Consider the following 55,605-nt stretch of genomic DNA (forward strand, 5'->3'; position numbering starts at 1 on the left):
GGCCATCGTGTCGACGAAGCCGTACGAGGCGTCGAGCAGCCGGGGCGGGCAGGTGGGGACCAGGGCGAAGCCGATGAGCCCGAGGAGGGTGGAGATCATCAGCCAGGTCCGGGCGAATCGATACTGCTGGGGGCGCCGCCGGTAGAGCCAGACCAGCACGGCCGGCGTGACGAGGTAGTGGAGGGAGGCGTAGACGAAGTCGGCGGGTATGCCGAGCACCCCCTGGTGGGTGAAGAGCCGGTTGAGCGGTCGCTCGAAGTCGATCCGCAGCAGCTCCTCCAGCCGCAGGATCGCGAGCCCGTGGTCGACGGCGAGCGCTACGTCGCCGCGAGCGAGGAGTCTGCCGCCCGAGTACGCGCCGTAGACGAGTCCCAGGAGCAGCAGTTCTGCCCACCAACGAGGGGGCCGCCGCCGATTAGTCATACGGCGTAGGACGTGTGTGAACTGGCGTAGGTTGCGCGCCGTTCACGTGTTGGATGATGGACGGACGACGGAATCCCCGCAAAGGCGTGCGAATGGTTCCGCCGGTTGCCGTCCCCCTTTTTTCGCTCTTCAGCCGCCTCGACCGGGAGAACTCATATGGCCCCCCGCATCCTCTTGGCCCGTCACGGCCAGACGGCGTGGTCCCAGCTCGGCAAGCACACCGGACGCACGGACGTGCCCCTGCTGGAGGAGGGGAAGCGGAGCGCGAAACTGCTCGGCGAGCGCCTCGCCCGCGAGCCGTGGTCGGGCCTGCGCGGCCTGGAGGTCCGCACCAGCCCGCTGGCGCGCGCGAGCGAGAGCTGCGACCTGGCCGGCTTCGGCGTCCAGGCGGAGCCGTGGGACGCGCTGATGGAGTGGGACTACGGCGACTACGAGGGCATGACCCCGGCCGAGATCCAGGCGATCCGGCCCGGCTGGCTGATCTGGCGCGACGGCGTCCCCAACGGCGAGTCCGTCGCGGACGTCTCCGCCCGCGCGGACGAGGTCGTCACCTGGGCCCGTTCGGCCGAGCGCGACGTCCTCGTCTTCGCCCACGGCCACATCCTGCGCACCCTGGCCGCCCGCTGGCTCGGCTTCGACGCCTCCTTCGGGGCCCGCATCCGCCTCGACCCGACCTCCCTGTCGGTCCTGGGCTGGGCGTACGGGGCCCCCGCGCTGGAGCGCTGGAACGACACGGGCCACCTGGACGGGTGAGCCCACGCGCAGACCGGACGCCGCCGGTCCGCAGCCGCCCGCGCGCGAAGTGCCGTACCGCGCGCGGGGGATTGGCTGCGAACCCGGGCCCGCTCGCGGGTCAGTCCGACGCGTGAAGGGTCACACCGACGCGTGAGGGGTCACGCCGACGCGTGGCGGGTCAGGAACGCGCCGACGCGCGGGGAGCGCTGGTGCGGGACCAGCGTGCGGGCCGTCTGCGCCAGCATGGACCGGATGCGCGTCGACTGGACCTCGGCCAGCAGGTCCAGCACCCGGCCGCCCGCCCAGGCCGCCTCGTCGGGGGCGCCCGCGTGGGCCAAGTCGTCGGCCAGCTCGGCGGTGTAGAAGGCGACGTTGCGGGCGAAGTGCGGATCCTGGAGGTCGGCCGCCCTGCGGGCGTGCCGCGCCGCGCGGGCGTGCTCACCGAGCGCCGCCCAGCAGCGGGACTCGAGGGACTCCAGCTCGGCCTCGCCGAAGAAGGACATCCACTCCGGGTCCGCCCCCGCAGGGCCGCGCGAGAACTCCGTGTGCGCCCGGGTCAGTGCCTCCTCGCACGCCTTGCGGTCCGCGAGCCCCGCCCAGCCCCCGGCCTCCCGCAGGGCCAGCAGGGACAGCAGCCGCGGGGATCCGAGGGCGCGGGCGGCGCGGCGGCCCGCCTGGGCCGCCCGTACCGACTCGCGGGGGCGCCCGCAGTCCCGGGCGAGGAACGCCATGTTGCTGAAGGCGTGGGCCTCCAGCGCGGAGTCGCCCGACACCCGGGCCGTGGCGAGGGCCTCCGCGTAGTGCGAGCGGGCGTCGTCGAAGCGGCCCGAGTCGTGGGCGAGCCAGCCCACCGAGATGGCCAGCTCGCCCGCGCCCGCGTGCAGCCGGTCCTCGGTGGACTGCCGGGTCGCCCCCGCGTCGAGCAACGCGTAGGCGGTGCGCAGCGGTTCCGCGGCCCGCCGGTACAGGGCGTCCGCCCCGTGCCGGTCGTCCAGCAGCCGGATCTGGCGTACGGCGTCCTCGACGGCGGCCGCCTCGGACTCGCCGGCACGGGAGGGGAGGCGGCGGGAGTCGCCGAGCAGGGTGAGGCTGAGCGTCGCGGCCGCCACGGTCGCGGAGCCGCCCGCCATGAACGCGCGACGCAGCACGTCGCTCTCCTTGGAACGCGAAGGGGAACCGGCGGTGGGGCGCCTGGTGAACGGGGAGAAGTGCGAGGCCTGTTCGCGCTGCGCCAGCCGGCCGCGGACGCTCTCGCGCGGGGAGAAGCCGAGGTCGGCCAGGGTCCGGCCGGGGAACATGTGGAGGAAGACCCGCTCGTAGGCGTAGTTGGGGCAGCGGATCTCGCCGGACTCGACCCGGCCGATGTAACGGGCGTCGCAGGAAACCGTTTCTCCGATTTCCTTCGCCGCCCTGCGCACCATCGCGGCGAACTCGGCCGGGGAGTGCTGACCGCGCAGCCGCCGGAAGGGGGAATTGGGCGAGTGGGGGGACGCCGCCATGGACGTGGCCTCTCTGGGGCAAGGGACGCGCTGCCGGTGACTGTACGGCCGTGCGGCCGGGTCGCGGTGGAGCGGTGGAACGGTGGAGCGGTGGAGCGGTGTGGCCGTGGAGCGGTGAGCGGTGAGCGGTGTGGCCGGCCGTGGAGCGGTGGGGTGCGGCCGCGGAGCGGTGCGCCGGGGGGTGCGACGGGTGTCCGGCGGCCACGAACGTACCGCCAGCGGCGACGCGTTGACCCGGTGTTTGGCTACAAAACGGATATCTCACCCACGATCCGCCATGAACTGCCATCCTTTGCAGCGTCTTGCCACCGCACCTGTTGACGTTCCCGTGCGTTGAACCCATGCGGAGTGGGAGGAGGCTTGCCGGCCTCCCGCGTCCACTCCCGCGAGGCTCGTACGCGGATCGAGGAGGGGTTCCCTTGGTGGAGGGCGGCATGGAGAGCACTGGAACGAACACCGCGCCCGTGCCCGGCGCATCCCTGATCGCCGGGACACCCTCGGTCACCGGCGCCCCGGACCTGGTCACCGTCCCCACCCGGCAGGGACTGGAGGCCGTCGACATCATCCGCCGGGCCGCCGGCCAGGCCAGCCGGACGAACGGGGTCGGTCCCGTCCTGCACGACGGCTCCGGCAGCACCCTCGGCTTCCTCGTCCCGCCCGGCACCGCCGACGCCTGGGACCTCCCGGGCAGCGCCTGTACCCAGACCAACGGGCGCGGCATGCGCTTCGGCGACACCTCGCCCGCCGCGGGGGCCACCGGCTGGCTCCTGCCGCCCGAGGCCGTCGGGCCGGTCACCGATCCCGAGGTGCTGCGCGCGGCGCTCGGCGAAGCGGCCCGGTTGATCGAGGCCGCGGACAACTGCCGCTGACCCCCTCCCACCCCTGACCAGCCATAATGGGGACGTGGCAGGAAAAAGCAAGGACAAGCGGCGCGGGCGCGACACTGCCGAGGCCCGTCTCGGGCAGGTCGACGGCGGCCAGGCCGCGCTGGAGCCAGACCGGGAGCGGCCGCACGCCTGGACCCTGCTGATCGACGGCGCCCCGCAGTCACACGTGGACCTCGACGACCCCGGCCACCTGGACTTCTCCTACCAGCGCCGGATCGGCCACCTGATCGACCTCGTCGCCCCGGCCCGCCAGCCCCTGAACGTGCTCCACCTCGGCGGCGGCGCCTTCACCCTCGCGCGCTACACGGCCGCCGCCCGCCCCCGCTCGACGCAGCAGATCGTGGAGATCGACGCGGGGCTCGTGGCCTTCGTGCGGGAACACCTGCCGCTGGACCCGCAGGCGCGGGTACGGGTCCGGGCGGTCGACGCCCGGGCCGGACTGGCCAAGATCCCGGACGGCTGGGCGGACCTGGTGATCGCGGACGTGTTCAGCGGCGCCCGCACCCCCGCGCACCTGACGAGCGCCGAGTTCCTGGACGACGTACGCCGGGCCCTCGCGCCCGGCGGGTGGTACGTGGCGAACATCGCGGACGGTCCGCCCCTCTCCCACCTGCGGGGCCAGATCGCGACGGCGGCGTCCCGCTTCGCGGAACTGGCGCTGGCCGCCGACCCCGTGGTGTGGCGGGGCAAACGATTCGGCAACGCCGTCCTGGTGGCCGCCGACCGCGAGCTGCCCCTCGCCGAGTTCACCCGCCGCGTCGCGAGCGACCCGCACCCCGGCCGGGTCGAACACGGCCGCGCCCTCACCGACTTCGCCGGCGGCGCCGCCCCCGTCGCGGACGCCTCGGCGGTGGCCTCGCCCGAGCCCCCGCCGTCGGTCTTCCGCTAGGCCGTCCGCGGGGGTTGTGCACGGCACTAGGGGTCGACGATCTCCACCAGCGGCGGATGGTCGTGCCACGTGCAGAACACCGACACCTCCCGGCCGTCACGGGTGAAGGTGACGCGGATCCAGTACTCCGTCTTCCACACCTGCATCCGCCAGCCCGCCGCCGGGGTCGCCGAGACCAGCTCGCCCGAGGAAGCGCCGAGGCCGAAGACGACCCGTCCGCCGGAGACGCTGTACGCCTTCACGTCCCCGCTCGCGCCGCCCCGTCCGTCCGGGGGCACGGCGGGCGCCTGCCGCGAAGGCGGCGCCGACGGCTTGGCGGACGGGGCGGACGCCGACGGGGACGGCGAGGCGGAGGACGAGGAGGGCGGGGACGGCTCCGGGGGCTGCGTCTGGTGCGTCGAGGAGGAGAGCGGCCGGGTGGCCAGCGGCACCGCGAGCGGGGGATCGTAGGCCGTGCCGGACATGACGCTGTGCACGCCCCACCACGACAGCGACACCGCCGCCCCGGTCGCCAGCGTCCACGCGCCCGCATGTACAAGTCCTCGTCGCATCGGGGGACATCCTGCCCCACCCGTCCCAGACCCGGCCCGGCACCCTCGGGCATCCCCCGAATGGGCTACGGTGCGGGCCATGGCAAGTGTGCTCGTGGTCGAGGACGACCAGTTCGTACGTTCCGCCCTCATCCGGCACCTGACCGAGGCCTCGCACACCGTGCGCAGCGTCGGTACCGCCCTGGAGGCCCTGCGCGAGGTCGCGCACCACCGCTTCGACCTGGTCATCCTCGACCTCGGGCTGCCGGACCTGGACGGGGCCGAGGCACTCAAGATGCTGCGCGGCATCACCGACGTGCCCGTGATCATCGCGACCGCCCGCGACGACGAGGCGGAGATCGTCCGGCTGCTCAACGACGGCGCCGACGACTACCTGACCAAGCCCTTCTCCGTGGAGCACCTCTCCGCCCGCATGGCCGCGGTGCTGCGGCGCGCCCGCTCCGCCGCCGGGGCCGAACCGCCCTCCCGCGTCCTGCGCGTCGGGGGCCTCGCCATCGACCCGCTGAGGCGCCAGGCCGAACTGGACGGGGCCGTACTGGACCTCACGCGGCGGGAGTTCGACCTGTTGGCCTTCCTCGCCGGGCGGCCGGGCGTGGTCGTTGCCCGCCGGGAGCTGCTCGCCGAGGTCTGGCAGCAGTCGTACGGCGACGACCAAACCATCGACGTCCACTTGTCGTGGCTGCGCCGCAAGCTGGGCGAGACCGCCGCCAGTCCCCGCTACCTGCACACGCTGAGGGGTGTGGGGGTCAAGCTGGAGCCGCCGCTGTGAGCGGCGCACGCGAGGCCGCCGGGCCGCAGACGACCACGATGGCCGCACCGCTGCGCCGAGCGGGCGACCGTGACAACAGCCGCTGCCGCGGCGGAGCGAGCCGACGGAGATGAGGTGGGCGCTGGTCAAGGTCTGCCTCGCGGTCACCGTCATGGTGGTCGTGGCCTTCGCGGTACCGCTCGGGCTGGTCGTCCAGGAGATGGCCAGCGACCGGGCGTTCTCCAACGCCGAGCGCCAGGCCGCCACCATCGGGCCGACGCTGTCCATCACCACCGACCCGACGCAGCTGCGCAAGGCCGTGGAGTCCACGCAGATGGGCGCCGCGCGGCGGATGGCCGTGCACGTCCCGGCCATCGGCGACAGCCCGACCGTGGACATCGGGGACGGCTGGGCCGGCGAGCACGCCGTCGCCGAGACCCGCCGGATCGGGCGGGCGGCCACGGCCCCCGTGGCGGGCGGTGGTTCCGCACTGCTCCAGCCCGTAGCGCTCGGCTCCGGGGACATCGCGGTGGTGGAGATCCTCGTCCCGGAGAGCGAGGTCAGCAACGGAGTCGCCACCGCCTGGGTGGTCCTCGCGGGCGTGGGCCTCGCCCTGGTCGTGGGCTCGGTGGCGGTCGCGGACCGGCTCGGCGCCCGCCTGGTGCGGCCGGCCGAGCGGCTCGCGGACGCCGCGCACCGGCTGGGCGAGGGGCGGCTGGGGGCACGGGTCCCGGAGGAGGGGCCCAAGGAACTGCGCTCGGCGGCCGCCGCGTTCAACTCGATGGCGGACCAGGTGGTGGAACTCCTCGCCAACGAGCGGGAGCTGGCCGCCGACCTCTCGCACCGGCTGCGGACGCCGCTGACGGTGCTGCGGCTCAACGCCGCCTCGCTCGGCGACGGCCCGGCGGCGGAACAGACCCGGGCGGCCGTGGAGCAGCTGGAGCGCGAGGTCGACACGATCATCCGTACGGCCCGCGAGCAGCGCGCGCCCGCCGCCCCCGTGGGCGGCGCCGGTGCCGGCTGCGACGCGTCCGAGGTGATCCGCGACCGGATGGACTTCTGGTCGGCGCTGGCGGAGGACGAGGGGCGCGAGGTCCGGCTCGCGGGGGTCGACCGTACGGTACGGATCCCCGTGGCCCGGCCCGAGCTCGCGGCCGCGCTGGACGCCATGCTCGGCAACGTCTTCCGGCACACCCCGGAGGGCACGCCCTTCGCGGTGGACGTCCACGACGCGGGGGACGCGGTCATCGTGCTCGTCTCGGACGCGGGAGGCGGCATCGCCGACCCGGACGCGGCCCTGCGGCGCGGCAACGACGGCGGCCGCGACGGTTCGACCGGCCTCGGCCTGGACATCGTGCGGCGCGTCGCGGAATCCACGGGCGGGGACGTGCGGCTCGGGCGCTCGGTGCTCGGCGGGACCGAGGTGCGGGTGTGGATCTCCCTGGACGGCAGGTCGCGGCGCGAGTCGGCCCGCGCCGGACGCGGCCGGCGCAAGCGGCGGTCGGGTTGACGCGAGCCGGACGCGGGCGGGGCGGTGGACGCGCGCCCGGCCGCGGGCGGGGGTGGACGCGCGCCCGGCCGCGGGCGGGGCAACCGATGTAACCCTGTGGCTGCGGGGGGCGCGCCGCGCGCCCGGTATGTCCCTACGTCGATACGGTCCGCGCCATGGACACCCTCATCTTCGGCGGCCTCCTCGCCACGCTGATCGCGATGTACCGGGACGCGTCGCGGACGGTCGTGCTCGGCGCCTGGTGGCTCATGCTGCTCGCCGTCATCCTGCTGATGGCGCACCACATCACCAGCGGCCTCGCCCTCACCTTGAGCTACTGACCGTGGCCGCGATGTCCAGCCTCCTTCCGGAGGCGCAGCTGGAGGGCGGACTGCTGGGGCGCGTCCAATACTGGTTCGCGTGCGTCTTCGCCATCGGCTGGACGGGCGTGGTCTGTGGCGGGCTCTTCTACCAGTTCGGGCTGTGGGAGTACCCGTGCCCGCTCTGCATCGTGCAGCGGATGTTCATGCTGCTGGCGGCGCTGGGGGCCGCGCACATCGTCCGCACGGCGCTGGCGCGCGGGGCGGTCGCGGGCCGCGACTACATGACGGGCTGGGGACTGTCGCTCGTCGCGGTGATCGCGGGCTCCTTCGCGTCGTGGCGGCAGACGACTCTGCACCTCCTGCCGGGCGACAAGGGGTTCGGGAGCGAGGTGTTCGGCCTGCACCTGTACGTATGGGCGTGGGTCCTCTTCCAGGCCTCGGTCGTGGCGGTCGGGGTCGTCCTGGCCTTCGCACACGCCACGGCCGACCGGGCCATTCCGGCCGAAGGGCCGGGTCCGTACCGCACGGTGGGGCTGGCAGCGCTGTGGTTCCTGGGGCTGGTGATCGCCGTCAACATCGTGGCGGTCTTCCTGGAGGAGGGCTTCCACTGGTTCCTGCCGGACGACCCCACGCGCTACCGGTTCTTCTACGACATCGGAATCCTGAACTGACACCTCGCGTGACCCGACGGAGTGGCCGCCCGCCCGGACGGAGGCGGAGATGTTGCCGCCGTCCGCGCCCGCGCCCAGGGTTGCCGTGACGAAAGGAGCCGCGCATGAGAGTCATGCTCAGGGCCCATCTGGACACCGCTACCACGAACGAGGGCATCAAGAGCGGAGCCCTGACCCAGGGGATGAAGGCGCTGATCGACAAGGTCAAGCCGGAGGCGGCCTACTTCGGTCTGCACGAAGGTGTGCGTTCCTGCTGGATCGTCTTCGACCTGAAGGACAGCACCGAAGTGCCGGCCGTGGCCTGGGACCTGTTCATGAAGTACAACGCCGAGATCGATGTCGCACCGGTCATGAATGCGGCGGACATGCAGAAGGCACTGGGCGCGCTCATGTCGTCGTAGCCGTGGCGACAGGCGCGGTAGGTGCTTGTCAGTCGGTGTCGCCCGAGGTCAGGCGCTTGGCCTGGGCGCGGCCGACCTCGGCGGCGCGGTGCAGGTAGTCGGCGATGACGGCGAGTTCGCTGTCGGAGTAGCCCTGCAGTACGGCGCCGAAAGCCCGCCCCGGGGTCTCCCATGCGGCGCCGATCCGGTCGCGGGCGGCGGGCGCGAGGGCGACGAGGGAGCGGCGGCGGTCGTTCGGGTCGGCCTGGCGCTCGACGACGCCGGCTTTGACCATGCGGTCGACGAGCCGTGTGGCGGAGCCGGAGGTCAGGCCGGTGAGCCGGGCGATGTCCCCGGTGCTGACCGGGCCGGGCTCGATGTCGAGGAGCGCGACGCACTGCATGTCGGTGGGGTGCATGCCGACGTGGTCGGCCATGGCCTGGTTGAAGAGCGAGTAGTCGGCGTAGTGCCGCTGGCTCTCGGTGACGACGCGGGCGAGCAGCTCGGCGCGGGTCCATTCATCACTCGTACGAGGGTTGTCGGTTGACATGGGCTTCTCCATGGTCCAGATTTATCTGCGTGACGCAGAGAATGTGTCACACAGAATCTGTGTCACGTGTTCAGTCTAGAACAGGAAGACGCCATGTCGAAGATCCTCGTCACCGGCGGCCGCGGCGCGGTCGCCCGCGGCCTGTCATCCCTCCTCGCCACCGCCGGCGTTCCCCACCGCCTCGCGTCCCGCGAGCCGGACACGCCCGGCACCGTCCACTGCGACCTCACCGATCCGGCCACCTTCGCCGCAGCTCTCGCAGGCGTGCGCTCCGTCTTCCTCTACGCCGAGGCCGCCGCCGTCGACGCCTTCGTGAAGGAGGCCGTCACCGCGGGCGTCGAGCACGTCGTGCTCCTGTCGTCCTCCTCGGTCCTCGCCCCCGATGCCGCCGACAATCCGCTCGCCGCCTCGCACCTCGCGGTCGAGGAGGCCCTCCTCGCCTCCCCGCTGCGCACGACCCTGTTGCGCCCCGGATCCTTCGCGAGCAACGCCCTCGGCTGGGCCTGGCCGCTGAAGTCCGGCCGCCCGGTGCACCTGCCGTACCCGGGCTCCTACTGTGACCCGGTCCACGAGAGCGACATCGCCGAAGCCGCCTTCGCGGTCCTCACCGACCCCTCGCGCGGGGGGTGCGCGCACCACCTCACCGGGCCTCAGTCGCTGACCTTCGCCACCCAGCTCGCCCTACTCGGCGACGCCGTGGGCCGGCCCATACCCTTCGAGCCCGTCTCTCCCGAGCAGTGGAAGTCCGAGGTCGACGGCTACATACCGGGTCCGTACGCCGATGCGCTGCTCGACTTCTGGGCCGCGACCGACGGCCTGCCGGTCGAGATCACCGACACGGTCGAGCGGCTCACCGGCCACCCGGCCCGCACCTTCGAAACCTGGTGCGCGGACCACGCCGACGCCTTCCGTGCCTAGGCCGTCTCTTTCGGATCTTGCCGGGCCCGCGGTGCCCGAGCGGGGCTGCCGGCGGGCTGGACCCCGGACACGCGAAAGGCCCCGTTCCGCTTTCGCGGAACGAGGCCTTCTCGCAGGGTGAGTGACGGGACTTGAACCCGCGGCCACCTGGACCACAACCAGGTGCTCTACCAACTGAGCTACACCCACCATGTCCGGTCGGAAAACCGACCGGCCGAAGAAAAGGGTACAGGGTCCGGGAGGGTGCTCGCTCCCTCCTTTTCCCCGACCCCTCTCCGCCGGGTGCTACGGGCTGCTATGCGCCGGGGACGACGTGCTTGGCGGCGATGGTCCGCGCCGTGTCCGAGTCCGGTCCGGGCTGCGGCACGAAGACGGCCTCCCGGTAGTAGCGCAGCTCGGCGATGGACTCCTTGATGTCCGCGAGAGCCCGGTGGTTGCCGTTCTTCGGGGGGCTGTTGAAGTAGGCGCGCGGGTACCAGCGGCGCGCCAGCTCCTTGATCGAGGACACGTCCACGATCCGGTAGTGCAGGTACCCCTCCAGTGCGGCCATGTCGCGCAGCAGGAAACCACGGTCGGTGCCGACCGTGTTTCCGCAGAGCGGGGCCTTGCGGGGCTCCTTCACGTGTTCCCGTACGTAGGCCAGGACCTGTGCCTCCGCGTCCGCGAGGGTGGTCCCGCCGGCCAGTTCGTCGAGCAGGCCCGAGGCGGTGTGCATCTCGCGCACCACGTCGGGCATGGTCTCCAGGGCCGCGTCCGGCGGGCGGATCACGATGTCCACGCCTTCGCCGAGCACGTTGAGCTCCGAGTCGGTGACCAGTGCGGCCACCTCGATAAGTGCGTCGTCCGTCAACGAGAGCCCGGTCATCTCGCAGTCGATCCACACCATGCGATCGTTCATGCGCCCCACCTTATGCGGAAGGTCCCCCGCAACGGCGACCGCCGGTGTGGGGGACCTTCTTCGAGCAGTGCCCGTACGGGGCTACGCGTGCTCGCGCAGCACCCGGCCCGGGGCGTACATCTCCGTCACCGTGGGACCGGCCGCGGCCAGAGCCGCGGCGGCCCGCTGAGGCTGCGGGGTGCGCTGGTGCGGTACCGGCGACTCCGACAGCTGCGTCACCTGAGCCACGTCCGCCTGCGGGCGCCGGGCCCGGTAGGCGGAGCGGTAGGCGGCCGGGGAGGACCCCAGCTGGCGGCGGAAGTGCCCGCGCAGCGCGACCGGCGAGCGGAACCCGCAGCGTCCGGCGACCTCGTCCACCGAGTAGTCGGAGGTTTCGAGCAGTCGCTGTGCCTGGAGCACCCGCTGGGTGATCAGCCACTGCAGCGGCGCGCTGCCGGTGAGCGAGCGGAACCGCCGGTCGAAGGTGCGCCTGCTCATGTAGGCGCGGGCGGCGAGGGTCTCCACGTCGAACTGCTCGTGGAGGTGTTCCAGCGCCCAGGCGACGACCTCGGCCAGCGGATCGGCGCCGATCTCCTCCGGCAGCGACCGGTCGAGGTAGCGTTCCTGGCCACCCGTGCGGCGCGGCGGCACGACGAGCCGGCGGGCAAGCGCCCCGGCCGCCTCGCTGCCGTGGTCCGTGCGCACGATGTGCAGGCACAGGTCGATTCCGGCCGCGGTGCCCGCGGACGTCAGCACGTCGCCGTCGTCGACGAACAGCTCGCGCGGATCGACGTGGACGGACGGGTAGCGCTTGGCCAGCGTCGGCGCGTACATCCAGTGCGTCGTCGCGGGCCGGCCGTCCAGCAGACCGGCGGCGGCGAGCACGAATGCCCCCGTGCACAGTCCGACGATCCGGGCACCCTCCTCGTGCGCCAGACGCAGCGCGTCGAGCGCCTCCGGCGGCGGCGGTGAGGTGATGGAACGCCACGCGGGCACGACGACCGTGCCTGCCCGGGCGATCGCCTCCAACCCGTATGGCGCGGTCAGTTCGAGTCCGCCGGTGGTCCGAAGCGGACCGTCCTCACCGGCGCAGACGAGCAGTCGATAGCGTGGAACTCCCGCGTCCTGCCGGTCAATGCCGAACACGGAAAGTGGAATGGAGCTCTCGAAGATCGGTCCGCCGCTGAAGAGCAGCACCGCGACGATCTCCCTGCGGCGACGCCCCGCGAGCTTCCTGCCGTCTACGACGACGGCGGTGGAATCCTGGCTCATGGCGCTAAGCCCCCCTTGGGTGTCGCGACTCCTTGGTCTGGTCGCACCTGCACGTTTCCCCTCGGCCTTGCACGTGGCTCCCCCGCCGTAAATACATGATCGAATCTACTGCGTCCCGTGGTGTCGGCGTGACAAGTTCAGCACGCAGCGCTATGTCGACTTGGCAACTTGGCGAAAAGTATTCGATCAGGAAGCGTTCCGCTCCGCTACCCGTGCGGGAAGCGCGCTGTCCGGCCATGGCCAGTACTCATAGGGTCAACGACCCCCTGTGGCGCTGCAGTCGCTGATGGTGAGGAGGCCGACGGGACATTCCGGCAAGAGGGGTGACCTGCCGGGAAGTTGGCTGAAAACATGCGGGTGTGGATGTGCGAATCGGTCAGTCGTGAGAGGACAATCCGCCGGAACCGGGACATCCCCGGTTGGTGGAACCCCCCGCGCGCGAGTGCCGGCCCCGGTGGACGGGCGCCGGGCGGTCCTCCACGAGCACCCCGGCGGCTCTCCGCCCCTCCTTCTCGGAATGCCGCAGCAGCACCCGGCAGGCGGCCGTCACCGCGGCCAGGCCCAGCGTGGCCACCGCCGCCCCGCCGAAGGAGGTCCCGTAGACGACGAGGACGACGGGCACGAGCAGGCAGCTGAAGGCGGCCCAGCGGACCACGTCACCCGCGGGGTCGTCGTGGGGGTGCCTCGCGGGGTGCACGGACGAGTGAAGGGGGAAGGGCGGAGTGTGGACGGACTGCGTCGGCTGAGCGGGCGACTGAGCGGGCTGGACGGGGTGTACCGGATGGCCGGGCACGGCGTGCTCCCTGCGGGCTCTTCCTGGACGGTCGGACTCGTGTCCAACGCCGGGCGGAGCGGCTCGGTCACTGCGCGCACGGGTGGCGCGCACCCGACGCGCAGTCATTCGTCACTGGCTGTAGGGGACAGCGGACATTGCCAAGGAGCCGTCGCTGCGACATGCTCCCTTGGACGCTCTCCAAGGGCGGCATGCCCTGTGCAGCACAGGAGTGTCGCCGTACCCTGGTGGGTATGGGCTTGGGAAGATGCTTCCCGGACAGAGCTCGGTCACACTGAGTTGCCGTTTCGTGAATCATCACCGCTCAATCCGTCGCTTCCGCCTACTGTCGCCCCGCCGCCTTGTCCCTTCCCCCGAGGACCTCTTCGCCGAGACATCATGGCCGGTCACGAATTCTCCGAACCCGCGGACCGCAAGCGCAAACGCCTCGCCGACCCCGAATCGGCCGACCTGCGCGCGGTGGAACAACCGCGCCATCCCTGCGACCCGGCCTTCCGGCACGGCGTCGTGGTGGGCTTCGACGGATCCACGTCCAGTGAGCGCGCCCTCGCGTACGCGATCGGCATGGCCCGTCGCTCCGGATCCGGACTGATCATCGTCCACGTCGCCAACCGGCTGCCCACCACGGTGTGGGCCGGCTGCGAGCCGCCGGTCTTCGTGGACGTGCCGGACCACCGCACCGAGGTGCTGGGTCTGGAGCTCGCCTGCGCCGACTACCTGTCCGAGGTCCCGTGGATCCTCGTCGAACGCGGCGGGGACATCTGCCACGAGCTCGAGGAGGTCGGTCGGGAGTATTCGGCCGATGCCATCGTGGTCGGTTCCACGCACGGGATCGTCGGCCGGATCTTCGGTTCGGTGGCGGGCCGGCTCGCAAAGCGGGCGCAGCGACCGGTTGTTGTCATCCCGTAACCGTCCGTATGTCGATTGTGTGGTTGTGAACCCCCATGTAAGGGGTAGATAAAGGCTGCTGGGACGCAGCAAACAACTGCAGATCGAAGGGAGCCCGCCGTGGACAATGGTGTCTCTGCGGGAAGCACGGCCTCGACTTCGACCCTCGGGCACATCGCCCTGGGTCTCACCCTTCTCGCGTTCGGTATCGGCCACACCGGGATCATCGACGGCGTGTCCGTGGCCAACTCCGTGTCGCTCGCGACCTTCCTCGGCGGCCTCGCCCTGTTCGTCCTCGGGATCCTCGAATACCGCGGCGGCAACGGCTTCAACGGCACCGCCTTCGCGGGTATCGGAGCCCTCTGGTTCACCTGGGCCAACGGCGCCGACGGAAAGGTTTCGGCGCACGCGGCCGGAATGTTCCTCGTCCTGTTCGCCATGCTCGCGCTGACCCTCACCGCGGCGGCCTCGCGCGGGCTGTTCGGTCAGGGCGTGTACGGACTGTTCACCCTCTCCCTCGTCCTCCTGGCGATAGGCACCTTCGCCGAGGCCGACGGGCCGGCCAAGGCGGCCGGCTGGGTGGCGGCGCTCTCCGGACTGCTGGCCTGGTACGGGGCCACGGCGGCGCTGGCGAGCTGGCCGATGGCGCTCGGCAGGCGTTCGCGCGGCGCGGTCGCCGCGGGCTGACGGCCCGGGCACACGAAGAGGCCCCCGGGGGATCCGTCCCCCGGGGGCCTTCCTCGTGCGCGGCGCGCGGTCCGGCGGTGCGGCCGGCGGTGCGGCTATTCGACCGTGACGGACTTGGCCAGGTTGCGCGGCTTGTCGATGTCCCGGCCCAGGGCCAGGGCCGTGTGGTACGCCAGCAGCTGCAGCGGGATGCCCATCAGGATCGGGTCGAGCTCGTCCTCGTTCTTGGGCACGAGGATCGTGTGGTCGGCCTTCTCCTGCTCACGGTGGGCGACCGCGAGGATCCGGCCGCTGCGGGCCTTGATCTCCTCCAGCGCCGCGCGGTTCTTCTCCAGGAGGTCGTCGTCCGGAACGATCGCGACCGTCGGCAGCGAGGGCTCGATCAGGGCGAGGGGCCCGTGCTTGAGCTCGGAGGCCGGGTAGGCCTCGGCGTGGATGTAGGAGATCTCCTTGAGCTTCAGGGAGGCCTCCAGCGCCACCGGGTAGCCCCGCACGCGGCCGATGAACATCATCGACTTGGCGTCGGCGTAGTCGGCCGCGAGCTTCTTGATGTCCTCTTCGCCGTCGAGGATCTCCTGGATCTGCGCGGGCAGCTTGCGCAGGCCGTCGATGATCCGCTTGCCGTCGGTGACGGACAGGTCGCGGATGCGGCCCAGGTGCACGGCGAGCAGCGCGAAGGCCACGACGGTGTTGGTGAAGCACTTGGTGGAGACGACGCAGACCTCGGGGCCCGCGTGGACGTAGACGCCGCCGTCGGCCGCGCGGGCGATCGCGGAGCCGACCACGTTGACCACGCCGAGGACGCGTGCGCCCTTGCGCTTGAGCTCCTGCACGGCCGCCAGCACGTCGTACGTCTCACCGGACTGGGAGACCGCGATGTAGAGGGTGTCGGGGTCCACGACCGGGTTGCGGTAGCGGAACTCCGAGGCCGGCTCGGCGTCGGCGGGGATGCGGGCCAGGCTCTCGATGAGGCCCGCGCCGATCATGCCGGCGTGGTACGAGGTGCCGCAGCCCAGGATCTTGACCCGGCGGATGCCGCGCGCCTCGCGCGGGTCCAGGTTCAGTCCGCCCAGGTGGACGGTGTTGAAGCGGTCGTCGATCCGGCCGCGCAGGACGCGGTCGACCGCGTCGGCCTGCTCGGAGATCTCCTTGTGCATGTACGTGTCGTGGCCGCCCATGTCGTAGGAGGCGGCCTCCCACTCCACGGTCTCGGGCGTGGCGGTGGTCGTCGTACCGGAGGTGGTGTAGGTCCGGAAGTCGTCGGCCTTCAGGGTCGCCATCTCGCCGTCGTCGAGGGTGACGATCTGGCGGGTGTGGGCGACGAGCGCGGCGATGTCCGAGGCGACGAACATCTCCTTCTCGCCGATGCCGAGGACGACGGGGGAGCCGTTGCGGGCGACGACGATGCGGTCGGGGAAGTCGGCGTGCATGACGGCGATGCCGTAGGTGCCCTCGACGACCTTCAGCGCCTCGCGGACCTTCTCCTCGAGGGTGTCGGCCTGGGAGCGGGCGACGAGGTGCACGAGCACCTCGGTGTCGGTCTCGGAGAGGAAGACGATGCCGTCCGCCTCCAGCTTCGCGCGCAGCTCGGAGGCGTTGTCGACGATGCCGTTGTGCACGACGGCGACCTTGAGGTCGGCGTCCAGGTGCGGGTGGGAGTTGATGTCGCTCGGGGCGCCGTGGGTGGCCCAGCGGGTGTGGGCGATGCCGGTGGTGCCGGCGAAGCGCTTGGGTACCCGGGACTCCAGCTCGCGTACGCGGCCCTTGGCCTTGACGACCTTCAGGGCCGCCGCCTTCGGGCTGTTGACGACGATGCCCGCGGAGTCGTAGCCGCGGTACTCCAGTCGCTGCAGGCCCTCCAGCAGCAGCGGTGCCACGTCACGCTTGCCGATGTAACCCACGATTCCGCACATAAGGTATTTCCCCTCCTGAAGTTCGAATGCTCTCTTGCCGCTGCCCGCGTCCCGGGCGGGGGTCCTGCTCAGCCGTAGACGATGCGGCGCAGTTGCCGCAGCGACAGCTCCGGCGGCGCCACGGCCCGGTGCGGCAGCTCGGCCGCGATCCGCTCGAAGATGTCCGCGTTGACCGCGCCGCCGGACTGGAGCTCACGGTGGCGGCGGCGGACGAACTCCTCGGTGCTCTCGTCGAAGTAGGCGAGCACGTCGAGCACCACTCGGGCGGCTTCGCCCCGCTGGAGCGAGGTGCTGCGCACCAAGTGGTCGACGAGGTCGTCGTGCGACGGGCGGCGGTCGGGCATCCGTCGATATTGGCGGTAGGAGCTGCAGAACGCAAAGATCCTGCCCGGAATCGGGCAGGATCATGCTGGTCTGGACCAACGAACGCCTTCATTTGGGTCGCGAATGCTTAGAAATGTCCCAAAATCGCAGCTTTGGCGGAAGTGAACTCCTCACCCGTGAGGATCCCCGCCTGGTGCAGCTCTCCCAGCTCGCGCAGCCGCCGCAGCAAGACGTCGTGGTCGGCCGCCCCGGCGCCGGCCGGCTCCGCCGCGCGGTCCGCCGCCGGGGCGGGCGCCAGGGCCGGCTTCGGCTCCGGCGGGGCCTCGGGGTCCGGCGCCGCCGGGTGCGGCATGCGCACTGCCACGGCCGCCGCGACCAGCGCCATCAGCGGGTCCTTCTTGAATCCGAACAGCTCCACCGCGCACGGGTCGTACTTCGGCGGCGGCGAGGTCGCCGGGGATCCGGCCAGGGTGAAGCGGATCCACCCGTTCTCCAGGCCCCGGGACGGGGCCCACTCCACCGACCGGACGTCCGCGACCCGGAACTCGCGGGCACCGCCGGACCGTTTCGCCTCCTCCGTCGTCCAGTTCCAGTCCAGGGACACCCGGTCCCCGTCGAAGGCCACCGTCCCGTCGCCCGCGCCCACCGTGATCGGCACCGCCGGGCCGGGCAGGAGGTAGGAGTCCGCGGGTCCCGGGTCCACCTGGTCGAGCAGCAGGGCGTTGCGCACCTCGTCCACGAAGTACTCCGCGACCCCCGACCGGTCCGACTCCACGGCCAGCCGGTAAGGATCGGAAGCCTCCGGCAGCCGCCCGCCCGTCACCTGGAGGAGGGGGTCCGCGCCGTCACGCAGCCGCAGGCGCAGCCGGCCCGCCTTGCGCCCCGGTTCGTAGGAGATCCCGGCCAGCGCGCGCAGCGGCACGAGCACCTCGCCCAGCGTCTGGCGCAGCAGTCCCACCCCCTTGTCGCGGCCCGGCACGATGCGTACCGCGTCCCCGTCGAAGGTCCATGTGCCGTCCTTCTGGATGATTTCCGCCATCCCCGGATTCTCGCACCGCCCTGACGGGCCCCGTTGGCCTATACCTGGGCGCATGAGAGTCCCGCGACGCGTCCTCGCCGCCCTCCTCGTCCTCGCCGCCGTCCCCGCGGCCTCCTCCTGCGGCGCCGCGCGCGGGGACGACGCCCGCCCCGGGGACGAAGCCCCCGCCGCGCCCGCCCCCTACGAACGGCTCCTGCCGGCGCCCGCCTCCGCGCACGCCGCGGGCCCCGGCTACGCCTTCGGCCCCGGCACGGTCATCCGTACCGGCCTCGACGGCGACGAGGAGGTCCGCAGGGTCGGCGAACTCCTCGCCGAACAGCTGCGCGGCCCCAGCGGGCTGCCGCTGCCCGTGGTGGACGGCGCGGAGGGCGACGGCATCCGGCTCCGGCTCGACGAGGAGGCCGAGGGTGCGGGGAAGGAGGGGTACCGGCTGGAGTCCGGCCCCGGCGGGATCACCCTCACCGCCCGCACACCCGCCGGGCTCTTCCACGCCGGCCAGACGCTGCGCCAGCTGCTGCCCGTGTCCGGACCCGGGACGGTGCCCGGCGGGACGGTCACCGACGCGCCGCGCTTCGCCTACCGGGGGGCGATGCTCGACGTGGCCCGCCACTTCTTCTCGGTGGAGCAGGTGAAGCGGTACGTCGATCAGCTCGCGCAGTACAAGGTCAACACCCTGCACCTGCACCTGACCGACGACCAGGGGTGGCGGATCGCGATCGACTCCTGGCCGAGGCTGGCGGAGCACGGGGGCGCGGGCGAGGTCGGAGGCGGTCCCGGCGGCCACTGGACGAAGGACGACTACCGGGATCTCGTCGCGTACGCGGGGGAGCGGTACGTCGACGTCGTCCCGGAGATCGACATGCCGGGCCACGTGAACGCGGCGCAGGCCGCCTACGCCGAGCTGAACTGCGACGGCAAGCCGCGGGAGCGCTACACCGGGACCAAGGTCGGCTTCAGCTCCCTGTGCGTCGGCAAGGAGCGGACCTACGAGTTCATCGACCAGGTGCTCGGGGAGATCGCGGAGCTGACCCCCGGCGCGTACCTGCACATCGGCGGCGACGAGGCGCACGCCACGCCGGCGGCGGACTACGCGGCCTTCATGGACCGGGCGCAGGCGGTGGTGGCGCGGCACGGCAAGACGGTGGTGGCCTGGCACCAGCTCGCGACGGCCCGCCCGGCGGCCCGCGCGGTGCTCCAGTACTGGGGCCACGACCGCACGCCGGCGCCCGAGAAGGCGGCTGTGGTGGCAGCGGCCAAGGCGGGCCACCCGGTGATCCTGTCCCCGGCGGACCGGCTGTACCTGGACATGAAGTACGACAAGGCGACGGGGCCGGGTCTGGCCTGGGCCGGGTACGTACCGGTGCGCAGGGCCTACGACTGGAACCCGGGGACCTACCTGGCCGGTGTCCCGGAGTCGGCCGTCCTGGGCGTGGAGGCACCGCTGTGGACGGAGACCATCGGGACGCGCCCCGACCTGGAGTACATGGCCTTCCCGAGGGTGCTCGGCCTCGCGGAGCTGGGCTGGTCGCCGGCCGCCGCCGGGAACTGGGCCTCGTACCGCCTGCGCCTGGCGGCCCAGGGCCCGCGCCTGGACGCCCAGGACGTCAACTACCACCGGGCTCCGGATGTGCCGTGGTCCTGAGGGCGCCGGCTTGTACCTGCCTTCAGCCCTGGCGTCAAGCCACGAATCCATGTGACATGACGCCGCCCTGGGTCTGGGGTTTATTTGAAGCAGGTCCTCACCGGGAAACCCCGAAGAAAATGAGAGGCCGAAAAACATCGAGTAAATACCCGAATGGAGAAACCGAAATGAAGCTTTCCCGCAAGATGATGCTGACCGTAGCCACGATGACCCTCGCCGGCGGAATTGCGCTTCCGGCCACCGCGATGGCCGCCCCGGCCCAGGCTTCGACGCACACGCAGCAGGTGACGACGAAGAACTGCCACAAGAAGCCGGGTAAGTGCAAGATCCAGGTACCGAACACGCCGAACACCCCGAACACCCCGAACACGCCGAACAGCCCGGGTGGCGGCGCCAATACCCCGAACACCCCGAACACGCCCAACTCTCCGAACACCCCGGGTGGTGGCGGCGCTAACACCCCGAACACCCCGAACACGCCCAACTCTCCGAACACCCCGGGTGGTGGCGGCGCTAACACCCCGAACACCCCGAACACGCCCAACTCTCCGAACACCCCGGGTGGTGGCGGCGCTAACACCCCCAACACCCCGAACACGCCCAACTCCCCGAACACCCCGGGTGGTGGCGGCGCCAACACCCCCAACACCCCGAACACGCCCAACTCCCCGAACACCCCGGGTGGTGGCGGCGCTAACACCCCCAACACCCCGAACACCCCCAACTCCCCGAACACCCCGGGAGCCTGAGCCGAGCCCACAAGCAGCCCCTACACCCCCAGCAGTCGAGGTGATGCACTGACCACATGACGGCGCCGCGCAGTGAAGACACTGCGCGGCGCCGCCTTGTGATGTGAGGAGCGAATGCGCCTACGGCGTGTTCGGCGTATTCGGCGTGTTCGGGGTATTAGGAGTGTTGGGGGTGTTCGAGGAGTTGGGTGTGTTGGGGGTGTTGGGCGTGTTCGGGGTGTTCGGGGTGTTCGCGCCGCCACCCGGCGTGTTCGGCGTGTTCGGCGTGTTCGGTGTGTTCGGGGTGTTCGCGGAGTTGGGCGTGTTGGGGGTGTTGGGCGTATTCGGGGTGTTAGGCGTGTTCGGGGTATTCAGCGAGTACGGCGCGTACGGTGCGTAGGGCGCATACGGCGAGTACGGCCCGTATGCCGCGCCGTCGGTGGTCGGCTTGAATTCCTGATTCCCTGCCGCCTTCTCCAACAATGCCTGGAGCCCGGTCTGGGGAAGGTGCGCGAGGCGCGGCAGTCGAGGAAGCCGCGGGAGCTGAGGAAGCCGGGGGAGCCGCGGCAACTGAGCGGTGTGCCGGAGCTGCGACGTGGCGATCCCCGGTGTGAGCGGCGTCGGCGGTGTCTGCACGCCCTGCGCGCTCACTCCGTTGGAAGACCGGCCGCCGTGGCCCATCGCGTCATCGGCGTGAGCACTCCCCGCGCCCAGGACGGCCAGGCTTCCCACCGCCACAGTGGCGATCACGACCTGCTGGAGCTTGTGCATGAATACCTACCCTCCGTGCTTCGGAATTCGCGCCCACTGATTACCTGGTGCAAGCAGGCGGTCACAAAGTACACACGGGGGAGGATCCTTCCCCGGCAGGAAGAACGCGTCGCCCTCTCCATCACCCGTTCGTCGCCCGGCGGGGAATTCGGGGGCGGGTATCGAGGGACCGCATCGATGCCCGCCCCTTGTTCACCGTCGGGCGAAGGGCGCGACGGGGTTCTCGAGGGTGCCGATCAGCTGGAGGGCGGCCGACGGGTCGGCGAGGTCGACCATCTGCTTGTTGTTGCGCAGCTGGAGGCGGTTGAGGCAGGACAGCTGGAACTCGTCCGCGAAGAGGTCGTAGCGGGCGAAGCGGTCCGCCAGGGCCGGGACCGAGTCCTGGTAGTCGTGGGCGCAGTCGGCCACGGCCTTCCAGAAGGTGTCCTCCTCGCAGATGCCCTCCGAGACCAGGATCGAGCCCAGGAAGCGGAAGAAGCAGTCGAAGACGTCCGTGAAGATCGACAACAGCTTCATGTCCTCCGGAACGTCCGCCCGGACCCGCTCCACGGCCGGCGGAAGGACCGCGTCCGGGTCCATGACCACGATCTCCTCGGCGATGTCCTTGAAGATCGCCCGCTTCACCACGCCGTTCTCGATGACGAGGATCGTGTTCTCGCCGTGCGGCATGTAGGCGAGGTCGTACTGGTAGAAGCAGTGCAGCAGCGGGACGAGGTAGGCGCGCAGGTACGGGCGCAGCCACTCCGCCGGGGTGAGGCCCGACTCGGCGATGAGGGCGCCGACGAAGGACCTGCCCTCCGAGTCCACGTGCAGGAGCGAGGCCATCGTCGCGAGGCGCTCCCCGTCCCGGAGCGAGGCCACCGGGGACTCGCGCCACAGCGCGGCCAGCATCTTGCGGTACGGGGAGTAGCGGTCGGTCGCGCGCTCGTACTGGCGGTGGTGGTAGCCGATCGCCGCCCGCTCGCGGATGATCGAGAAGTTCAGCGACCGCAGGACCTCGTCCGACTGGATCAGCTGGTGCAGCCAGTCGTTGATGGCCGGGGTGGCCTCCATGTAGGCGGCGGACAGCCCCCGCATGAAGCCCATGTTGAGGACCGAGATCGCCGTCTTGACGTAGTGCTTCTCGGGGGCGCTGGTGTTGAAGAACGTACGGATCGACTGCTGGGCCAGGTACGCGTCCTCGCCCTCGGCCAGCAGGACCAGACGGCGGTTGGCGATCTCCGCGGCGAAGGTGACCGTGGTCTTGTTCCACCACTGCCAGGGGTGTACCGGGAAGAAGTGGTAGTCCGCCGGGTCCAGGTCGAGGGCCCGCAGGGAGGCCTCGAACCGTTCGACGGCCGGCTCGCCGAGCTCGGCGCGCATGAAGGAGTCGTGGTCCAGGCCGGCGCCCGCCGTGAAGGTGGAGACGTCCTTGCGGGCCGCGACCCACACCAGGTGGACCGGGCTCGCGGTCTCCGGGGCGTACGAGAGGTACTCGTGGACGCCGAAGCCGAGGCGGCCGTTGTTGGCGACGAAGCAGGGGTGGCCCTCGGTCATGCCGGTCTCGATGTCCTGGAAGGAGGACTTCGCGAGGACGGCGGCGGAGGTCTGCGGCTTCGTGTACTTGAAGCCCGAGCCGGCCAGGGTGGAGGAGATCTCCTCCAGGTAGACCGGAAGGACTTCCGCGCCGAGACCCAGGGAGTCCTTCAGCTCGATGTGGAAGTCGATCGCGTCCAGGGGCAGTTCGGCGCCCTCCCGGTGACGGGTGAGGGACGCCTCGTCCACCGCCCAGTGGTCCAGGGCGTGGAGGGCGGCCGTGAAGCGGTACTCGACGGCACCGTCGTCGCTGAGGACCGAGTAGCGGTTCCCGCCCAGCGGCTTCGGGGTCAGCAGGCGCTCGTGCGAGAACTCGGCCAGGGCCTTCCTCACCAGGGCGCGGTTGGCGCGGGCCCACAGCTCGGGGGAGAGGTGGGCGACGGCGTCGGTGAGGCTCATATCGACGCTCCCGTGGTGAGGCCGGTGGCGGCTTCGAACTGCTCGCGGGTGCAGAAGCTCAGCAGGGCTTCCTTCTCCGGCTTGGCGACCGGGCCGTCCGGCACGAAGCCGACCGCCGCGTTGAGCGCGTGGACGGCCGTGTTGCGGACGTCGGGTTCCACCACGACGCGGCGCGTCGCCGGGTCCGCGAAGAGGGCCGCCATGACGGTCGTGATGACCGCCCGGGTGAATCCGTGCACGGGGGTGTCGCTGGGGGCGACGAGGAAGTGCATGCCCACGTCCCCGGGCTGTGCGTCGTAGAGGCCGACCAGCTCCAGCTCGCTGGGATCGTAGCGCTCCATCAGGAAGGCGGGGCGGCCCTCGTGGAGGCCGATGAAGGCGTCGTGGTGCTCGTGGGCGGCGATGCGCATGTACTCGCGCTCGACGTCCGGCAGCGAGGCCTCCTGCATCATCCAGAACGACGCCTTGGGGTGGGTGACCCAGCCGTGCAGGAGCTCGGCGTCGGCGAAGGGGTCCAGCGGCCGGACGGCGAAGGAGCCGAGGGCGTCGGTGCGGGTGAACCAGTGGTCGGTGGTGGTGCTCATGCGAGGGCGCCTTCCGGGGCTGCGAACTGCTGGAACGCGATGGACTTCTCGACCTTGTAGTACTCGCGGCCGAGGAGCTCGCCGATGATGTAGGCGTTCCGGTAGGCGGCCATGCCCAGGTCGGGCGAGGTGATCGAGTGGTTGTGGACCGTGCCGTTCTGGAGGAACACGCCGCGGCCGGTGGTGTCGATGCTGTAGTTGCGCGCCGCGTCGGGGCGCCCGTGGCCGTCGAAGTTCAGGCGGTCGCGGACGGGGTCCAGGAACGGGGGCAGGGAGTACTTGTAACCCGTCGCGAGGACCAGGCCCTCGGTGGCGAGGGAGAAGTCGCGCTCCTGCTCCTCCTGGCGCAGTCCCAGCGTGTACGTGCCCGTCGTGGTGTCGTACGCGGCGGTGTTCAGCGAGGTGTTGGTCAGCAGGGTGGTGGGGACGGGGCCCGGCGAGGTGACCTTCTTCTGGTAGAGCATGTCGAAGATGGCGTTGATGAGCTCGCCGTCGATGCCCTTGAACAGGTTCTTCTGCTGGGCTTCCAGGCGGTAGCGGGTGTCCTCGGGGAGCGCGTGGAAGTAGTCCACGTACTCGGGGGAGGTCATCTCCAGCGTCAGCTTGGTGTACTCCAGCGGGAAGAACCGCGGCGAGCGGGTGACCCAGTTGAGCTGGTAGCCGTGCACGTCGATCTCGGCGAGGAGGTCGTAGTAGATCTCGGCGGCGCTCTGGCCCGAGCCGATCAGGGTGATCGACTTCTTCTTCTGCAGCTCGGCCCTGTTCTGCATGTAGGCGGAGTTGTGGGTGAAGTCGCCGCCGAGCCGGGCGCACGCCTCCGGGACGAAGGGCGGGGTGCCGGTGCCCAGGACCAGGCGGCGGGCCAGGTGGGTGTCGCCGCGGTCGGTGTGGACCTCGTACAGGGCCGCCCGCTCGTCGTAGGTGACCTCGGTGACCGAGGTGGAGTACTCGACGTTGTCGAGGCGGTCGGCGGCCCAGCGGCAGTACTCGTTGTACTCGGCGCGCAGCGGGTAGAAGTTCTCCCGGATGTAGAACGAGTACAGCCGGTCCTTGTCCTTCAGGTAGTTCAGGAAGGAGAAGGGCGAGGTCGGGTCGGCGAGGGTCACCAGGTCCGACATGAAGGGGGTCTGGAGGTGTGCGCCGTCCAGGAACATCCCGGCGTGCCACTCGAAGTGCGGCTTCGACTCGATGAACAGGCCGTCGAGCTCGTCGATCGGCGCGGTCAGGCAGGCGAGTCCCAGGTTGAAGGGACCGAGGCCGATTCCGATGAAGTCGCGGATCTTAACGGTGGACGGCAAGGGATTCTCCCAGGAACTGCTCGGCGTGTGCGGCGAGAAGGTCGAGGACGGCCGCGATGTCGGCCGTCGTGGTCTGCGGGTTGAGGAGGGTGAACTTCAGGTACTGCCGGCCGTCGACCTTGGTGCCGGCCACGACGGCCTCACCTGAGGCGAACAGGGCCTTGCGGGCGTGCAGGTTCGCCTCGTCCACGAGCTCGGCGGGCGCGTGGCCGTCGGGGACGTAGCGGAAGACCAGCGTGGAGATCTGCGGCTTGACGACGACCTCGTACCGCGGGTCGCTGTCGATGACGTCCCAGCCGGCCGCGGCCAGGTCGACGACCTCGTCGAAGAGCGAGCCGATGCCGTCGGCGCCCATCACGCGCAGGGTCATCCACAGCTTGAGCGCGTCGAAGCGGCGGGTGGTCTGGATGGACTTGTCGACCTGGTTGGGGATGTGCTCCTGCGCCATCCGGCGCGGGTTGAGGTAGTCCGCGTGGTACGTGGCGTGCTTCATGGTGTCGCGGTCGCGGACCAGCAGGGCACTGGAACTGACCGGCTGGAAGAACGACTTGTGGTAGTCGACCGTCACCGAGTCGGCCAGCTCGATGCCGTCGAGCAGGTGCCGGCGGGTGGGGGAGACCAGCAGTCCGCAGCCGTACGCGGCGTCCACGTGCATCCAGGTGGAGTGCTCGGCGGCAAGGCGGGCGATCTCGGGGAGCGGGTCGATGGACCCGAAGTCGGTGGTGCCGGCGGTGGCGACGACGGCCATCGGGAGGAGGCCCTCGCGGGCGCAGTCCTCCAGTTCCAGGGCGAGGAGCGAGGTGTCCATCCGGCGGTTGCGGTCGACGGGGACGCAGATGACGGCCTCGTAGCCGAGTCCGAGCATGGCGGCCGACTTCTGCACGCTGAAGTGGCTGGCCTCGGAGGTGAAGATGCGCAGTCTCGGCAGCACTTCGGACTTGGGCAGCTCGCGGGCGCTGTTCTGCACGGCGTTGCGGCAGGCCTCGTCGCGGGCCAGGAGCAGGGCGTGGAAGTTCGACTGGCTGCCGCCGGAGGTGAAGACGCCGTCCGCGTCGGGGCCGAGGCCGATGCGCTGCGCGGTCCAGTCGACGAGGCGGCGCTCGATGAGCGTGCCGCCGATCGACTGGTCCCAGGTGTCGAGGGAGGAGTTGACGGCCGACAGGACGGCTTCGCCGAGCACGGCCGGGATGACGACCGGGCAGTTGAGGTGGCCGAGGTAGCGCGGGTGGTGGAAGTAGACGGCGTCGCGGAGGTAGACCTCTTCCAACTCGTCCAGGGCGGCGGCCGCGTCTTCCAGCGGTGCGTCCAGGTCGATGCCGGCGATGACCGGGGCGAGCGCGTCGACGGACATGCCGGTGTGGGGCCGTTCCGTGGTGGCGAGTTTGGCCGCGACGCGCGCGACTCCCTCGGTGACGGAGCGCCGGTAGAGGTCCGCGGTCGTCTCGTTGAGCAGATGCTGACGCATCAACTTTCCTCCGGGCAGGGGGAGAGGGCGGGGGGTGCGTTACTTAGGTTAGCCTAACCTAAGTACCCCGCCAAATGGAGATGGGCCCCGGCCGAAGCCGGAGCCCATTCCAAGTGTTCCCAGCCGGACGGCCGTTGCGGCCGGGCTGTGCGTCAGCGGATCCGTGCGCGGGTTTCGCGGGTCCTGCGGGGTCCTCCGCGTCAGAGCGCTGCCGTCACGTCCTCGCTGGGCGCCCGGCCCGCGTAGGCCTCCGCGAGGAGCTCCTCCTCGCTCGTACCGAGCCGCCAGTAGCCTGTGAAGCGCACCGCACGCCGGTCGACGCCCCGCTCCTGCACGAAGTGCCTGCGCACCGCCCGGATCGTCGCGGACTCGCCCGCGATCCAGGCGTACGGGGCTTCGGCGGGGCTCCTCCCGTCGGTGGACGGGGGCGTTTCGGCCGCCCGGAGCACCTCGAGCAGCCGCTCGGTGCGCTCCCGGCCCGCGCCGGGCTCGCGGACGATCCAGGTGATGTCCGCGTCGTCGGGCGCCGACAGGACCAGCCGGTCGTCCTCGTGCGGGACTTCGAACCAGGCCTTGACCCGGGCGCCGTCCGCCAGCCGGTCCAGGATGGCGGCGGCGGCGGGCAGCGCGGTCTCGTCCGCGTACATCAAGATCGTGTCGGTGGCGGCCGGCGGCTGGAAGCGTACGGACTTGTTCTCCGCCACGGCGGGCCCGATCGCCATGATCCTGCGGCCGGTCACCGCGCGGCCCGCCCACGCGGATGCAGGGCCCGTGTCCCCGTGCAGGACGAAGTCGATGTCGACCTCGTCCGCGCCCTCGGGCGTCCGCCGCTGCTCGCGGACGGTGTAGGAGCGCATGACCGGGCGCTCCTCGTCGGCCATCGCGCGCCAGTCCGCGAACCAGGTGTCCTCGCCCGTGGACGGCAGCACGGTGTGCTCGCGGCCGGCGGCCGGCAGGAACAGGGAGAGGCTCTGGTCGTAGCCGCCCGAGCGGAAGTCCGCGAGGGACTCGCCGCCGAAGGTGACCCGCAGGAAGGAGTGGCCGAGGCGGCGGGTGCGCACCACCTCGAGTGCGAAGAACCGGAAGTGCGCGACGGCCGGAACGGCGTCGGGTGAGGCGGCGGTCATGCGGAGGGTTCCCCCTGCTGATCGGTGCGATGGCGGGCGACGGCAGGCGGCCCCGGCGCCCGGGTGGGGCGCCGGGGCCGGTCGGCCTGGGGTCAGCCGACCTTCTTGGCGCTCTGGATCGACTTCGCGAGGTCTTCCAGGATCTGCGCGCACTTCTCGTACGAGTAGATCGGCTCGGTCACGCGCGGGGTGACCTGGTTCGCCTTGACGGCGGGCAGCTCGGCCCAGGTCGGCTTGGCCTTCAGCTCGGTCGGCTGCAGGGTGCCGGTGCGGTTGTCGAGGAGGACGACGTCGGCCTTGTACTTGCCGGCGTTCTCCCAGCTGAGGCTCTCGAAGAAGCCGCCCTCGTCCGTCTTCTCCGGGTTGACGAACTCGACGCCCAGCGACTGGAAGTACTTCAGGTCGGCGGAGGTGGCGGCGGTGGAGACGTAGAACAGGTCGGCGGAGCCGGATCCGACGAGCACCTTGATGCCCGGGTTCGCCTTGGTGGCCTCGCGCAGCTTCGCGGAGGCCGCCTCGAAGCGGGCCTTGCCGTCGACGGCCTTCTTGGCGTTCAGGTCGGCACCGAGGGACTTGGCGAGCTCGGCGGTGCGGGCCAGTGCCTTGTCCATCGTGACGTCGCCGCCCACGCCGATCGCGGCGGCCGGGGCGAGCTTGAGGATCTTGTCCTTGGAGGCCTCCGGCACGTACCAGTACGTGCCGTCCCAGGTGTTGGTGACGAGCAGGTCGGGCTGGAGGGCGGCGTACTCCTCGACGTTGAACTCGTCGTAGACGTTGCCGAGGACCTTGACCTTGGAGATGTCCATCGAGCCGGCCTGGACGTCGGCCTTGCCGTCAGCGGTCTTCGTCGGGCCGAAAACACCCTTGACGTTGACGCCGTAGTCGTACAGGGCGGCGGCGGTGCCGGTGAAGGCGACGATGTTCTTCGGCGTGGACTTGGCGGACAGGTCCTTGCCGAGGTCGTCCTTGAAGGCCCACGGACCCGAGGCCGCCGCGCCCTTGCTGCCCGACTCGTCCTTCGCGGAGTCGCTGCCGCAGGCGGTGAGCGCGGCGACGAGACCGAGAGCGCCGCCCGCCGCGATGAGACCGCGGCGGGTGAGGAGGGAGGATCGGGACTTGGGCATGTCGATGTCCGCTTTCATGCGTGCCGGGCGGCCGTCGGGCCGTTCGAGAGGAAGGTTAGCCTAACCTTGGCTGAAAGCAGTAAGGGGGCCCTAAGTAAATCGGGCCCCCGGTCCTGCGGTGCGGTCCGGCGGCGTGCTGCCGCGGGCCGTTTGGAGTTTCTGGGCGAATCTAGGAGAGCCCCAACTCCCGGGCGATCAGCATGCGCTGGACCTCGCTCGTCCCCTCGCCGATCTCGAGGATCTTGGAGTCGCGCCACATGCGGGCCACGGGGTACTCGTTCATGAACCCGTAGCCGCCGTGGATCTGCGTGGCGTCGCGCGCGTTGTCGACGGCCACCGTCGAGGAGTACAGCTTCGCGATGGCCGCCTCCTTCTTGAACGGCTCGCCGGCCACGAGGCGGGAGGCCGCGTCGCGCCAGCCGATCCGGGCCATGTGGGCGCGCATCTCCATGTCCGCCAGCTTGAACTGGATCGCCTGGTTGTCGCCGATCGCCTTGCCGAAGGCGTGCCGCTCCTTCGCGTACTTCACGGACTCGTCCACGCAGCCCTGTGCGAGGCCGGTCGCGAGCGCCGAGATGGCGATGCGGCCCTCGTCGAGGATCCGCAGGAACTGGGCGTAGCCGCGGCCCTCCTGACCCACCAGGTTGGCGAGGGGGACCCGTACGCCGTCGAAGGACAGCTCACGGGTGTCCGAGGAGTTCCAGCCCACCTTGGAGTACGGGGCGGCCACGGTGAAGCCGGGGGTGCCGGACGGGACGATGATCGAGGAGATCTCCGGGCGGCCGTCGGCCTTGCGGCCGGTCACGGCCGTGACGGTGACCAGACCGGTGATGTCCGTACCGGAGTTGGTGATGAAGCACTTCGAGCCGTTGATCACCCACTCGTCCCCGTCGCGGACCGCGGTGGTGCGGGTGCCGCCCGCGTCGCTGCCCGCGCCGGGCTCGGTCAGTCCGAAGGCGCCCAGGACCTCCCCGGAGCACATCTTCGGCAGCCACTGCCGCTTCTGCTCCTCGGTGCCGAAGAGGTAGAGGGGCATCGCGCCCAGGGAGACGCCCGCCTCCAGGGTGATGGCGACGGAGGAGTCGACGCGGGCCAGCTCCTCCAGGGCGATGCCGAGGGCGAGGTAGTCGCCGCCCATGCCGCCGTACTCCTCCGGGAAGGGCAGGCCGAACAGGCCCATGCGGCCCATCTCGCGGACGATCTCGTACGGGAACTCGTGCCGCTCGTACAGGTCGCCGATCTTCGGTGCCACGACATCGTGCGCGAACGCCTCGACGGTGCGGCGGAGTTCCTCGTGCTCGGGGGTGAGCCGGTGGTCGAGGGCCATGGTCTTCGTTACTCCTTGTGGGAGAGGGCGCGGACGGTACGGGAGGGGCTGGGGCGGCCCAACTGCTCTGCCATCCACACGCTCGTGGCGGTGAGGGCGGCCAGATCGACCCCGGTCTCGACACCGAGGCCGTCGAGCATCCAGACCAGGTCCTCGGTCGCGAGATTGCCGGTGGCGCTCTTCGCGTACGGGCATCCGCCGAGGCCGCCCGCGGAGGCGTCGACGGTGGTCACGCCGTGCTGGAGCGCGGCGAGGGTGTTCGACAGGGCCTGGCCGTAGGTGTCGTGGAAGTGCACACCGATCCGGTCGGTGGGGACCCCGGCCTCGTTGAGCTCGCCCAGGAGGGCCTGGACGTGCCCCGGAGTGGCGACGCCGATGGTGTCGCCGAGGCTCAGCTCGTCACAGCCGAGGTCGAGCAGGGCCTTCGCGACGCCGACCACCTGGTGGACCGGGACCGGCCCTTCCCAGGGGTCGCCGAAGCACATCGAGAGGTAGCCGCGCACGTGCGCCCGCTGCTCCTTGGCCCGGGCCACGACGGGCTCGAACATGGCGAGGGACTCGGCGACGGTGCGGTTGAGATTGCGGGAGGCGAAGGTCTCCGTGGCCGAACCGAACACGGCGATGCGGGTGGCCCCGAGGGCCAGCGCGCGGTCGAGGCCGCGCTCGTTGGGGACGAGGACGGGCAGGGCCGCCTCCACGTCGGCGAGGAGCGGGAAGAGCTCCTCGGCGTCGGCCAGCTGGGGGACCCACTTGGGGTGCACGAAGCTGGTGGCCTCGATCGTGGTGAGCCCCGCGGCCGCCAGGCGGTGGACGAACTCCGCCTTGACGGGCGTGGGAACGGCCGTCTTCTCGTTCTGGAGCCCGTCGCGCGCGCCGACCTCGTGGATGCGGACCCGGGCCGGCAGCCCGGGTGCCGGGACGGCCATGGGCAGCCCGTTCATGCGATCTCCTCGTCCGGGGCGACCACGGCCAGGACCTGGTCCATGGCGACGGTGGTGCCGGGGGTGACGTCGAGTTCGGTCACGGTGCCGGCGTGCGGGGCGGAGATGACGTGTTCCATCTTCATGGCCTCGACGACGAGCAGGCTCTGCCCGGCGGTCACCTTCTCGCCGACGGTGACCTTGACCACCGTGACGGTGCCGGGCATCGGTGCGGCGAGCGTGTCGGCGCCGCCGCGCCCGGCGCCGCGGAGGTTCGCCTCGACCGGGTCGTGGGCCTGGACGTGCCAGGAGTCGCCGTCGCGGCCGAGCCAGGTCCCTTCGGGGGAGGCGGCGTGGGCGAAGCGGTGCGTGACGCCGTCTAGTTCGACCGTGAGGTGGTCGGGGGTGCGGTGCACGATCCGGCCCCGGGCCGGGGTGCTGGGGCTCCGCCCCAGACCCCGCGCCTCAAACGCCGACGGGGCTGGATTGGGCTGGGCGCCGCCGTCGGGTGCGGGATTCGGCTGCATCACGGAGTCGTCCCCGGCCAGCAGGAGCTCCGTGTCCGGGCCCGTCCCGAAGGGGCGGGTGCGGACCGTTACCGGGTCCTGGCCCGGGAGACGGAAGTGGTGCACGGTCCAGGCGGGAGTCCCGCCGAGGCGCCAGCCGTTGGCGGAGTCGAACGGGTCGACCCAGCCCGGCTTCGCCGAGCCGGTCACGGCGCTCCCATTCGGCCTCGTCGGCGTTCGAGGCGCGGGGTCCGGGGCGGCGCCCCGGTTTCGGGAAGGGGCGGGGTGGGGGATGGAGAGCAGGGCCGCAGCCGCGTACACCTCGTCCGGGACCCCCTCCGGGAGAAGGGACGGGAGGTCCCGCTCGACCAGGCCCGTGTCCAGGTCGCCGGAGACGACGTCGGGGTGCGCCAACAGCCTCCGCAGGAAGCCGGTGTTGGTCTGGACGCCCAGGATCACGGTGTCCGCGAGGGCCCCCCGCAGCACGCGGAGCGCGGCCGCCCGGTCAGGCCCGTACGCGATGACCTTCGAGAGCATCGGGTCGTAGGTCGACCCGGTGTCGACCCCCGCCAGCAGCCCGGAGTCCGTCCGTACGCAGCCGCCCGAGGGCTCCGACAGGGCCAGCACCATGCCGCCGGACGGCAGGAACCCCCGCGCCGGGTCCTCCGCGCAGACCCGGGCCTCGATCGCGTGCCCGGTCAGGACGACGTCCGACTGGCCGAAGCCCAGCTCGGCGCCCGCCGCCACCCGCAGCTGCTGCTCCACCAGGTCCAGTCCGGTGATCAGCTCCGTCACCGGGTGCTCGACCTGGAGCCGGGTGTTCATCTCCATGAAGTAGTACGAGGAGGGGTCGGAGCCGGGCACGATGAACTCCACCGTTCCCGCGCCGACGTATCCGCACGAGCGCGCCGCCTCCACGGCCGCCGCGCCCATCGACTCCCGCAGCTCCGGCGTCAGCAGGACCGACGGAGCCTCTTCGATCACCTTCTGGTGGCGCCGCTGCAGCGAGCACTCGCGCTCACCGAGGTGCACCACGTTCCCGTGCGCGTCCGCCAGTACCTGGATCTCGATGTGCCGGGGCCGGTCCACCCAGCGCTCCACGAGCAGCGTGTCGTCCCCGAAGGAGGACCGTGCCTCGCGCCGGGCCGCCGCGATCTCCTCGCCCAGCAGCCCCGGGTCCCGTACCAGCCGCATGCCCTTGCCGCCGCCGCCCGCCGAGGGCTTCAGCAGTACGGGCATGCCGATCTCCTGGGCGGCTGCGACCAGTTCGGCGTCCGACAGGCCGCTGCCCGAGGAGCCGGGGACCACGGGCACGCCCGCGGTCTTGACGGTCTCCTTGGCCCGGATCTTGTCGCCCATCAGGGAGATCGCGCTCGCCGGCGGCCCGATGAAGGCCAGTCCGGCGTCCGCGCAGGCCTGCGCGAAGGCCGCGTTCTCCGCGAGGAAGCCGTAGCCGGGGTGGACGGCCTCGGCGCCGGTGCGGCGCGCCGCGTCGAGCAGCCGGTCCACGGACAGGTAGCTCTCGGCGGCTGCAGCCGGGCCGATCCGGACGGCCGTGTCGGCCTCGCGGACGTGCCGGGCGTCCGCGTCCGCGTCGCTGAAGACGGCGACGGAGCGGATGCCGAGCTGCCGCAGGGTGCGGATGACCCGGACCGCGATCTCGCCCCGGTTCGCCACCAGAACAGTGCTGAACATCAGTGAGGTCCTCACGTCACATACGGAAGATGCCGAAAGCGGAGTCGCCCAGCGGGGCGTTCGCGCACGCGGTCAGGGCCAGGCCGAGCACCTGCCGGGTCTCCAGCGGGTCGATGACCCCGTCGTCCCACAGCCGGGCGGTCGCGTAGTAGGCGTTGCCCTGCGCCTCGTACTGCTCGCGGACCGGGGCCTTGAAGGCCTCCTCGTCCTCGGCGGACCAGCCCTGGCCGGCGCCCTCGATCTGGTCGCGCTTGACGGTCGCCAGGACGGACGCCGCCTGCTCGCCGCCCATCACCGAGATCTTGGCGTTGGGCCACATCCACAGGAAGCGCGGCGAGTAGGCCCGGCCGCACATGGAGTAGTTGCCGGCGCCGTAGCTGCCGCCGACCACGACCGTCAGCTTGGGGACCCGGGCACAGGCCACGGCGGTGACCATCTTGGCGCCGTGCTTGGCGATGCCGCCGGCCTCGTAGTCCCGGCCGACCATGAAGCCGGAGATGTTCTGGAGGAAGAGCAGCGGGATGCCGCGCTGGTCGCACAGCTCGATGAAGTGCGCGCCCTTCTGGGCGGATTCGGAGAACAGGATGCCGTTGTTGGCGATGATCCCGACCGGGTGGCCGTGGATCCGGGCGAAGCCGGTGACCAGCGTCTGCCCGAACTCCGCCTTGAACTCCTGGAAGCGGGACCCGTCCGCGATCCGGGCGATGATCTCGCGGGCGTCGTAGGGGGTGCGGGAGTCGACCGGTACCGCCCCGTACAGGCCGTTCGGGTCCACCTTCGGCTCTTGAGGTGCCTCGACCGACCAGGGCAGGGCGCCGCGCTCGGGCAGCGTGGCCACGATGTTCCGTACGATCCGCAGCGCGTGGGCGTCGTCCTCCGCGAGGTGGTCGGTGACCCCGGAGGTACGGGAGTGCACCTCGCCGCCGCCGAGCTCCTCGGCGGTGACGACCTCGCCGGTCGCGGCCTTCACCAGCGGCGGGCCGCCGAGGAAGATGGTGCCCTGGCCGCGCACGATGACGGCCTCGTCGCTCATGGCGGGGACGTACGCGCCGCCCGCCGTGCAGGAGCCGAGGACGGCGGCGATCTGCGGGATGCCGGCCCCCGACATGCGGGCCTGGTTGTAGAAGATGCGGCCGAAGTGGTCCCGGTCGGGGAAGACCTCGTCCTGCATGGGGAGGAAGGCGCCGCCGGAATCGACCAGGTAGAGGCAGGGGAGACGATTCTCCAGAGCCACTTCCTGGGCGCGCAGGTGCTTCTTGACGGTCATCGGGTAGTACGTGCCGCCCTTGACGGTGGCGTCGTTCGCGACGATCACGCACTCGCGGCCGCTGACCCGCCCGATGCCGGCGATCACGCCGGCGGCCGGGGCCGCGCCGCCGTACATGTCCTCGGCGGCCAGCGGGGCCAGCTCCAGGAAGGGGGACCCGGGGTCGAGGAGGGCGTCCACGCGGTCGCGCGGCAGCAGCTTCCCCCGGGCGGTGTGACGGGCGCGCGCCTTCTCCCCGCCGCCGAGCCGGGCGGCCTCCAGCCGGGAGCGCAGGCCCTCGGCGAGTTCGCGGTGGGCGGCCTCGTTGGCCCGCCAGGCATCGGACGCCGGGTCGGCGGCGCTCGTCAGCACTGGTGCCTGCTGCATCGGTCGAGCTCCCTTGCTCGGTACACGCTTGTTAATGAGCGTTAACGCATGTGGGACTTAGGTTAACGACCGCTAACGGCCCTGTCTAGAATGGATTCCCATGAGCACCAGAGCGGCCGCCCCGACCCGTCGCGAGCAGATCCTCAACGAGGCCGCCCGCCTCTTCGCCGCGCGCGGCTTCCACGGCGTGGGCGTGGACGAGATAGGGGCCGCCGTGGGCATCAGCGGCCCCGGCCTGTACCGGCACTTCGCGGGCAAGGACGCCATGCTCGCCGAACTGCTCGTCGGCATCAGCGAGCGGCTGCTCACCGGTGGCCGCCGGCGCGTGGAGGAGGCGGACGGCGACCCGTCCGGCCTACTGGCCTCCCTCGTCGAGGGCCACATCGACTTCGCGCTCGACGACCGGGCGCTGATCACCCTCCACGACCGGGAGCTCGACCGGCTGCGCGACGCCGACCGCAAGCTCGTGCGGCAGCTGCAGCGGCAGTACGTCGAGCTGTGGGTCGACGTCGTGCGCGAACTGCATCCCCAGGTGGGCGAGGCGGAGGTACGCGTGTGCGTGCACGCGGTCTTCGGCCTGCTGAACTCCACCCCGCACCTGGCCGCCCTGGGCCGGGAGGCGACGGAATCGCTGCTGCGGCGGCTCGCCAACGGGGCCTTCGGGGCGCTGTCGGGATGAGGCCCCGTGTCCGCCGGTCGGGATGGAGCGGACGCCTGCGCCCGCGCGGCGGCAGAATGGGCCGCATGCCGAAGCCGATAGAGACGCCCGTACCCAGCCGCGCCGAACTCGTCGACCACCTGGTCCGGACGCGGATCGCGGGGCAGGTGGCCACCCCGCGCGACAACAACCTCTCCCACTACCGCAAACTCGCCAACGGCGACCGGCACTACTGGCTGGGCCTGGAATTCGGCGACCGCTGGAGCGACGAGCAGGACGTGCTCGCGGTGATGGCCGAACGCTGCGGTGTCGTGGACGACCCCGCGCACCGACACGGCCAGGACACCATCGACCCCGAACTGACCGTGGCCGGCCTGGACCGGCTGGCGGCGCGCCTGCGCAAAGCGGCGCTGGACCAGCAGAGCGTGCTCCTGGCCACCGGGCACCCGGGCGGCCTGCTGGACGTCCACCGGGCGACGGCCGACGCCCTGCGCGCGGCGGGCTGCGAGATCGTGGTGATCCCGCCGGGCCTCGTGGCCGACGAGGGCTCGGTGTGGCAGTTCGCGGACGTCGCCGTACTGGAGCGCGGCGCGACGCTGTGGCACACCCACTCCCCGGAACCGATGGCCGCGATCCTGGACGCCCTGGCGGCGCACGGCCGCCCCCAGCCGGACCTGGTCGTCGCCGACCACGGCTGGGCGGGCTGCGCGGCGCAGCGCGGTCTCGACGCCGTCGGGTACGCGGACTGCAACGACCCGGCGCTCTTCCTGGCCGAGGCCGAGGGCACCCTCCAGGTGGCGGTCCCCCTGGACGACCACGTCCGCGACCCGCGCTTCTACGACCCGCTGGTGGCGTACGTCCTGGACGCGGCGGGCCTGCTCCCTTCGTGACGGACTCCGACCGGCGGGGCTGACATCGGCCCCGCCGGCGCGGGTCCGGGCGGAGCCCGGGGAGCGGAGGAGGGGCGGGTAGGGGACGAGCCCCGCAGGGCCCTCCGCCCACCGGCGCGTCAAGAGGGCGGAGGCGTGGGCGTCGGGTCCAGGTACACCCGGCGGATCGCCGGGAACCGCTCCCGCAGCTGCGCCTCGGCGACCTCGCACGCCGCCTCCACCTGCCGGGCCGACGCCAGGTCGTGGAAGTCGACCTTCGCCGCCACCAGCACCTCCGACGGCCCCTGCACCAGCGTGGTGAGCTCCAGGACCCCCTCGATGTGGAGGACCGACAGCAGTTCCTCGCGGACCGCCGCGCGCATGGCCGGGGGCAGCGGCCGGCCGATCAGGTACCGCGCGTTCGACCGGCCGAGCTCCCACGCCACGCAGACCAGCAGCAGCCCGATCAGCAGCGAGGCCACTGCGTCGTAGGCGCTCGACCCGGTGAGCTGCGCGCCCAGCAGTCCGCCGGCCGCCAGGGCCAGGCCGATGAGCGCGGCCGCGTCCTCCAGCAGGACGGCCTTCACGGCCGTGTCGGGGGTGTGCTTCACGTACGGCCCCAGCGGCGCCCGCAGCCGCGCGGCCTCGCCCTTGACCCGCCGCCAGGCCACCAGCAGGGAGCAGCCCTCCAGCACGAAGGCGACGGCGAGGATGACGTAGGACAGCGCGGGGTTCCCGGGGTCCTCCCCGTGGACCAGCGTGTGGATGCCGTCGTAGACCGCGAACACCGCGCCGCCGGCGAAGGTGGCGATCGAGGCCAGCAGCGCCCAGACGTACCGTTCGGGTCCGTAGCCCAGCGGGTGCGCCTCGTCCGCCGGCTTCGCGCCGCGCTTGAGGGAGGTCAGCAGCATCAGCTCGGTGACGGTGTCGGCCACCGAGTGCGCGGCCTCGGAGAACATCGCGCTCGATCCGCTGACGATCCCGCCGACCACCTTGGCGGCGGCGATGGCGAGGTTCGTGAGCGCGGCGACGACGACCGTCCCGACGCTCTCGTCCCGGTTCCCACCACTGCTGGACATGAGGCGACGGTATGCCGGACGGCCCTACCGCGCGCGCGGGACGCGCACCACGCCCTCCTGGATGACCGTCACGGCCAGTCGGCCGTCCTGGGTCCAGATCCGGGCCTGGCCCAGGCCCCGGCCCGCGGCCGCCGAGGGCGACTCCTGGTCGTACAGCAGCCACTCGTCCGCGCGGAACGGCCGGTGGAACCACATCGCGTGGTCCAGGGAGGCGCCGACCACGTCGCCGACCGCCCAGCCGCCCCGCCCGTGGGCGAGCAGCACCGAGTCGAGCAGGGTCATGTCGGAGACGTACGTGGCCAGGCAGGTGTGGAGCAGCGGGTCGGCGCTGTCCAGCTTGCCGGCGGTACGGAACCACACCTGCGAGCGCGGTTCGACCGGCTCGCCGACCGTGCCCCAGGGCGGGACCGTGGCGTACCGCAGGTCCACCGCTGCGCGGGCGTCGATCAATCGCTCCACGGTGCCCGGGTCGCGGAAGGTGTCCCGGTAGAGCGGCAGCGACTCGGCGGCCGTCGGCAGGGTCTCCGGATCGGGTGCTTCGGGCATCGCCGCCTGGTGGTCGAGGCCCTCCTCGTACGTCTGGAAGGACGCGGAGAGGTGGAAGATCGGCTGCCCGTGCTGGACGGCGACGACCCGGCGCGTGGTGAAGGAGCGCCCGTCGCGGATCCGGTCGACCGAATACACGATGGGCGCGCCCGGGTCGCCCGCGCGCAGGAAGTACGAGTGCAGCGAGTGCGCGGTGCGGTCCCCGGGCACGGTGCGGCCGGCCGCGACCAGGGCTTGGGCCGCGACCTGGCCCCCGAAGACCCGCGGTACCAGCGCCGAACGGCTGGTACCGCGGAAGATGTTCTCCTCGATCTGCTCGAGGTCGAGCAGATCGAGGAGCGTCGTCAGTGCCTCGTTCATGATGGGTAAGCGGCCGCCCTGGTTCCTTCTGGTGCTTACAGGCCCATCGACTTGGCGATGATGGACTTCATGACCTCGCTGGTGCCGCCGTAGATGCGGTTCACGCGGTTGTCGGCGTACAGGCGGGCGATCGGGTACTCGTTCATGTAGCCGTAGCCGCCGTGCAGCTGGAGGCACTTGTCGATGACGCGGTGCGCGACCTCGGTGCAGAACAGCTTCGCGGACGCGGCCTCGGCGGCGGTGAGCTCACCGGCGTCCAGGGCCTCCAGGGCGCGGTCGGCGACCGCCTCGGCGGCGTCCACCTCGGCCTGGCAGGCGGCCAGCTCGAACTTGGTGTTCTGGAAGTGCGCGACCGGCTTGCCGAAGACCGTGCGGTCCGTCACGTACTGCTGCGCGAACCGGACGGCGGCCTTGGCCTGCGCGTAGGCGCCGAAGGCGATGCCCCAGCGCTCGGAGGGCAGGTTGGCGCCGAGGTAGTAGAAGCCCTTGTTCTCCTCGCCGAGCAGGTCCTCGACCGGGACCTTCACGTCGACGAACGCCAGCTCGGCGGTGTCGGAGGTGCGCAGGCCGAGCTTGTCGAGCTTGCGGCCGATGGAGTAGCCCTCGGACTTGGTGTCCACGGCGAACAGGGAGATGCCGAAGCGCCGGTCGTCCTCGCGCGGGGCGGAGGTGCGGGCGCAGACGATCACGCGGTCGGCGTGCACGCCGCCCGTGATGAAGGTCTTGGAGCCGTTGAGGACGTAGTGCGTGCCGTCCTCGGAGAGCTTGGCGGTGGTCTTCATGCCCGCGACGTCGGAACCGGTGCCCGGCTCGGTCATCGCGAGGGCCCACATCTCCTCGCCGGTGACGAACTTCGGCAGGAAGCGCTTCTTCTGCTCGTCGGCGGCCAGCATCTTGATGTAGGGCAGGGCGAGCAGCACGTGCACGCCGGAACCGCCGAACTGGACGCCCGCGCGCGAGGTCTCCTCGTAGAGGACGGCCTCGAACTTGTGGGTGTCCAGGCCCGCGCCGCCGAACTCCTCGGGGACGTTGATCCCGAAGATGCCCAGCTCGCCGAGCTTGTAGTAGAAGTCGCGAGGGGCCTGGCCGGCCGCGAACCACTCGTCGTAGACCGGGACGACCTCGGCCTCGATGAAGGCGCGGATGGTCTCGCGGAACGCCTCGTGGTCCTCGTCAAAAACGGTACGGCGCACGGCCGGCTCCCTTCGGTCGCGGCGGTCCGCCGCTTATGCCTAAGCGCTTGCTCATAGCTAAGTTACCCGGGAGTCACTCCGACTGTCCAGGGCGGTGGACGTGACCCCGGAAACGTTTCTCCGCCGTGCCCGCCGGCCCGGCGCCCGGGCGGTCCGGCCGCGGCTCGCCCGCGCGGCGCCGCGCCTTCCCCCGTGCCCGCGGTGCAGCGCGGCTGGAGCCACGGGGAGTGGCCGGATACCCCCTTCTGCGTCACCGGCGCCGGGGGTTTGACTCGTTCCTCCGGATCCGTACACGACGGAACCGGACCGTTCGCGACAGAACCGGACCCGTTCACGACAGGAATGGAAGACGCATGCTCAGGAGGCTGTTCTTCAGGAAGGTGTCGGGTCTCGCGGCGGTCGTGGCGGTCACCGCCGTGCTCGGCGCGGGCACGGCCGTCGCGGCACCGCAGGGGCCCGGGCAGGAGCCCGGGGGGAAGCGCGTGTACAACGCGATGCAGATCGCCTTCGACGCCTCGCAACCCGACGCCTTCTGCACCATCGGGGCGGTCGGCAACGACGACTACGGGCGGAAGATCGCCATATCGGCCGGGCACTGCATCTCCGGGCCCGCGTACGCCGACCGGGAGATCCGCGAGGACATCATCCCGGTCTACCACCGGCAGGACATCGGCTACGGGCCCATCGGGTACGTCCGCTGGTTCAAGGACCCGGAGGGGTCCATGACGGGACACCTCACCAAGGACTACATGGTCATCGAGCTGGTGGCGGGCGTGACGCTCTCCTCGCAGGGGCCGCACCTGAAGCAGACCGGCGTCCTCGAGGTGCCCGGCGGGATCCCCAGCCCGAACGCCCTCAGCCCCGCGCTGAACAGCGAACGGCTGCTCGGCGCGGCCTGGTTCAACAACAACGAGCTGGTCGTCTCCGGCCAGCTCGGCGTCTGGTACGGCCGGGTCACCAACAACGACCGCGGTGTCTACCAGGCCCACCCCCAGCACAAGGCCGGCGACTCCGGCGGGCCCACGATCTGGCACGTGCCGGGGACGGCGTACCCCTCCGAGGCCAACGGCTTCAAGGCCCAGGGACCCTGGGCGGGCATCACCAAGGGCATGATCATCTCGTATCCCCTGTACGTGTACACCAGCTCGGCGAACATCCTGGCCGACCTCCGCGCCCGTGACGCCGCCGACCCGGCCGACGTCTTCGGCGCCGGCTTCGAGGTGACGACGAACCCGTAACGGGGGGCCTCACCCCTCCGGCGGCCGGCGCAGCGCGAACCACAGCTCCATCCGGGTGTCCGGGTCGTCCAGGTCGGTGCCCAGCAGGCCGGCGGCCCGGGCGACGCGCTGGCGGACGGTGTTGCGGTGGACGCCGAGCGCGGCGGCGGCGCGGTCCCAGCTGCCGTGCTGGGCCAGCCAGGCGCGCAGGGTCTGCCTGAGGACGGGGGAGAGCGGGCCGAGCAGGGCCTCGGCGTGCGCGCGGGCCTCGGCCTCGCCGACCAGACCCGCGAAACCGGGGTCCGTGTGCCGGGCCATCGGGGTGCGGGCCGCCTCGGCGCGCTCCAGGGCCCGCCCGGCCTGCGCGGCGGCGCCGGGCAGGCCCTCGGGCGCGGCCGCGGCGCTCACCCCCAGCCGCCAGCCCGCCTGCGGGGCGGGTTCCCGGTCGGTGAGCAGGCGTACGCCGTCCTCACGCGGGTCCAGCAGCACGGTGCCCAGCGCGGCCGCCAAAGTCTCCGGATCCCCGCCGCCCCGGGCGTGGACGGCGTACCAGGGCCCGGGACCCAGCGCCTCGCGCGGCTCCCCGCCGAGCAGCAGCCGGGTCAGGGCCGCGGCCTGCGTGCCCGCCGGGCGGTGGGCGGTGAGCAGGGTCAGCAGTACGGCCGCCACCGAGGCGATGGTGTGGTCCCCGGGTGCCCGCGAAGGGGTGGCCAGGGCCAGGGCCCGCCCGTCCCCGAGGGCGTGGGCGGCGAGGTGGAGCTCGCCGTGGGCGGCGGTGGCGGTGGCCGCGGAGCCGGGCCCCACCCGGCGGGCGAGCGCGGCGAGCGCGACCAGCACCTCGGGGGCGGGCCGCGGCCCGGCTCCCGGCGCGGCGACGGGCCCCGGGCCGGCCGGGGCCGCCGCGACCCGTGTGTCCTGTGGCGGGGTGGCGGTCGGGAGCAGGCCCGCCCAGCCGCCCAGGGCCGCCGCCAGGCGGCGCAGGACCGCCGGGACCGGGTCCGGGCGGGCGGCGGCCGCCGCCAGGGACTGCTGGGCCTCGGTCACGCGGCGGAGCTCGGCGGTCCGGGCCCGCGCCATCAGCCGCCAGACGCTCCGGCCGACCGCCGTGAACGGGGTTTCGGGCGGCACTTCCACCAGGGGCAGCCCGTACCGGGCGCAGGCGTCGACGAGGGACCGCGGCACGGTCTCGTACACGGGGGTCACCCCGAAGCCGATGGCCGCGGTCCCGGCCCGGACGAGCCGGGCGACGTACTCCCCGGCATCCGCCCCGGCATGCGTCCCGGAATCGGCCCCGCCGTGCGTCCCTGCGTGGACCGGACCGCCTGCGTGCGGCTGCGCTCCGGCGAGGCCCGCGCCCGCCGTCAGCAGCAGCTCACCGCCCAGCAGGTAGGGCGACGGGTCCGCCATCTCGGAGGCGTGGACGCCGTGCACCTCGCCCTCGGCGGGCCCCGCCAGATGCCGCAGCCCCAGCTCGTGGTCGGCGAGCAGCCGGCCGAGCGCGACCGGCGGGGTGGGGGGTGCCTCCATGGATACTCCATACACATCAAGGGAGCCAGATGGATGAAACGTACACTTCGCGCCTTCTGGGTGTCGGCTTACGCTCGAAGCACCGCACCCGTAGGAACCGCAGTACCTCCAGAAGGGCACCCCCCCATGAGCACGCAGCCGCGCGGCCCCGTCGACTCCTCCCGCATCCCGCGCTACGCGGGCCCCGCGACCTTCGCCCGGCTGCCCCGCCTGGACGAGGTCGGCGGCACCGCGGACGTCGCCGTCGTCGGCGTGCCCTTCGACTCCGGCGTCTCCTACCGCCCCGGCGCCCGCTTCGGCGGCAACGCCATCCGCGAGGCCTCGCGCCTGCTGCGCCCGTACAACCCCGCGCAGGACGCCTCCCCCTTCGCGCTCGCGCAGGTGGCGGACGCCGGTGACATCGCCGTGAACCCCTTCAACATCAACGAGGCCGTCGAGACGGTCGAGGCCGCCGCCGACGAGCTGCTCGGCTCGGGCTCGCGCCTGATGACCCTGGGCGGCGACCACACCATCGCCCTCCCCCTGCTGCGCTCGGTGGCGAAGAAGCACGGCCCCGTCGCGCTGCTGCACTTCGACGCGCACCTGGACACGTGGGACACCTACTTCGGCGCCGAGTACACGCACGGCACGCCGTTCCGCCGCGCCGTGGAGGAGGGCATCCTCGACACCGAGGCGCTGTCCCACGTCGGCACGCGCGGCCCGCTGTACGGCAAGCAGGACCTGGACGACGACGCCAAGATGGGCTTCGGCATCGTCACCTCGGCCGACGTGTACCGGCGCGGCGCCGACGAGGTCGCCGACCAGCTGCGCCAGCGCATCGGCGACCGCCCCCTGTACATCTCCATCGACATCGACGTGCTGGACCCGGCGCACGCGCCCGGCACGGGCACCCCCGAGGCCGGCGGCATGACCTCCCGCGAGCTGCTGGAGATCATCCGGGGGCTGTCCTCCTGCAACCTCGTTTCCGCCGACGTCGTCGAGGTCGCCCCGGCGTACGATCACGCCGAGATCACCTCGGTCGCGGCCTCGCACACCGCGTACGAGCTCACCACGATCATGAGCCGCCAGATCTCTGCCGCCCGGCAGGGTCGGTAAGCGCACTGCCGCGGCGAGGGCGAACCCGAAGGGCGAGTAAGCGCACGTGACGCACGACCACGACCTGGTACTCCGTCCCACCGAAGCCCAGAAGGCGGCCGCGCTCGCGCCGCCGCCGGGGCGGACGGGCGGGGACCTGGTCGTGGAGACGCTGCGTTCGCTCGGCGCGACCACCGTCTTCGGGCTGCCGGGGCAGCACGCCCTCGGCCTCTTCGACGCGGTCGGGCGCAGTGACCTGCGGCTGATCGGGCTGCGCACGGAGAACAACGCGGGCTTCGCCGCCGACGCGTACGGCCGGATGACGGGCGAGGCGGTTCCGCTGCTGCTGTCCACCGGCCCGGGCGCGCTGATGGCGCTGCCCGCCCTCGCCGAGGCGGCCGCCGCGTCGGCGCCCGTCCTGGCGATCTCCTCGCAGGTCCCGACCCCCGGCCTGGGCGGCGGCCGGCGCGGGCACCTGCACGAGCTGCGGGACCAGGCGGCCTCCTTCCGGGACGTCGTCAAGTCCGTCCACGCCGCCCGCAGCCCCTCCCAGATCCCGTCGGTGATCGCCGAGGCGTGGGAGTCGGCGCTGACGGCCCCGCCCGGCCCGGTGTTCGTCGAGATCCCCGAGGACGTCCTGCGCGCGGAAACGGTGGTCCCACAGGTCACCGGCATGGACGCGACCCCGCACGAGCTCGCCCCGCGCCCGGAGCTGACGGCGCTCGCCGCGCACTGGCTGGAGAACGCCGGGCGTCCGGTGATCATCGCGGGCGGCGGAGTCATCCGTTCGGACGCGGCGGGCAAGCTGAGGCAGCTGGCGGAACGCCTGAACGCACCGGTCGTCACCACCTTCGGCGGCAAGGGCGCCTTCCCCTGGAACCACCCGCTGTCCCTCCAGTCCTGGCTGGAGGACCGCCACATGACGGACTTCCTGGAGGACGCGGACGTCCTGCTGGTCGTCGGGTCGGGCCTGGGGGAACTCTCCTCGAACTACCACACGTTCTTCCCGGAGGGCCGGATCGTCCAGATCGAGGCCGACCTCGGGAAGCTCGAGTCCAACCACGCGGCCCTCGGCATCCACGCGGACGCCCGCCTCGCCCTTCAGGCGCTCCTCGAAACGGTCGCCGAGCGCGAGGACCCCTCGGCTCCGGAGCGCGTCCGCCTGCTCCTCGCGGACATCGCTGCCCGCCTGTCCCTCCAGGACGTGGACCTGGAGCAGTCCTTGCTGGCCTCCATCAGGTCAGCCCTCCCGGCACGCTCCCCGTCCTTCTGGGACATGACGATCCTGTCCTACTGGGCCTGGTCGGCCTTCGACGCCAAGCACCCCAACACCATGCACTCGGCGCAGGGCGCGGGCGGCCTCGGCTACGCCTTCCCGGCGGCCCTCGGCGCGTGCGCGGCGGAGCCGGGCACCCCGGTGTTGGCCGTCTCGGGCGACGGTGGAGCGATGTACTCCATCGCGGACCTGGCCACGGCGAAGCAGCACGACCTGGACGTCACCTGGCTGATCGTGGACGACGGCGGCTACGGCATCCTGCGCGAGTACGGCTGCGAGACGGGCACGTCCCTGACCCGCCCCGACTTCGCGGCCCTGGCCGCGGCCTTCGGCGTCCCCTCGGCCACCACCACCCCGCAGACCCTCCGCGAGGACCTGGCCAAGTCCCTGGCCGAGCCGGGCCCCTCGGTCCTGGTCCTCCCGGCCACCCTCAAGATGTTCGCCCCGACGCACATGTGATCTCGGCCCAGACGGCCTTCCCGATTCCATGCGGCCGGGGACAGCAGCCCCACCGCTCGGCCATGGCCGCCACGATGGCGAGCCCGCGCCCCCGCTCGTCCCACTGCGTGGCGGCCTCGGGCACCAGGTCGACGACGGGCCCGGCGTCGGCGACCTCTACGCGCAGCACCCCGTCGTACCTGGCGAGCCGGACTCCGATGTCCCGGCCGTGCGGCGCGTGGGAGTGCCGTACGGCGTTGGTGACCAGCTCGGAGAGCAGCAGCGCGGCCGTTTCGGCGGGATCCGGGTCGACGCCCCACTCTGCGAGCTGCTCGCGCAGCAGCGCGCGGGCCCGGCCGGGAGCGCGGTGGCTGCGGGGCAACAGCCAAGAGATCTCATCGGCTTGCACCAATGTCATGGACTCACCTCTCTAGAGATAGTTCTCCAAGTGAAGCGCTCTGCCGGGTTAAGGGTCAAGAGATTCTCTAGAGATGTCGGCGAATGTCTTGTGCTGGCGTGCGTGCCGCCTCTTCGGCGCGATGGGGTGCCTAGGATGACTAGAGATGATCAGGGAGGACCCGCATGCCGAGTGATGGCGCCGTACGGCAGCCCAAGTACCAGCGCATCGCTGCCGCGCTGAAGGCAGCCATCGAGTCCGGCGAGTACGGGCCCGGGGACCGGCTGCCCGGCGAGAACGACCTGATGAGTGCGTACGGGGTCGCCCGGATGACCGCACGGCAGGCGCTCGGTGTGCTCCAGTCCGAGGGCCTGACCGAGGCGCGCAAGGGGGCCGGGGTCTTCGTCCGGGAGTTCCGGCGGATCCGGCGGCGGGGGATTCAGCGGTTGGCCGCAGAGGTCTGGGGTGAGGGGCGGTCCATCTGGGCAGCCGACACCGAGGACCGGGAGCCCGTCGTCGAACTGCTGTCCGTCACCGAAGAGGCCGCCCCCGAGGCCGTCGCCGCCGTGTTCGGGCTGCCGGGCGGCGCTCCCGCATGCGTCCGGCGCCGCAGGTTCCTGCTCGACGGCAAGGCCGTCATGCTCGCGACCTCGTACCTCGACGCCGCTCTCGTGGTCGGCACCCCCATCACGGAACCGGACACCGGACCCGGTGGGATCTACGCCCGCCTCGCCGAGCTCGGACAGCGGCCGACCCGCTTCCGCGAGGAGGTCCGCTCGCGGATGCCCACGTCCGATGAGGCCGCGAGCCTCGGGCTGGCCGTCGGGACGCCGGTCGTCCTGGTGGCCCGTACGGCCTTCGCCGCCGACGGGCGGGTCGTCGAGGTCAACGAGATGGTCCTCGACGCCTCCGCGTACGTGCTGGAGTACGAGTTCGACGCCCCGTAGGAGGCGCTGTGCAAGACGACGAGGCCACGGCCGAGGCCGAGCGCCGGCTCCAGAGGCTGCGGGCGCTGGACGGGCTCGTGGCGATGGGCGAGCGCGGCGACTTCGACCTCCTCCGGGACGAGGCCGCCTACCGCCCCTGAGTTCCACGCGTCCTGGAGCGGTTCTCCCGGATGGTCCAAGCCGCCTCGCCCAGCATCGCGCAAACCCGTTCGATTGTTGCCACGGGATGAAATCCGCCCGTCGGGGCGTTGGCGCTTCCGGCAGGACAGGACGAACGGGGAGGCCTCACGTGGCGGCGGCAGCAGAGACGGCGACCGGGGAGAAACAGGGCTGGGGCAAGCGGCTGACGGCCTACACCTGGCGGTACAAGGCCAATGTGCTGCTGGCGCTCGGGTCCTCTCTCGGCGGTATGGCCGTCATGGCGCTCGTGCCCCTGGTCACCAAGGTGATCATCGACGACGTCATCGGCGACGAGAGCAAGCCCATGGGGCCCTGGGCCGGGATGCTCATGGGCGCGGCCGTCCTCGTGTACGTGCTGACCTACATCCGCAGGTACTACGGCGGCCGTCTCGCCCTCGACGTGCAGCACGACCTGCGCACCGACATGTACGACACCATCTCCCGCCTCGACGGACGCCGCCAGGACGAGCTGTCCACCGGCCAGGTCGTCGGGCGGGCCACGAGCGACCTGCAGCTCATCCAAGGGCTGCTCTTCATGCTTCCGATGACCATCGGGAACTTCCTGCTCTTCGGGATATCCCTCGGGATCATGCTGTGGCTCTCGCCGCTGCTGACCCTCGTCGCGCTGCTCATGGCACCCGCCCTGTGGTTCATAGCCAAGCGCAGCCGCAAGAAGCTCTTCCCCGCCACCTGGTACGCCCAGAGCCAGGCCGCCGCCGTAGCCACCGTCGTCGACGGGGCCGTCACCGGCGTCCGCGTCGTCAAGGGCTTCGGCCAGGAGGACCAGGAGACCGGCAAGCTCCGCGACGCGGGCCGCCGGCTGTTCGCGGGGCGGATGCGGAGCATCCGGCTCAACTCGCGGTACACCCCCGCCCTGCAGGCCGTCCCCGCCCTCGGACAGGTCGCCATGCTGGCCCTCGGCGGCTGGATGGCCACCAAGGGGCAGGTGACCCTCGGTACCTTCGTCGCCTTCTCGACCTATCTCGCCCAGCTCGTCGGTCCGGTCCGCATGCTCGCCATGGTCCTCACCGTCGGCCAGCAGGCCCGCGCCGGCGTGGAGCGGGTCTTCGAGCTCATCGACACCGAACCCGTCATCGAGGAGGGGGGCCGGGAGCTTCCCGCGGACGCCCCCGCCACCGTCGAGTTCGAGGACGTACGGTTCGGCTACGACGCCGAGCGCCCGGTCCTCGACGGCTTCTCGCTGCGGATCGACGAGGGCGAGACCGTCGCCCTCGTCGGCTCCTCCGGCAGCGGCAAGTCCACGGTCTCCCTGCTCCTGCCCCGCTTCTACGACACCGACCACGGCACGGTCCGGGTCGGTGGCCACGACGTGCGCGAGCTGACCTACGACTCGCTGCGTGGAGCGATCGGGCTGGTGCCCGAGGACTCGTTCCTCTTCTCCGACACCATCCGCTCCAACATCGCCTACGGACACCCCGGCGCCACCGACGAGCAGGTCGCGGCCGCCGCCCGCGCCGCCCAGGCCGAAGGGTTCATCCAGGCCCTCCCCGCCGGCTACGACACCACGGTCGGCGAGCAGGGGCTCACCCTCTCCGGCGGCCAGCGCCAGCGCATCGCCCTCGCCCGCGCCATCCTCACCGACCCCCGCCTGCTGCTCCTCGACGACGCCACCTCCGCCGTCGACGCCCGCGTCGAGCACGAGATCCACGAGGCGCTGCGCGCCGTCATGGCGGGCCGCACCACCCTGCTCATCGCCCACCGCCGCTCCACGCTCGCGCTCGCCGACCGGATCGCCGTACTGGACCGCGGCCGGCTCTCCGACATCGGCACGCACGAGGAGCTGGAACAGCGCTCCGCCCTGTACCGCCGGCTGCTGACCGACCCGGACGCCCTCGGCTCCGCGTCCCCGCAGACTCCGGACACCGCGCCCATGGCCGAGTTCGAGCGCGACCTCGAAGGCGGTCAGGGCCGGGACATCGAGCGGGACATCGAGCTCGAAGCCGAGATCGACTCCGAACCCGTCAACGCCAAGCGCCGGGTGGCCGGCGGGATCACCCCGGCGCTGTGGCGGCGCCAGGAGGAGGCGGAGGAGAAGGACACCGCTCCCGCCGGCATGCCCGCCACCCCCGAGCTGCTCGCGCAGGTGGCCGCGCTGCCGCCCGCCCAGGACACCCCCGACGTGGACGAGGACCGTGCCGCGTCCGCCGAGGACAGCTACAACCTGCGCCGCCTGCTCCGCGGCTTCTGGGCGCCCCTCGCGATATCCCTCGGACTCGTCGCCGCCGACGCCGGATCCGGGCTGCTCCTGCCCATCCTGATCCGGCACGGCATCGACCAGGGCGTGGAACAGGCAGCCCTGGGCGCCGTCTGGGTGGCCGCCGGCCTCGCGCTGGCCGTCGTCCTCGCCCAGTGGGCCGCGCAGTTCGCCGAGACCCGGATGACCGGCCGCACCGGCGAGCGCGTGCTCTACGCGCTGCGCGTCAAGATCTTCGCGCAGCTCCAGCGACTCGGCCTCGACTACTACGAGCGCGAGCTGACCGGCAAGATCATGACCCGTATGACCACGGACGTGGACGCCCTGTCCAGCTTCCTGCAGACCGGGCTCGTCACCGCCGTCGTCTCCGTCTTCACCTTCTTCGGCATCCTGATCGCCCTGCTCGTCCTCGACGTCGAGCTGGCGCTGATCGTCTTCGCCACCCTGCCCGTCCTGGTCCTCGGCACGTTCTTCTTCCGCCGCAGGTCGGTCGCCGCGTACGAGCTCGCCCGCGACCGCGTCGGCCTGGTCAACGCCGACCTCCAGGAGTCGGTGGCGGGGCTGCGCATCGTCCAGGCCTTCCGCCGCCAGCGTTCGGGAGCCGCCCGCTTCGCGGAGCGCAGCGACTCCTACCGCGAGGCCCGGGTCCGCGGCCAGTGGCTGATATCCGTCTACTTCCCCTTCGTCCAGCTGCTGTCCTCCGGAGCCGCGGCCGCCGTGCTGATCGTCGGCGCGGGCAGGGTGGAGGCCGGCACGCTCACCACCGGCGCGCTGGTCGCGTACCTGCTCTACATCGACCTGTTCTTCGCACCGGTCCAGCAGCTCTCCCAGGTCTTCGACGGCTACCAGCAGGCGACGGTCTCCCTCGGCCGGATCCAGGGCCTGCTGCGCGAACCGACCAGCACGCCCCGCGCCGACGCGCCGCGCGCCGTCCCCGAGCTGCGCGGCGAGATCGCCTTCGAGGGGGTCCACTTCGCGTACGGCACCGCCGAGGAGCGCGGCGAGAAGGAACAGGCGCTGGCCGGAATCAGCCTGCGCATCCCCGCCGGGCAGACCGTCGCCTTCGTCGGCGAGACCGGGGCCGGCAAGTCCACGCTGGTCAAGATGGTGGCCCGGTTCTACGATCCGACGTCCGGCCGGGTCACCGCCGACGGGGTGGACCTGCGCGAGCTGGACCTGACGGGCTACCGCCACCGGCTGGGGGTCGTCCCCCAGGAGCCGTACCTCTTCCCGGGGACGGTCCGCGACGCCATCGCCTACGGGCGGCCCGGGGCGAGCGACGCGGAAGTGGAGGCCGCCGCGCACGCGGTCGGCGCCCACGCCATGATCGCCACCCTCGACGGCGGCTACCTGCACACCGTCACCGAACGCGGCCGCAACCTCTCCGCCGGGCAGCGCCAGCTGATCGCGCTGGCCCGCGCCGAGCTCGTCGACCCCGACGTGCTGTTGCTCGACGAGGCCACCGCCGCCCTCGACCTGGCCACCGAGGCCCTGGTCAACCAGGCCACGGACCGGCTCGCGGGCAAGCGCACCACCCTGGTCGTGGCGCACCGCCTGACGACCGCCGCGCGCGCCGACCGGGTCGTGGTCATGGACCGCGGCCGGGTGGCCGAGGACGGCACCCATGCCGAACTGCTGGCCCGCGGGGGCAGCTACGCGCGGCTGTGGCGGACCTTCGTCGGAGAGGACGAGCGCGCGGCCGCCTGAACGCGGTGACCGGCAGGGCTCAGAGCTCGCCGAAGAGCAGGTTCCCCGGGGCGTCCTCCTCGGTGCCGGTGTAGTACTCGCGCACCGCACCGAGGAGTTCGTCCACGGACAGGAACCCGTCGTGATTGGTGTCGATCCGGGCGAAGAGCGCGTCCGCGTCCTCGCGGTCCAGCTTCGTGTCGAAGGCGAGCTGGGCCTTGTGGAACTCCTCGGCGCTGACGCGGCCGTCGCCGTCGGCGTCGGCGACCAGGAGCATCGCCTGGACCATCGGCCGGAACGACTTGTCGTACGCCGCGCCGCCGCCCCGGTACAGGCGCGTCATGCCCTGCTTGTACTCCTGCGGCGTCACCTTGCCGTCCCGGTCGATGTCCAGCTCGGTGAACAGCTCCTGCCAGAAGTCGACGAGTCCGCCCATCACCTGGGTCGCCTTGGGGGAGGTGGCCGGCTCTCCGAGGGCCGCCAGGAGGCGTGAGCCGAGCCCGATGATGTCGTGCTCGTCGATCACCCGGTCGCCGTTGACGTCGAGGTGCGCGAAGGCGCGGTCCAGCTTGCGGTCGAGCAGGTCGTTCGTCATTTGAGTTGCCTTCCACGGCTACGTTGCGCTGTCGGTGGATCACCTACCGTAGTCTCCCCCGTGATCGCGAACTCTTGTTATCCCGCTAGGAAGTTGTGGATGCACTCTTACGAGGTATGGGTGGCCGGCACGGAAGAGCCCGGCACCCGGTGGGTCTACTGGCCCCGGGTGGGCCGACTGCTCCGCGAGCCGTTCGAGGTGCTCGGCCTCAAGGCCCGCCTGGAACGCGGTGAGGACCTCCCGTACGACGGCCGCCTGCTCGCCGGCCGCGTCGCCATGTCCACCCCCGAGCAGGGCTCGCGCGCCCTGGCCGCCGCCCGAGCCGCCCAGCCGGCCTGGGCGAGGATCCCGCTCGCCGACCGGCTGGAGCTGCTGCACGGCGTCCACCGCGCGGTCGTCGAGCGCCGCGAGGAGCTGACCGCACTGCTGGTCGCCGAGGGCCACCCGGTGCGGCTGGCCGCCTGGGAGCTGGACTCGGTGGCCTGCGGGTTGCATCCGGACTCCGTCGCCGATTTCGCCGACCGGCTGCGGGAGCCCGAGCGGACCTCGGCGGGCCGGCGGATCCGCATGGTGCGCAAGCCGGACGGGGTGGTGTGCCTCAGTCCGCCGCGCAACGCACCGACCTCCAACTCCTTCTACGGGGTGACGGCACTGGCCGCGGGCAACAGCCTGGTCGTCAACGCGCCACCGACCGCCCCGCTGGGCGTCAGCTTCGTCTACCGGGAGATCGTGGCCCCGCTCCTGGAGCGCCTCGGCGCTCCGCCCGGCACCCTGAGCGTGCTCTCCACACACGCGCGCGCCGTGGTGCGCCAGTGGCTGGACAGCCCCGACTGCGACGACCTCGTCTTCTTCGGCGGCTCCGAGCAGGGGCTGAAGCTGGAGCGGGAGTGCGTGGCCGCGGGGAAGAAGCCCGTACTCGAACTGTCCGGCAACGACGGTGTGCTGGTGTGGGGCGACGCCGAGGCGGACCTCGCCGCGCGGGCCCTGTGCGAGCGGTACTACGGCTCCGGGCAGATCTGCATGACCCCGAAGTTCGCCATCGTCCACCCGGAGGTGGCGGACCGGCTGCTGAAGGAGCTGGTGGAGCGGGCGGGGGAGATCCGGCCCGGGCCGCCGGAGGATCCGGACACGGTGCTGAGCCCGGTGGTCAAGCGGGCGGAGTTCACCGAGTTCCTCGACGAGGTGCTGGCGGCCGGCGGCGAGCTGCTGTGCGGCGGTGAGTTCGTCGACGTGGACGACGTGCCCGCGGCGGCGGGGCCGTTCATCCGCCCGGCGGTCGTCCGCGTGGACGGGCTGGAGGCCGCCGGCCGGCTGCGCGCCTTCCGGGAGGAGACCTTCTTCCCGCTGCTCTGCGTGGTCGTGCCCGAGGCGCCCGTCCGGCTGGAGGAGGCCATCGGCTTCCTCAACGCCAACCGCTACGGCCTGCGCAACTCCCTGTGGGCGCAGGACGAGCGCGTCGTCGAGCGGTTCTGCGAGGAGGTGGTCAACGGCGGCATGCTGAAGGTCAACGACTCGCACATCGGCTGCGTGCCGGTGCTCCCGTACAACGGCGGCACGGGCGCCACGGGCGGGATCTTCGGCGAGGCCAACCAGCCCGCCGTGCGCACCACCCACCTCCAGTCGATCGCCGTCGCCACCCTGGTCCGGCCCCGGGAGTCGGTCTTCGACCACACGGCTGCCGTGGAATGAGCCCGCCCGCACCGCAGGTCCTTGTCCACTGCAACCTTTCGAGGGGAATGAACGTCGTACGGGCGTGCGCACGTTAGTACGTACGACCGATGGAGGACAGGGTGCAGAAGGCGCGGAAGGGGCGCGGCCGGTGGGCCGGCCGCCTGGGGGTGTTCACGGCGGCGCTGTGGATGGCCGCGAGCGCGCTGCTCGCGGCGCAGCCCGCGCAGGCGGCGACCGGGGGGTGCCCGGGGAGGCTGGCGGTGGCGCTGCCGTTCTCGACGGGCGAGGTACGGGTGTACCGGACCCGCGACCAGGCCTGCGCCGTGGCGGTGGCCGGTGATCCCGGTCGCCGCCGCCCGATGTCGGTCAGCGTCCAACCGCGCGGCGGGTACCCGGTCCGCGATTCGGGCCGGTTCACCCGTTATGCCGGACCCGTTTCCGTCCATTCGATCCACCGCTGCGTGTACGTCAAGGGGAGCGTGGGCACCGGATCCGTCGATTCCGGCTGGATACTGTGCTGATGGAGCGACCCAACTAGGTCTGTTCAGGCGTGCGTTGCCCCGGCTAGGTTCACGGCGACCGAAGTGAACTCAAGGGGAGGGTGAATGCGCAAGAAGCTCGGATGGCTGCTGTCGCTCGTGGTGCTCATCGGCACCATGGGCGCGGCCGGCACCACGGCACAAGCGGCCACCGCCGCGGAGCCTGCCGCCGCCACGGATGCCACCGCCGCCACGGACATCAAGGACCGGATCCTCGCGGTCCCGGGGATGAGCCTGATCGAGGAGAAGCCGTACACGGGCTACCGCTTCTTCGTTCTGAACTACGAGCAGCCGGTGGACCACCGCGCACCGTGGAAGGGCACCTTCAAGCAGCGCCTGACCCTGCTGCACAAGGACGTCTCCCGGCCGACGGTGTTCTTCACGTCCGGCTACAACGTCAACACCAGCCCGCGCCGCAGTGAGCCGACGACCATCGTCGACGGCAACCAGGTGTCTCTGGAGTATCGATTCTTCACCCCGTCCCGGCCCGATCCGGCCAACTGGGCGAAGCTCGACATCTGGCAGGCCGCCAGCGACCAGCACCGCGTCTTCACCGCCCTGAAGAAGATCTACAAGAAGAACTGGCTCGCCACGGGCGGCAGCAAGGGCGGCATGACGGCCACCTACTTCGAGCGCTTCTACCCGCGCGACATGGACGGCGTCGTCGCGTACGTCGCCCCCAACGACGTGGTCAACAAGGAGGACTCGGCCTACGACCGGTTCTTCGCCACGGTCGGCACCGCCGAGTGCCGCGACAAGCTGAACGCGGTGCAGCGCGAGGCGCTCGTGCGCCGCGAACCGCTGGAGGCCAAGTACGCCGTCGCCGCCGCCGAGAACGGCTGGACCTTCACCACCGTCGGCAGCCTCGACAAGGCCTACGAGGCCGTCGTGCTCGACTACGTGTGGGCCTTCTGGCAGTACAGCCTGCTCGCCGACTGCGCCTCCGTCCCGGCGGCCGCGGCCGCGAGCGACCAGGAGATCTGGGACACGATCGACGCGATCTCCGGCTTCTCGGCCTACGCCGACCAGGGCCTGGAGACGTACACGCCGTACTACTACCAGGCCGGCACCCAGCTCGGTTCGCCCGACATCAAGCAGCCGCACCTGGGCGGTCTGAGCCGCTACGGCTACCAGCCGCCGCGCAACTTCGTCCCCCGCGACATCCCCATGAGCTTCCAGCCGGCGGCCATGCGGGACGTGGACACCTGGGTCAAGCAGCACGCGAACCAGATGCTCTTCGTCTACGGGCAGAACGACCCGTGGGGCGCGGAACCGTTCCACCTCGGTTACGGCGCGCGCGACAGCTACGTGATGACCGCGCCGGGCGCCAACCACGGGGCCAACGTCGCCAAGCTCCAGGAGGGCGAGAAGGCGCTGGCCACCGCGAAGATCCTGCAGTGGGCCGGAGTCGCCCCGGCCGCCGCGCCCACCGGCCCGGCGAACGCCGCGCCGCTGGCGAAGCCGGACGCGCAGCTCGACCAGGTGGACCTGGAGCGCGAGCCGATGCTGCGGCCGTAGCCGCGACCCCCGCTGGGCCCCGGCTAGTACGTCAGCCCGTGGCCCAGCGGGTAGCGGCCCGGCACCGGCACCGGGAGGCGCCCGGTGGGCCGCAGGTCGCCCGTGAGGACCCGGGCCGCCGCCCTCAGCTCCACGTCCGTCCAGGTGTACGTCGCCAGCTCGGCCGCGCAGGCCGGCAGCCGGGCCGGGTCGTACGGGTTGCGGATCGCCACGAGGACCACCGGCACACCGGTGGCCAGCAGCTCCGTGACCAGGTCGCGCTGCGGGCTCGCGCCCTCCGGGACGTTGTAGGTGCACACGACCACGGCCGCGTTGCCGGGAGCCGCGGCCACCGCGCGGGCGGGCGGCAGGGCGGTCGCCCGGCAGCCCAGCGCGGACAGCTCCCGGGCCAGTACCGCCGTAGGGGGGCCCGTAGTACCCGTGGGGGAGACCGGGTCGCTCCCGGTGACCAGGAGCAGCGGCCGGGACGCCGGGTCCAGGGGCAGCAGCTCCACCGGGTTGGCCAGCAGGGTCGTCGTCCGGCCGGCGATCTCCTCGGCGGCGGCCAGGTGCGCCGGGATCCCGACGGCCGCGTCCACCGCCCCGGCAGGGGCCGGCGCGGAGGCCGCGACCTGGTCGAAGAGTCCCCGTCTTGCCTTCAGTTCCAGGATCCGCAGCACCGACTCCTCGATCCGCGCCCGCGTCAGCTCGCCCGACTCCACGGCCGCCAGCACGCTGCGGTGGGCGAGCCCGAGGTCCGGCGGGTTCAGCAGCTGGTCACAGCCCGCCTTCAGGGCCAGTACCGGGACCCGGTCGTCCCCGTACTTCTGGCGTACCCCGGCCATGTCGAGGGCGTCGGTGACCACCACCCCCCGGAAGCCGAGGCGTTCGCGCAGGATGCCGGTGACGACGGGCCGCGAGAGGGTCGCCGGATCCCCCGAGGGATCGAGCGCCGGGAAGACGATGTGCGCGGTCATGACCACGTCCGCGC

General features: G+C 71.8%; 52 protein-coding genes and 1 tRNA gene (2 of these 53 running past the window's edge). 25 read left to right on the forward strand and 28 right to left on the reverse strand.

Going from position 1 to position 55,605, the window contains the following annotated elements; genetic code table 11:
• Window positions 1-423: the 5' end (the start) of a phosphatase PAP2 family protein gene (locus tag ACFWBY_RS06055; protein WP_385334389.1), read on the reverse strand. It extends 462 nt beyond the left edge of the window; 423 of the gene's 885 nt are visible here — the first part of the coding sequence; its start codon is at window positions 421-423; its stop codon lies off the left edge, out of view.
• A 156-nt stretch (window positions 424-579) separates the two neighbouring features.
• Here ACFWBY_RS06055 and ACFWBY_RS06060 point away from each other — a divergent pair, with 156 nt between their 5' ends.
• The gene (locus ACFWBY_RS06060; protein ID WP_385334391.1) at window positions 580-1,176 is read left to right on the forward strand and encodes a histidine phosphatase family protein; all 597 of its coding nucleotides are present in this window, start codon (window positions 580-582) and stop codon (window positions 1,174-1,176) included.
• Between the two features lie 140 nt (window positions 1,177-1,316).
• Here ACFWBY_RS06060 and ACFWBY_RS06065 read toward each other — a convergent pair whose 3' ends face one another.
• Window positions 1,317-2,657 carry a tetratricopeptide repeat protein gene (locus tag ACFWBY_RS06065; RefSeq protein WP_385334393.1) on the reverse strand — a complete coding sequence of 447 codons (1,341 nt, stop codon included), beginning with the start codon at window positions 2,655-2,657 and terminating at the stop codon, window positions 1,317-1,319.
• A 434-nt stretch (window positions 2,658-3,091) separates the two neighbouring features.
• Here ACFWBY_RS06065 and ACFWBY_RS06070 point away from each other — a divergent pair, with 434 nt between their 5' ends.
• Together ACFWBY_RS06070 and ACFWBY_RS06075 are read left to right on the forward strand one after the other, a co-directional pair.
• Entirely contained in the window at window positions 3,092-3,526 is a 435-nt protein-coding gene (locus tag ACFWBY_RS06070) for a hypothetical protein (RefSeq protein ID WP_385334395.1), read from the forward strand.
• 34 nt (window positions 3,527-3,560) lie between these two features.
• A complete protein-coding gene (locus ACFWBY_RS06075) occupies window positions 3,561-4,433 on the forward strand; it encodes a spermidine synthase (protein ID WP_385334397.1) in 873 nt (290 codons plus the stop codon).
• Window positions 4,434-4,459: 26 nt separating this feature from the next.
• On the opposite strand, the gene ACFWBY_RS06080 is transcribed toward ACFWBY_RS06075, so the two are convergent.
• Window positions 4,460-4,984, reverse strand: a complete 525-nt coding sequence (locus tag ACFWBY_RS06080; RefSeq protein ID WP_385334399.1) for a hypothetical protein — start codon at window positions 4,982-4,984, stop codon at window positions 4,460-4,462.
• 79 nt (window positions 4,985-5,063) lie between these two features.
• Here ACFWBY_RS06080 and ACFWBY_RS06085 point away from each other — a divergent pair, with 79 nt between their 5' ends.
• The 5 genes from ACFWBY_RS06085 to ACFWBY_RS06105 all read left to right on the forward strand — a co-directional run bounded on the left by ACFWBY_RS06085 (window position 5,064) and on the right by ACFWBY_RS06105 (window position 8,616).
• Entirely contained in the window at window positions 5,064-5,753 is a 690-nt protein-coding gene (locus ACFWBY_RS06085; RefSeq protein ID WP_385334401.1) for a response regulator transcription factor, read from the forward strand.
• A 109-nt stretch (window positions 5,754-5,862) separates the two neighbouring features.
• Complete coding sequence (locus ACFWBY_RS06090) at window positions 5,863-7,242, forward strand: sensor histidine kinase (RefSeq protein WP_385334403.1); 1,380 nt, start codon at window positions 5,863-5,865, stop codon at window positions 7,240-7,242.
• Between the two features lie 155 nt (window positions 7,243-7,397).
• The gene (locus tag ACFWBY_RS06095) at window positions 7,398-7,562 is read left to right on the forward strand and encodes a DUF5993 family protein (protein WP_385334405.1); all 165 of its coding nucleotides are present in this window, start codon (window positions 7,398-7,400) and stop codon (window positions 7,560-7,562) included.
• 11 nt (window positions 7,563-7,573) lie between these two features.
• Window positions 7,574-8,215: a disulfide bond formation protein B gene (locus ACFWBY_RS06100; RefSeq protein WP_385334407.1), complete on the forward strand. Its 642-nt coding sequence runs from the start codon at window positions 7,574-7,576 to the stop codon at window positions 8,213-8,215.
• Between the two features lie 104 nt (window positions 8,216-8,319).
• Window positions 8,320-8,616, forward strand: coding sequence for a hypothetical protein (locus ACFWBY_RS06105; RefSeq protein ID WP_385334409.1), 297 nt, complete (start codon window positions 8,320-8,322; stop codon window positions 8,614-8,616).
• Between the two features lie 28 nt (window positions 8,617-8,644).
• On the opposite strand, the gene ACFWBY_RS06110 is transcribed toward ACFWBY_RS06105, so the two are convergent.
• Window positions 8,645-9,145, reverse strand: coding sequence for a MarR family winged helix-turn-helix transcriptional regulator (locus ACFWBY_RS06110; protein ID WP_385334411.1), 501 nt, complete (start codon window positions 9,143-9,145; stop codon window positions 8,645-8,647).
• A gap of 93 nt (window positions 9,146-9,238) precedes the next feature.
• Between ACFWBY_RS06110 and ACFWBY_RS06115 the strand changes: the two genes are divergently transcribed.
• Window positions 9,239-10,063 carry an NAD(P)H-binding protein gene (locus ACFWBY_RS06115; RefSeq protein ID WP_385334413.1) on the forward strand — a complete coding sequence of 275 codons (825 nt, stop codon included), beginning with the start codon at window positions 9,239-9,241 and terminating at the stop codon, window positions 10,061-10,063.
• Between the two features lie 116 nt (window positions 10,064-10,179).
• Here ACFWBY_RS06115 and ACFWBY_RS06120 read toward each other — a convergent pair.
• The 4 genes from ACFWBY_RS06120 to ACFWBY_RS06135 form a co-directional block, all read right to left on the reverse strand.
• Window positions 10,180-10,252 (reverse strand) — tRNA-His (locus tag ACFWBY_RS06120).
• A 106-nt stretch (window positions 10,253-10,358) separates the two neighbouring features.
• A complete protein-coding gene (orn, locus tag ACFWBY_RS06125; protein WP_250741286.1) occupies window positions 10,359-10,961 on the reverse strand; it encodes an oligoribonuclease in 603 nt (200 codons plus the stop codon).
• 81 nt (window positions 10,962-11,042) lie between these two features.
• Complete coding sequence (locus ACFWBY_RS06130; protein WP_385334415.1) at window positions 11,043-12,212, reverse strand: helix-turn-helix domain-containing protein; 1,170 nt, start codon at window positions 12,210-12,212, stop codon at window positions 11,043-11,045.
• A 376-nt stretch (window positions 12,213-12,588) separates the two neighbouring features.
• Window positions 12,589-12,909: a hypothetical protein gene (locus tag ACFWBY_RS06135; RefSeq protein ID WP_385334417.1), complete on the reverse strand. Its 321-nt coding sequence runs from the start codon at window positions 12,907-12,909 to the stop codon at window positions 12,589-12,591.
• Between the two features lie 474 nt (window positions 12,910-13,383).
• On the opposite strand from ACFWBY_RS06135, the gene ACFWBY_RS06140 reads away from it, so the two are divergent.
• Complete coding sequence (locus ACFWBY_RS06140; protein WP_214951587.1) at window positions 13,384-13,914, forward strand: universal stress protein; 531 nt, start codon at window positions 13,384-13,386, stop codon at window positions 13,912-13,914.
• Window positions 13,915-14,013: 99 nt separating this feature from the next.
• A complete protein-coding gene (locus ACFWBY_RS06145; protein WP_385334419.1) occupies window positions 14,014-14,580 on the forward strand; it encodes a GPR1/FUN34/YaaH family transporter in 567 nt (188 codons plus the stop codon).
• Window positions 14,581-14,675: 95 nt separating this feature from the next.
• On the opposite strand, the gene glmS is transcribed toward ACFWBY_RS06145, so the two are convergent.
• From glmS to ACFWBY_RS06160, 3 genes are all read right to left on the reverse strand, one after another.
• On the reverse strand, window positions 14,676-16,493 hold the full coding sequence (glmS, locus tag ACFWBY_RS06150) for a glutamine--fructose-6-phosphate transaminase (isomerizing) (RefSeq protein ID WP_385334421.1): 1,818 nt from the start codon (window positions 16,491-16,493) through the stop codon (window positions 14,676-14,678).
• A gap of 68 nt (window positions 16,494-16,561) precedes the next feature.
• The gene (locus tag ACFWBY_RS06155; RefSeq protein WP_214951593.1) at window positions 16,562-16,837 is read right to left on the reverse strand and encodes a hypothetical protein; all 276 of its coding nucleotides are present in this window, start codon (window positions 16,835-16,837) and stop codon (window positions 16,562-16,564) included.
• A 107-nt stretch (window positions 16,838-16,944) separates the two neighbouring features.
• Window positions 16,945-17,856, reverse strand: coding sequence for a DUF4429 domain-containing protein (locus ACFWBY_RS06160; protein WP_385334423.1), 912 nt, complete (start codon window positions 17,854-17,856; stop codon window positions 16,945-16,947).
• 52 nt (window positions 17,857-17,908) lie between these two features.
• On the opposite strand from ACFWBY_RS06160, the gene ACFWBY_RS06165 reads away from it, so the two are divergent.
• From ACFWBY_RS06165 to ACFWBY_RS06175, 3 genes are all read left to right on the forward strand, one after another.
• A complete protein-coding gene (locus ACFWBY_RS06165) occupies window positions 17,909-19,498 on the forward strand; it encodes a beta-N-acetylhexosaminidase (protein ID WP_385334425.1) in 1,590 nt (529 codons plus the stop codon).
• Window positions 19,499-19,665: 167 nt separating this feature from the next.
• Complete coding sequence (locus ACFWBY_RS06170) at window positions 19,666-20,247, forward strand: hypothetical protein (protein WP_385409629.1); 582 nt, start codon at window positions 19,666-19,668, stop codon at window positions 20,245-20,247.
• A 172-nt stretch (window positions 20,248-20,419) separates the two neighbouring features.
• Complete coding sequence (locus ACFWBY_RS06175; RefSeq protein WP_385334429.1) at window positions 20,420-20,626, forward strand: hypothetical protein; 207 nt, start codon at window positions 20,420-20,422, stop codon at window positions 20,624-20,626.
• A gap of 563 nt (window positions 20,627-21,189) precedes the next feature.
• Here the strand turns inward: ACFWBY_RS06175 and ACFWBY_RS06180 are convergent.
• From ACFWBY_RS06180 to ACFWBY_RS06225, 10 genes are all read right to left on the reverse strand, one after another.
• Window positions 21,190-22,971 (reverse strand): IucA/IucC family protein, encoded by a 1,782-nt coding sequence (locus ACFWBY_RS06180; RefSeq protein WP_385334431.1) that lies wholly within the window; start codon window positions 22,969-22,971, stop codon window positions 21,190-21,192.
• Window positions 22,968-23,555 carry a GNAT family N-acetyltransferase gene (locus ACFWBY_RS06185; RefSeq protein WP_385334433.1) on the reverse strand — a complete coding sequence of 196 codons (588 nt, stop codon included), beginning with the start codon at window positions 23,553-23,555 and terminating at the stop codon, window positions 22,968-22,970. Before ACFWBY_RS06185 ends, ACFWBY_RS06180 begins: the two co-directional genes overlap by 4 nt.
• On the reverse strand, window positions 23,552-24,853 hold the full coding sequence (locus ACFWBY_RS06190) for a lysine N(6)-hydroxylase/L-ornithine N(5)-oxygenase family protein (protein ID WP_385334435.1): 1,302 nt from the start codon (window positions 24,851-24,853) through the stop codon (window positions 23,552-23,554). Before ACFWBY_RS06190 ends, ACFWBY_RS06185 begins: the two co-directional genes overlap by 4 nt.
• Window positions 24,837-26,318, reverse strand: a complete 1,482-nt coding sequence (locus ACFWBY_RS06195; RefSeq protein WP_385334437.1) for a pyridoxal phosphate-dependent decarboxylase family protein — start codon at window positions 26,316-26,318, stop codon at window positions 24,837-24,839. The genes ACFWBY_RS06190 and ACFWBY_RS06195 overlap by 17 nt, the downstream gene beginning before the upstream one ends.
• A gap of 200 nt (window positions 26,319-26,518) precedes the next feature.
• Window positions 26,519-27,445: a siderophore-interacting protein gene (locus tag ACFWBY_RS06200; protein WP_385334439.1), complete on the reverse strand. Its 927-nt coding sequence runs from the start codon at window positions 27,443-27,445 to the stop codon at window positions 26,519-26,521.
• Between the two features lie 92 nt (window positions 27,446-27,537).
• A complete protein-coding gene (locus ACFWBY_RS06205; protein WP_385334441.1) occupies window positions 27,538-28,569 on the reverse strand; it encodes an ABC transporter substrate-binding protein in 1,032 nt (343 codons plus the stop codon).
• A 169-nt stretch (window positions 28,570-28,738) separates the two neighbouring features.
• Window positions 28,739-29,896, reverse strand: coding sequence for an acyl-CoA dehydrogenase family protein (locus ACFWBY_RS06210; protein ID WP_385334443.1), 1,158 nt, complete (start codon window positions 29,894-29,896; stop codon window positions 28,739-28,741).
• Between the two features lie 8 nt (window positions 29,897-29,904).
• The gene (locus tag ACFWBY_RS06215; protein ID WP_385334445.1) at window positions 29,905-30,837 is read right to left on the reverse strand and encodes a hydroxymethylglutaryl-CoA lyase; all 933 of its coding nucleotides are present in this window, start codon (window positions 30,835-30,837) and stop codon (window positions 29,905-29,907) included.
• Window positions 30,834-33,017, reverse strand: a complete 2,184-nt coding sequence (locus ACFWBY_RS06220; RefSeq protein WP_385334447.1) for a biotin carboxylase N-terminal domain-containing protein — start codon at window positions 33,015-33,017, stop codon at window positions 30,834-30,836. Before ACFWBY_RS06220 ends, ACFWBY_RS06215 begins: the two co-directional genes overlap by 4 nt.
• A gap of 16 nt (window positions 33,018-33,033) precedes the next feature.
• The gene (locus ACFWBY_RS06225; RefSeq protein ID WP_385334449.1) at window positions 33,034-34,650 is read right to left on the reverse strand and encodes a carboxyl transferase domain-containing protein; all 1,617 of its coding nucleotides are present in this window, start codon (window positions 34,648-34,650) and stop codon (window positions 33,034-33,036) included.
• Between the two features lie 100 nt (window positions 34,651-34,750).
• On the opposite strand from ACFWBY_RS06225, the gene ACFWBY_RS06230 reads away from it, so the two are divergent.
• Window positions 34,751-35,329 carry a TetR/AcrR family transcriptional regulator gene (locus tag ACFWBY_RS06230; protein ID WP_385334451.1) on the forward strand — a complete coding sequence of 193 codons (579 nt, stop codon included), beginning with the start codon at window positions 34,751-34,753 and terminating at the stop codon, window positions 35,327-35,329.
• A gap of 56 nt (window positions 35,330-35,385) precedes the next feature.
• Window positions 35,386-36,198: a phosphatase gene (locus tag ACFWBY_RS06235; protein ID WP_385334453.1), complete on the forward strand. Its 813-nt coding sequence runs from the start codon at window positions 35,386-35,388 to the stop codon at window positions 36,196-36,198.
• Window positions 36,199-36,317: 119 nt separating this feature from the next.
• On the opposite strand, the gene ACFWBY_RS06240 is transcribed toward ACFWBY_RS06235, so the two are convergent.
• From ACFWBY_RS06240 to ACFWBY_RS06250, 3 genes are read right to left on the reverse strand one after another with little or no spacing between them, the layout of a single operon-like run.
• Entirely contained in the window at window positions 36,318-37,256 is a 939-nt protein-coding gene (locus ACFWBY_RS06240; protein WP_385334455.1) for a cation diffusion facilitator family transporter, read from the reverse strand.
• Between the two features lie 24 nt (window positions 37,257-37,280).
• The gene (locus ACFWBY_RS06245) at window positions 37,281-38,162 is read right to left on the reverse strand and encodes an acyl-CoA thioesterase (RefSeq protein WP_385334457.1); all 882 of its coding nucleotides are present in this window, start codon (window positions 38,160-38,162) and stop codon (window positions 37,281-37,283) included.
• 35 nt (window positions 38,163-38,197) lie between these two features.
• On the reverse strand, window positions 38,198-39,355 hold the full coding sequence (locus ACFWBY_RS06250) for an acyl-CoA dehydrogenase family protein (RefSeq protein ID WP_385334459.1): 1,158 nt from the start codon (window positions 39,353-39,355) through the stop codon (window positions 38,198-38,200).
• 353 nt (window positions 39,356-39,708) lie between these two features.
• Here ACFWBY_RS06250 and ACFWBY_RS06255 point away from each other — a divergent pair, with 353 nt between their 5' ends.
• A complete protein-coding gene (locus tag ACFWBY_RS06255; RefSeq protein ID WP_385334461.1) occupies window positions 39,709-40,593 on the forward strand; it encodes a hypothetical protein in 885 nt (294 codons plus the stop codon).
• 9 nt (window positions 40,594-40,602) lie between these two features.
• On the opposite strand, the gene ACFWBY_RS06260 is transcribed toward ACFWBY_RS06255, so the two are convergent.
• Window positions 40,603-42,099, reverse strand: coding sequence for a helix-turn-helix domain-containing protein (locus tag ACFWBY_RS06260; protein WP_385409630.1), 1,497 nt, complete (start codon window positions 42,097-42,099; stop codon window positions 40,603-40,605).
• A gap of 126 nt (window positions 42,100-42,225) precedes the next feature.
• Between ACFWBY_RS06260 and speB the strand changes: the two genes are divergently transcribed.
• A complete protein-coding gene (speB, locus tag ACFWBY_RS06265; protein ID WP_385341544.1) occupies window positions 42,226-43,194 on the forward strand; it encodes an agmatinase in 969 nt (322 codons plus the stop codon).
• Window positions 43,195-43,240: 46 nt separating this feature from the next.
• Window positions 43,241-44,908, forward strand: coding sequence for a thiamine pyrophosphate-binding protein (locus ACFWBY_RS06270; RefSeq protein WP_385341545.1), 1,668 nt, complete (start codon window positions 43,241-43,243; stop codon window positions 44,906-44,908).
• Here the strand turns inward: ACFWBY_RS06270 and ACFWBY_RS06275 are convergent.
• Window positions 44,880-45,305: an ATP-binding protein gene (locus ACFWBY_RS06275; protein ID WP_385341548.1), complete on the reverse strand. Its 426-nt coding sequence runs from the start codon at window positions 45,303-45,305 to the stop codon at window positions 44,880-44,882. The genes ACFWBY_RS06270 and ACFWBY_RS06275 overlap by 29 nt on opposite strands.
• Window positions 45,306-45,469: 164 nt before the next feature.
• On the opposite strand from ACFWBY_RS06275, the gene ACFWBY_RS06280 reads away from it, so the two are divergent.
• The 3 genes from ACFWBY_RS06280 to ACFWBY_RS06290 all read left to right on the forward strand — a co-directional run bounded on the left by ACFWBY_RS06280 (window position 45,470) and on the right by ACFWBY_RS06290 (window position 50,333).
• Window positions 45,470-46,231: a GntR family transcriptional regulator gene (locus tag ACFWBY_RS06280; RefSeq protein ID WP_385341549.1), complete on the forward strand. Its 762-nt coding sequence runs from the start codon at window positions 45,470-45,472 to the stop codon at window positions 46,229-46,231.
• Between the two features lie 8 nt (window positions 46,232-46,239).
• Window positions 46,240-46,371 (forward strand): hypothetical protein, encoded by a 132-nt coding sequence (locus ACFWBY_RS06285; RefSeq protein ID WP_385341551.1) that lies wholly within the window; start codon window positions 46,240-46,242, stop codon window positions 46,369-46,371.
• A 149-nt stretch (window positions 46,372-46,520) separates the two neighbouring features.
• Entirely contained in the window at window positions 46,521-50,333 is a 3,813-nt protein-coding gene (locus ACFWBY_RS06290) for an ABC transporter transmembrane domain-containing protein (RefSeq protein ID WP_385341553.1), read from the forward strand.
• Between the two features lie 19 nt (window positions 50,334-50,352).
• On the opposite strand, the gene ACFWBY_RS06295 is transcribed toward ACFWBY_RS06290, so the two are convergent.
• The gene (locus tag ACFWBY_RS06295) at window positions 50,353-50,907 is read right to left on the reverse strand and encodes an EF-hand domain-containing protein (RefSeq protein ID WP_385341555.1); all 555 of its coding nucleotides are present in this window, start codon (window positions 50,905-50,907) and stop codon (window positions 50,353-50,355) included.
• Between the two features lie 99 nt (window positions 50,908-51,006).
• Between ACFWBY_RS06295 and ACFWBY_RS06300 the strand changes: the two genes are divergently transcribed.
• The 3 genes from ACFWBY_RS06300 (at window position 51,007) to ACFWBY_RS06310 (ending at window position 54,635) form a co-directional block, all read left to right on the forward strand.
• Window positions 51,007-52,596, forward strand: coding sequence for an aldehyde dehydrogenase family protein (locus tag ACFWBY_RS06300; protein WP_385341556.1), 1,590 nt, complete (start codon window positions 51,007-51,009; stop codon window positions 52,594-52,596).
• 101 nt (window positions 52,597-52,697) lie between these two features.
• Window positions 52,698-53,099 carry a hypothetical protein gene (locus tag ACFWBY_RS06305; RefSeq protein ID WP_385341559.1) on the forward strand — a complete coding sequence of 134 codons (402 nt, stop codon included), beginning with the start codon at window positions 52,698-52,700 and terminating at the stop codon, window positions 53,097-53,099.
• Window positions 53,100-53,183: 84 nt separating this feature from the next.
• Window positions 53,184-54,635: a S28 family serine protease gene (locus tag ACFWBY_RS06310; protein ID WP_385341561.1), complete on the forward strand. Its 1,452-nt coding sequence runs from the start codon at window positions 53,184-53,186 to the stop codon at window positions 54,633-54,635.
• Window positions 54,636-54,658: 23 nt separating this feature from the next.
• Here the strand turns inward: ACFWBY_RS06310 and ACFWBY_RS06315 are convergent, their stop codons facing one another.
• Window positions 54,659-55,605, reverse strand: the 3' portion of a protein-coding gene (locus tag ACFWBY_RS06315) for a glycoside hydrolase family 3 protein (protein WP_385341563.1). It continues 916 nt past the right edge of the window; only the last 947 of its 1,863 coding nucleotides appear in the window; the start codon falls outside the window, past its right edge — the gene reads right to left on this strand; the stop codon is at window positions 54,659-54,661.

It is taken from the genome of Streptomyces sp. NPDC060049 (assembly GCF_042736715.1).
GTDB lineage: Bacteria > Actinomycetota > Actinomycetes > Streptomycetales > Streptomycetaceae > Streptomyces.

Coding starts and splice junctions, on each gene's coding strand:
- ACFWBY_RS06160 (WP_385334423.1), bottom strand. CDS start 17,856: ATGGCGGAAATCATCCAGAAGGACGGCACATGGACCTTCGACGGGGAC.
- ACFWBY_RS06130 (WP_385334415.1), bottom strand. CDS start 12,212: ATGAGCCAGGATTCCACCGCCGTCGTCGTAGACGGCAGGAAGCTCGCG.
- ACFWBY_RS06280 (WP_385341549.1), top strand. CDS start 45,470: ATGCCGAGTGATGGCGCCGTACGGCAGCCCAAGTACCAGCGCATCGCT.
- ACFWBY_RS06235 (WP_385334453.1), top strand. CDS start 35,386: ATGGGCCGCATGCCGAAGCCGATAGAGACGCCCGTACCCAGCCGCGCC.
- ACFWBY_RS06210 (WP_385334443.1), bottom strand. CDS start 29,896: ATGGCCCTCGACCACCGGCTCACCCCCGAGCACGAGGAACTCCGCCGC.
- speB (WP_385341544.1), top strand. CDS start 42,226: ATGAGCACGCAGCCGCGCGGCCCCGTCGACTCCTCCCGCATCCCGCGC.
- ACFWBY_RS06090 (WP_385334403.1), top strand. CDS start 5,863: ATGAGGTGGGCGCTGGTCAAGGTCTGCCTCGCGGTCACCGTCATGGTG.
- ACFWBY_RS06095 (WP_385334405.1), top strand. CDS start 7,398: ATGGACACCCTCATCTTCGGCGGCCTCCTCGCCACGCTGATCGCGATG.
- ACFWBY_RS06100 (WP_385334407.1), top strand. CDS start 7,574: ATGTCCAGCCTCCTTCCGGAGGCGCAGCTGGAGGGCGGACTGCTGGGG.
- ACFWBY_RS06155 (WP_214951593.1), bottom strand. CDS start 16,837: ATGCCCGACCGCCGCCCGTCGCACGACGACCTCGTCGACCACTTGGTG.
- ACFWBY_RS06085 (WP_385334401.1), top strand. CDS start 5,064: ATGGCAAGTGTGCTCGTGGTCGAGGACGACCAGTTCGTACGTTCCGCC.
- ACFWBY_RS06080 (WP_385334399.1), bottom strand. CDS start 4,984: ATGCGACGAGGACTTGTACATGCGGGCGCGTGGACGCTGGCGACCGGG.
- ACFWBY_RS06310 (WP_385341561.1), top strand. CDS start 53,184: ATGCGCAAGAAGCTCGGATGGCTGCTGTCGCTCGTGGTGCTCATCGGC.
- ACFWBY_RS06195 (WP_385334437.1), bottom strand. CDS start 26,318: ATGCGTCAGCATCTGCTCAACGAGACGACCGCGGACCTCTACCGGCGC.
- ACFWBY_RS06185 (WP_385334433.1), bottom strand. CDS start 23,555: ATGAGCACCACCACCGACCACTGGTTCACCCGCACCGACGCCCTCGGC.
- ACFWBY_RS06180 (WP_385334431.1), bottom strand. CDS start 22,971: ATGAGCCTCACCGACGCCGTCGCCCACCTCTCCCCCGAGCTGTGGGCC.
- ACFWBY_RS06260 (WP_385409630.1), bottom strand. CDS start 42,099: ATGGAGGCACCCCCCACCCCGCCGGTCGCGCTCGGCCGGCTGCTCGCC.
- ACFWBY_RS06275 (WP_385341548.1), bottom strand. CDS start 45,305: ATGACATTGGTGCAAGCCGATGAGATCTCTTGGCTGTTGCCCCGCAGC.
- ACFWBY_RS06200 (WP_385334439.1), bottom strand. CDS start 27,445: ATGACCGCCGCCTCACCCGACGCCGTTCCGGCCGTCGCGCACTTCCGG.
- ACFWBY_RS06300 (WP_385341556.1), top strand. CDS start 51,007: ATGCACTCTTACGAGGTATGGGTGGCCGGCACGGAAGAGCCCGGCACC.
- ACFWBY_RS06295 (WP_385341555.1), bottom strand. CDS start 50,907: ATGACGAACGACCTGCTCGACCGCAAGCTGGACCGCGCCTTCGCGCAC.
- orn (WP_250741286.1), bottom strand. CDS start 10,961: ATGAACGATCGCATGGTGTGGATCGACTGCGAGATGACCGGGCTCTCG.
- ACFWBY_RS06060 (WP_385334391.1), top strand. CDS start 580: ATGGCCCCCCGCATCCTCTTGGCCCGTCACGGCCAGACGGCGTGGTCC.
- ACFWBY_RS06255 (WP_385334461.1), top strand. CDS start 39,709: ATGCTCAGGAGGCTGTTCTTCAGGAAGGTGTCGGGTCTCGCGGCGGTC.
- ACFWBY_RS06105 (WP_385334409.1), top strand. CDS start 8,320: ATGAGAGTCATGCTCAGGGCCCATCTGGACACCGCTACCACGAACGAG.
- ACFWBY_RS06165 (WP_385334425.1), top strand. CDS start 17,909: ATGAGAGTCCCGCGACGCGTCCTCGCCGCCCTCCTCGTCCTCGCCGCC.
- ACFWBY_RS06225 (WP_385334449.1), bottom strand. CDS start 34,650: ATGCAGCAGGCACCAGTGCTGACGAGCGCCGCCGACCCGGCGTCCGAT.
- ACFWBY_RS06070 (WP_385334395.1), top strand. CDS start 3,092: ATGGAGAGCACTGGAACGAACACCGCGCCCGTGCCCGGCGCATCCCTG.
- ACFWBY_RS06140 (WP_214951587.1), top strand. CDS start 13,384: ATGGCCGGTCACGAATTCTCCGAACCCGCGGACCGCAAGCGCAAACGC.
- ACFWBY_RS06215 (WP_385334445.1), bottom strand. CDS start 30,837: ATGAACGGGCTGCCCATGGCCGTCCCGGCACCCGGGCTGCCGGCCCGG.
- glmS (WP_385334421.1), bottom strand. CDS start 16,493: ATGTGCGGAATCGTGGGTTACATCGGCAAGCGTGACGTGGCACCGCTG.
- ACFWBY_RS06170 (WP_385409629.1), top strand. CDS start 19,666: ATGAAGCTTTCCCGCAAGATGATGCTGACCGTAGCCACGATGACCCTC.
- ACFWBY_RS06245 (WP_385334457.1), bottom strand. CDS start 38,162: ATGAACGAGGCACTGACGACGCTCCTCGATCTGCTCGACCTCGAGCAG.
- ACFWBY_RS06115 (WP_385334413.1), top strand. CDS start 9,239: ATGTCGAAGATCCTCGTCACCGGCGGCCGCGGCGCGGTCGCCCGCGGC.
- ACFWBY_RS06220 (WP_385334447.1), bottom strand. CDS start 33,017: ATGTTCAGCACTGTTCTGGTGGCGAACCGGGGCGAGATCGCGGTCCGG.
- ACFWBY_RS06110 (WP_385334411.1), bottom strand. CDS start 9,145: ATGTCAACCGACAACCCTCGTACGAGTGATGAATGGACCCGCGCCGAG.
- ACFWBY_RS06230 (WP_385334451.1), top strand. CDS start 34,751: ATGAGCACCAGAGCGGCCGCCCCGACCCGTCGCGAGCAGATCCTCAAC.
- ACFWBY_RS06205 (WP_385334441.1), bottom strand. CDS start 28,569: ATGCCCAAGTCCCGATCCTCCCTCCTCACCCGCCGCGGTCTCATCGCG.
- ACFWBY_RS06065 (WP_385334393.1), bottom strand. CDS start 2,657: ATGGCGGCGTCCCCCCACTCGCCCAATTCCCCCTTCCGGCGGCTGCGC.
- ACFWBY_RS06240 (WP_385334455.1), bottom strand. CDS start 37,256: ATGTCCAGCAGTGGTGGGAACCGGGACGAGAGCGTCGGGACGGTCGTC.